General features: G+C 62.1%; 58 protein-coding genes and 1 tRNA gene (2 of these 59 cut by a window edge). 37 read left to right on the top strand and 22 right to left on the bottom strand.

Annotated elements, in window-relative coordinates; all coding sequences use genetic code 11:
- On the top strand, positions 1–128 hold the 3' end of the coding sequence (locus tag AB8A50_RS09525) for an SDR family oxidoreductase (protein ID WP_439077511.1). It extends 610 nt beyond the left edge of the window; the window shows 128 of its 738 coding nt (coding positions 611–738); the start codon falls outside the window, past its left edge; its stop codon occupies positions 126–128.
- A 51-nt stretch (positions 129–179) separates the two neighbouring features.
- Here AB8A50_RS09525 and AB8A50_RS09520 read toward each other — a convergent pair whose 3' ends face one another.
- The 5 genes from AB8A50_RS09520 to topA all read right to left on the bottom strand — a co-directional run bounded on the left by AB8A50_RS09520 (position 180) and on the right by topA (position 6895).
- Positions 180–407: a hypothetical protein gene (locus AB8A50_RS09520; protein ID WP_089263755.1), complete on the bottom strand. Its 228-nt coding sequence runs from the start codon at positions 405–407 to the stop codon at positions 180–182.
- 116 nt (positions 408–523) lie between these two features.
- Positions 524–1261, bottom strand: coding sequence for an NUDIX hydrolase (locus tag AB8A50_RS09515; RefSeq protein WP_089263756.1), 738 nt, complete (start codon positions 1259–1261; stop codon positions 524–526).
- 54 nt (positions 1262–1315) lie between these two features.
- Complete coding sequence (locus AB8A50_RS09510; RefSeq protein ID WP_089263757.1) at positions 1316–1738, bottom strand: DUF983 domain-containing protein; 423 nt, start codon at positions 1736–1738, stop codon at positions 1316–1318.
- 4 nt (positions 1739–1742) lie between these two features.
- Entirely contained in the window at positions 1743–4139 is a 2397-nt protein-coding gene (gene rnr, locus AB8A50_RS09505; RefSeq protein WP_439077510.1) for a ribonuclease R, read from the bottom strand.
- An 11-nt stretch (positions 4140–4150) separates the two neighbouring features.
- Complete coding sequence (gene topA, locus AB8A50_RS09500; RefSeq protein ID WP_089263759.1) at positions 4151–6895, bottom strand: type I DNA topoisomerase; 2745 nt, start codon at positions 6893–6895, stop codon at positions 4151–4153.
- A 232-nt stretch (positions 6896–7127) separates the two neighbouring features.
- Here topA and AB8A50_RS09495 point away from each other — a divergent pair, with 232 nt between their 5' ends.
- Positions 7128–7334 carry a hypothetical protein gene (locus AB8A50_RS09495; protein WP_244528458.1) on the top strand — a complete coding sequence of 69 codons (207 nt, stop codon included), beginning with the start codon at positions 7128–7130 and terminating at the stop codon, positions 7332–7334.
- Here AB8A50_RS09495 and AB8A50_RS09490 read toward each other — a convergent pair.
- Positions 7323–7772, bottom strand: coding sequence for a winged helix-turn-helix transcriptional regulator (locus tag AB8A50_RS09490; protein WP_439077509.1), 450 nt, complete (start codon positions 7770–7772; stop codon positions 7323–7325). The two genes, AB8A50_RS09495 and AB8A50_RS09490, sit on opposite strands and share 12 nt — an antisense overlap.
- Before the next feature lie 126 nt (positions 7773–7898).
- On the opposite strand from AB8A50_RS09490, the gene AB8A50_RS09485 reads away from it, so the two are divergent.
- Both AB8A50_RS09485 and AB8A50_RS09480 read left to right on the top strand, forming a co-directional pair.
- Positions 7899–8672 carry an SDR family oxidoreductase gene (locus tag AB8A50_RS09485; RefSeq protein ID WP_439077508.1) on the top strand — a complete coding sequence of 258 codons (774 nt, stop codon included), beginning with the start codon at positions 7899–7901 and terminating at the stop codon, positions 8670–8672.
- A 150-nt stretch (positions 8673–8822) separates the two neighbouring features.
- Positions 8823–8978 (top strand): hypothetical protein, encoded by a 156-nt coding sequence (locus AB8A50_RS09480; protein WP_170849816.1) that lies wholly within the window; start codon positions 8823–8825, stop codon positions 8976–8978.
- Between the two features lie 71 nt (positions 8979–9049).
- Here AB8A50_RS09480 and AB8A50_RS09475 read toward each other — a convergent pair whose 3' ends face one another.
- Positions 9050–9658, bottom strand: a complete 609-nt coding sequence (locus AB8A50_RS09475) for an FMN-dependent NADH-azoreductase (RefSeq protein ID WP_120292059.1) — start codon at positions 9656–9658, stop codon at positions 9050–9052.
- Between the two features lie 97 nt (positions 9659–9755).
- Between AB8A50_RS09475 and AB8A50_RS09470 the strand changes: the two genes are divergently transcribed.
- Positions 9756–10136, top strand: a complete 381-nt coding sequence (locus AB8A50_RS09470; RefSeq protein ID WP_439077507.1) for a winged helix-turn-helix transcriptional regulator — start codon at positions 9756–9758, stop codon at positions 10134–10136.
- Positions 10137–10140: 4 nt separating this feature from the next.
- Here AB8A50_RS09470 and dprA read toward each other — a convergent pair whose 3' ends face one another.
- Positions 10141–11259: a DNA-processing protein DprA gene (gene dprA, locus AB8A50_RS09465; RefSeq protein WP_439077506.1), complete on the bottom strand. Its 1119-nt coding sequence runs from the start codon at positions 11257–11259 to the stop codon at positions 10141–10143.
- 108 nt (positions 11260–11367) lie between these two features.
- On the opposite strand from dprA, the gene AB8A50_RS09460 reads away from it, so the two are divergent.
- A complete protein-coding gene (locus tag AB8A50_RS09460) occupies positions 11368–11832 on the top strand; it encodes a hypothetical protein (RefSeq protein WP_081421847.1) in 465 nt (154 codons plus the stop codon).
- 43 nt (positions 11833–11875) lie between these two features.
- On the opposite strand, the gene AB8A50_RS09455 is transcribed toward AB8A50_RS09460, so the two are convergent.
- The 4 genes from AB8A50_RS09455 to AB8A50_RS09440 all read right to left on the bottom strand — a co-directional run bounded on the left by AB8A50_RS09455 (position 11876) and on the right by AB8A50_RS09440 (position 15680).
- Positions 11876–12655, bottom strand: coding sequence for an alpha/beta fold hydrolase (locus tag AB8A50_RS09455; protein WP_439077505.1), 780 nt, complete (start codon positions 12653–12655; stop codon positions 11876–11878).
- Positions 12656–12745: 90 nt separating this feature from the next.
- A complete protein-coding gene (plsY, locus tag AB8A50_RS09450; RefSeq protein ID WP_439077504.1) occupies positions 12746–13333 on the bottom strand; it encodes a glycerol-3-phosphate 1-O-acyltransferase PlsY in 588 nt (195 codons plus the stop codon).
- 86 nt (positions 13334–13419) lie between these two features.
- Positions 13420–14721: a dihydroorotase gene (locus AB8A50_RS09445; protein ID WP_089263768.1), complete on the bottom strand. Its 1302-nt coding sequence runs from the start codon at positions 14719–14721 to the stop codon at positions 13420–13422.
- Positions 14722–14726: 5 nt separating this feature from the next.
- Entirely contained in the window at positions 14727–15680 is a 954-nt protein-coding gene (locus AB8A50_RS09440; protein WP_089263769.1) for an aspartate carbamoyltransferase catalytic subunit, read from the bottom strand.
- Positions 15681–15828: 148 nt separating this feature from the next.
- Here AB8A50_RS09440 and AB8A50_RS09435 point away from each other — a divergent pair, with 148 nt between their 5' ends.
- The 3 genes from AB8A50_RS09435 to AB8A50_RS09425 all read left to right on the top strand — a co-directional run bounded on the left by AB8A50_RS09435 (position 15829) and on the right by AB8A50_RS09425 (position 19106).
- Entirely contained in the window at positions 15829–16602 is a 774-nt protein-coding gene (locus AB8A50_RS09435; protein WP_439077503.1) for a M15 family metallopeptidase, read from the top strand.
- Positions 16603–16668: 66 nt separating this feature from the next.
- Positions 16669–18315, top strand: a complete 1647-nt coding sequence (locus AB8A50_RS09430; RefSeq protein WP_439077502.1) for an isovaleryl-CoA dehydrogenase — start codon at positions 16669–16671, stop codon at positions 18313–18315.
- Positions 18312–19106, top strand: coding sequence for a lysostaphin resistance A-like protein (locus tag AB8A50_RS09425; protein WP_439077501.1), 795 nt, complete (start codon positions 18312–18314; stop codon positions 19104–19106). The genes AB8A50_RS09430 and AB8A50_RS09425 overlap by 4 nt, the downstream gene beginning before the upstream one ends.
- Positions 19107–19168: 62 nt before the next feature.
- Here AB8A50_RS09425 and AB8A50_RS09420 read toward each other — a convergent pair whose 3' ends face one another.
- Genes AB8A50_RS09420 through AB8A50_RS09410 form a run of 3 tightly spaced genes read right to left on the bottom strand, consistent with a single transcriptional unit; the run spans position 19169 to position 21196 of the window.
- Complete coding sequence (locus AB8A50_RS09420; RefSeq protein ID WP_439077500.1) at positions 19169–20095, bottom strand: AEC family transporter; 927 nt, start codon at positions 20093–20095, stop codon at positions 19169–19171.
- 4 nt (positions 20096–20099) lie between these two features.
- Entirely contained in the window at positions 20100–20591 is a 492-nt protein-coding gene (ruvX, locus tag AB8A50_RS09415; RefSeq protein WP_089263773.1) for a Holliday junction resolvase RuvX, read from the bottom strand.
- A 47-nt stretch (positions 20592–20638) separates the two neighbouring features.
- On the bottom strand, positions 20639–21196 hold the full coding sequence (locus AB8A50_RS09410) for a GNAT family N-acetyltransferase (protein WP_439077499.1): 558 nt from the start codon (positions 21194–21196) through the stop codon (positions 20639–20641).
- An 80-nt stretch (positions 21197–21276) separates the two neighbouring features.
- Between AB8A50_RS09410 and AB8A50_RS09405 the strand changes: the two genes are divergently transcribed.
- The 7 genes from AB8A50_RS09405 (at position 21277) to AB8A50_RS09375 (ending at position 27623) form a co-directional block, all read left to right on the top strand.
- Positions 21277–21501 carry a hypothetical protein gene (locus AB8A50_RS09405; RefSeq protein ID WP_093761358.1) on the top strand — a complete coding sequence of 75 codons (225 nt, stop codon included), beginning with the start codon at positions 21277–21279 and terminating at the stop codon, positions 21499–21501.
- 148 nt (positions 21502–21649) lie between these two features.
- Positions 21650–22726, top strand: a complete 1077-nt coding sequence (locus AB8A50_RS09400; RefSeq protein ID WP_439077498.1) for an NAD(P)H-dependent flavin oxidoreductase — start codon at positions 21650–21652, stop codon at positions 22724–22726.
- A gap of 89 nt (positions 22727–22815) precedes the next feature.
- Positions 22816–23103, top strand: coding sequence for an Asp-tRNA(Asn)/Glu-tRNA(Gln) amidotransferase subunit GatC (gatC, locus tag AB8A50_RS09395; RefSeq protein ID WP_439077497.1), 288 nt, complete (start codon positions 22816–22818; stop codon positions 23101–23103).
- Between the two features lie 31 nt (positions 23104–23134).
- Positions 23135–23368 (top strand): hypothetical protein, encoded by a 234-nt coding sequence (locus AB8A50_RS09390; protein WP_068732436.1) that lies wholly within the window; start codon positions 23135–23137, stop codon positions 23366–23368.
- Complete coding sequence (gene gatA, locus AB8A50_RS09385; RefSeq protein ID WP_439077496.1) at positions 23369–24847, top strand: Asp-tRNA(Asn)/Glu-tRNA(Gln) amidotransferase subunit GatA; 1479 nt, start codon at positions 23369–23371, stop codon at positions 24845–24847.
- A gap of 87 nt (positions 24848–24934) precedes the next feature.
- Positions 24935–26032, top strand: coding sequence for a sensor histidine kinase (locus AB8A50_RS09380; RefSeq protein ID WP_439077495.1), 1098 nt, complete (start codon positions 24935–24937; stop codon positions 26030–26032).
- Positions 26033–26234: 202 nt separating this feature from the next.
- On the top strand, positions 26235–27623 hold the full coding sequence (locus tag AB8A50_RS09375) for a patatin-like phospholipase family protein (RefSeq protein WP_439077494.1): 1389 nt from the start codon (positions 26235–26237) through the stop codon (positions 27621–27623).
- Between the two features lie 62 nt (positions 27624–27685).
- On the opposite strand, the gene AB8A50_RS09370 is transcribed toward AB8A50_RS09375, so the two are convergent.
- Entirely contained in the window at positions 27686–28570 is an 885-nt protein-coding gene (locus AB8A50_RS09370) for an aliphatic sulfonate ABC transporter substrate-binding protein (protein WP_439077493.1), read from the bottom strand.
- 127 nt (positions 28571–28697) lie between these two features.
- Here AB8A50_RS09370 and AB8A50_RS09365 point away from each other — a divergent pair, with 127 nt between their 5' ends.
- From AB8A50_RS09365 to AB8A50_RS09345, 5 genes are all read left to right on the top strand, one after another.
- Positions 28698–29756, top strand: a complete 1059-nt coding sequence (locus tag AB8A50_RS09365; protein WP_439077492.1) for an ABC transporter substrate-binding protein — start codon at positions 28698–28700, stop codon at positions 29754–29756.
- A 15-nt stretch (positions 29757–29771) separates the two neighbouring features.
- Positions 29772–30890, top strand: a complete 1119-nt coding sequence (locus AB8A50_RS09360) for an LLM class flavin-dependent oxidoreductase (protein WP_093761370.1) — start codon at positions 29772–29774, stop codon at positions 30888–30890.
- 2 nt (positions 30891–30892) lie between these two features.
- Positions 30893–31861 carry an aliphatic sulfonate ABC transporter substrate-binding protein gene (locus tag AB8A50_RS09355; protein WP_439077491.1) on the top strand — a complete coding sequence of 323 codons (969 nt, stop codon included), beginning with the start codon at positions 30893–30895 and terminating at the stop codon, positions 31859–31861.
- Between the two features lie 95 nt (positions 31862–31956).
- Positions 31957–33441 (top strand): Asp-tRNA(Asn)/Glu-tRNA(Gln) amidotransferase subunit GatB, encoded by a 1485-nt coding sequence (gatB, locus tag AB8A50_RS09350; RefSeq protein WP_439077490.1) that lies wholly within the window; start codon positions 31957–31959, stop codon positions 33439–33441.
- 1396 nt (positions 33442–34837) lie between these two features.
- Positions 34838–35107 carry a hypothetical protein gene (locus tag AB8A50_RS09345; protein WP_068732448.1) on the top strand — a complete coding sequence of 90 codons (270 nt, stop codon included), beginning with the start codon at positions 34838–34840 and terminating at the stop codon, positions 35105–35107.
- Positions 35108–35172: 65 nt separating this feature from the next.
- On the opposite strand, the gene AB8A50_RS09340 is transcribed toward AB8A50_RS09345, so the two are convergent.
- Positions 35173–35565: an AprI/Inh family metalloprotease inhibitor gene (locus tag AB8A50_RS09340; protein ID WP_439077489.1), complete on the bottom strand. Its 393-nt coding sequence runs from the start codon at positions 35563–35565 to the stop codon at positions 35173–35175.
- 151 nt (positions 35566–35716) lie between these two features.
- Here AB8A50_RS09340 and AB8A50_RS09335 point away from each other — a divergent pair, with 151 nt between their 5' ends.
- The gene (locus tag AB8A50_RS09335; protein ID WP_439077488.1) at positions 35717–36043 is read left to right on the top strand and encodes a hypothetical protein; all 327 of its coding nucleotides are present in this window, start codon (positions 35717–35719) and stop codon (positions 36041–36043) included.
- Positions 36044–36506: 463 nt separating this feature from the next.
- On the opposite strand, the gene AB8A50_RS09330 is transcribed toward AB8A50_RS09335, so the two are convergent.
- A complete protein-coding gene (locus tag AB8A50_RS09330; protein ID WP_439079950.1) occupies positions 36507–37406 on the bottom strand; it encodes an AraC family transcriptional regulator N-terminal domain-containing protein in 900 nt (299 codons plus the stop codon).
- A gap of 173 nt (positions 37407–37579) precedes the next feature.
- Between AB8A50_RS09330 and AB8A50_RS09325 the strand changes: the two genes are divergently transcribed.
- From AB8A50_RS09325 to AB8A50_RS09310, 4 genes are all read left to right on the top strand, one after another.
- Entirely contained in the window at positions 37580–38338 is a 759-nt protein-coding gene (locus AB8A50_RS09325; protein ID WP_439077487.1) for an SDR family NAD(P)-dependent oxidoreductase, read from the top strand.
- A gap of 28 nt (positions 38339–38366) precedes the next feature.
- A complete protein-coding gene (locus AB8A50_RS09320) occupies positions 38367–39041 on the top strand; it encodes a glutathione S-transferase family protein (RefSeq protein ID WP_439077486.1) in 675 nt (224 codons plus the stop codon).
- 51 nt (positions 39042–39092) lie between these two features.
- The gene (locus AB8A50_RS09315) at positions 39093–39665 is read left to right on the top strand and encodes an isochorismatase family cysteine hydrolase (protein WP_439079949.1); all 573 of its coding nucleotides are present in this window, start codon (positions 39093–39095) and stop codon (positions 39663–39665) included.
- A gap of 76 nt (positions 39666–39741) precedes the next feature.
- Entirely contained in the window at positions 39742–40059 is a 318-nt protein-coding gene (locus AB8A50_RS09310) for a putative quinol monooxygenase (protein WP_439077485.1), read from the top strand.
- Between the two features lie 406 nt (positions 40060–40465).
- On the opposite strand, the gene AB8A50_RS09305 is transcribed toward AB8A50_RS09310, so the two are convergent.
- A tRNA-Ser gene (locus tag AB8A50_RS09305) sits at positions 40466–40556 on the bottom strand.
- A gap of 672 nt (positions 40557–41228) precedes the next feature.
- Here AB8A50_RS09305 and AB8A50_RS09300 point away from each other — a divergent pair.
- On the top strand, positions 41229–42755 hold the full coding sequence (locus AB8A50_RS09300) for a porin (RefSeq protein ID WP_089263806.1): 1527 nt from the start codon (positions 41229–41231) through the stop codon (positions 42753–42755).
- A 172-nt stretch (positions 42756–42927) separates the two neighbouring features.
- Here AB8A50_RS09300 and AB8A50_RS09295 read toward each other — a convergent pair whose 3' ends face one another.
- Positions 42928–45087 (bottom strand): transglycosylase SLT domain-containing protein, encoded by a 2160-nt coding sequence (locus AB8A50_RS09295; protein WP_439079948.1) that lies wholly within the window; start codon positions 45085–45087, stop codon positions 42928–42930.
- A 336-nt stretch (positions 45088–45423) separates the two neighbouring features.
- Here AB8A50_RS09295 and dapA point away from each other — a divergent pair, with 336 nt between their 5' ends.
- The 4 genes from dapA (at position 45424) to AB8A50_RS09275 (ending at position 47987) form a co-directional block, all read left to right on the top strand.
- Entirely contained in the window at positions 45424–46317 is an 894-nt protein-coding gene (gene dapA, locus AB8A50_RS09290) for a 4-hydroxy-tetrahydrodipicolinate synthase (RefSeq protein WP_089263808.1), read from the top strand.
- 100 nt (positions 46318–46417) lie between these two features.
- Positions 46418–46834 carry a large conductance mechanosensitive channel protein MscL gene (gene mscL / locus AB8A50_RS09285; protein WP_089263809.1) on the top strand — a complete coding sequence of 139 codons (417 nt, stop codon included), beginning with the start codon at positions 46418–46420 and terminating at the stop codon, positions 46832–46834.
- A gap of 65 nt (positions 46835–46899) precedes the next feature.
- Positions 46900–47373 (top strand): SsrA-binding protein SmpB, encoded by a 474-nt coding sequence (gene smpB, locus AB8A50_RS09280; protein ID WP_068732465.1) that lies wholly within the window; start codon positions 46900–46902, stop codon positions 47371–47373.
- A gap of 38 nt (positions 47374–47411) precedes the next feature.
- Positions 47412–47987 carry a peroxiredoxin gene (locus tag AB8A50_RS09275; RefSeq protein WP_120292103.1) on the top strand — a complete coding sequence of 192 codons (576 nt, stop codon included), beginning with the start codon at positions 47412–47414 and terminating at the stop codon, positions 47985–47987.
- Between the two features lie 53 nt (positions 47988–48040).
- Here the strand turns inward: AB8A50_RS09275 and AB8A50_RS09270 are convergent, their stop codons facing one another.
- Positions 48041–48751, bottom strand: coding sequence for a uracil-DNA glycosylase (locus AB8A50_RS09270; protein WP_439077484.1), 711 nt, complete (start codon positions 48749–48751; stop codon positions 48041–48043).
- A complete protein-coding gene (locus tag AB8A50_RS09265; protein ID WP_068732474.1) occupies positions 48732–49358 on the bottom strand; it encodes a LabA-like NYN domain-containing protein in 627 nt (208 codons plus the stop codon). Before AB8A50_RS09265 ends, AB8A50_RS09270 begins: the two co-directional genes overlap by 20 nt.
- Positions 49359–49727: 369 nt before the next feature.
- Between AB8A50_RS09265 and rpoZ the strand changes: the two genes are divergently transcribed.
- The 6 genes from rpoZ to rnc form a co-directional block, all read left to right on the top strand.
- Positions 49728–50120, top strand: coding sequence for a DNA-directed RNA polymerase subunit omega (gene rpoZ, locus AB8A50_RS09260; protein WP_068732476.1), 393 nt, complete (start codon positions 49728–49730; stop codon positions 50118–50120).
- A 153-nt stretch (positions 50121–50273) separates the two neighbouring features.
- Positions 50274–52595, top strand: a complete 2322-nt coding sequence (locus AB8A50_RS09255) for a RelA/SpoT family protein (RefSeq protein ID WP_439058719.1) — start codon at positions 50274–50276, stop codon at positions 52593–52595.
- 32 nt (positions 52596–52627) lie between these two features.
- Positions 52628–53392: a pyridoxine 5'-phosphate synthase gene (locus tag AB8A50_RS09250; RefSeq protein WP_439064145.1), complete on the top strand. Its 765-nt coding sequence runs from the start codon at positions 52628–52630 to the stop codon at positions 53390–53392.
- Positions 53389–53808, top strand: a complete 420-nt coding sequence (gene acpS, locus AB8A50_RS09245; protein WP_093761400.1) for a holo-ACP synthase — start codon at positions 53389–53391, stop codon at positions 53806–53808. Before AB8A50_RS09250 ends, acpS begins: the two co-directional genes overlap by 4 nt.
- A gap of 285 nt (positions 53809–54093) precedes the next feature.
- Positions 54094–54852 carry a signal peptidase I gene (gene lepB / locus AB8A50_RS09240; RefSeq protein ID WP_089264616.1) on the top strand — a complete coding sequence of 253 codons (759 nt, stop codon included), beginning with the start codon at positions 54094–54096 and terminating at the stop codon, positions 54850–54852.
- A protein-coding gene (rnc, locus tag AB8A50_RS09235) for a ribonuclease III (RefSeq protein WP_439079947.1) crosses the window boundary here: on the top strand, positions 54849–55279 show its 5' portion. Its footprint extends 391 nt past the window's final position; only the first 431 of its 822 coding nucleotides appear in the window; it begins with the start codon at positions 54849–54851; its stop codon lies beyond the right edge, outside the window. The genes lepB and rnc overlap by 4 nt, the downstream gene beginning before the upstream one ends.

Raw genomic sequence — 55279 nt, 5'->3', positions numbered from 1 at the left:
TGGTGCCACTCGGCCGTCTCGGTACCGCGGACGAAGTCGCGAAGGCGGTGCTGTTCCTGGCATCGGATGACTCCAGCTTCGTCGCCGGCGCAGAATTGTTCGTCGACGGTGGCCTCGCTCAGATCTGACGATGGGTCTGGCAGAGCAGGAAGGCGCCGCGGATGCGGCGTCTTCTCGTGTCAGAAACTGTGCATGTGCGCGCTGGCGCGATACTCGCTCGCCATCAGCTCTTCGTTTTCAGCAACCTGAATCCACGAGATGGCGAGTTGTAGCAATGCACGAACTTTGCGTGGGTCAGCTTCCACGCTGGCGCGCTGGCTGAGTGCCGACGCCTTGCGACGATATTCCAGTGACGCGCGCGTAAATGTCGAAGACTCGACCTGCGGCGTCCAATTCATCTGTCCCATAACTGGGAATTCCTGTGAGCAAGCAACGGTAGCTTACCGCGCCACACCAGTTATCCCACTACGGAAACAGTTAGAATTAGAATAGGTCGAAAAGCGAGACGTCTTACTTGATTAACTCAGCTTTCGCCGGGCAGCATATCGAGTTGCATCTTGCCGCTGTACCAATGGAAGAAGGGCAGCGGCGCGTCGTGACGGAGCGGGCCTGTGGCAAGACGCTGCTGCAATTGATTAAGCACGTTCTTCGTCATTGCGTGCGCGTCGGCGAGATGCGCGGAGCCGAGTTCGACCCAGACCAGTTCCACCAGTTCGGCATCGGCATGCACGACGCCCTCGACGCGATGCGCGATCGACGATGCGTCAGCCGTGAAGAAACGCGTATCGAAGCGCTTGATACGGCCGGGCGGCGTGATGGCGCGCGCAATCAGAAACAGGCCCGAGGGATCGGGCAGGAGACCTGCATCGCTAAAAGCTTCCCATACGCCGGGGAGCTTCCTGGTCGCGCCATCAACCTTGCGGCCGAGGCAGAGGCCGGTTTCTTCGCAGGCTTCGCGGATCGCGGCGACAGCGAGCGAACGCGCGCGCGACGGCGGCGTCTTCGGGCTGCCTTTCATCAGGTTGGCTTCAAGCTCCGGCGGCAAAGGTGCAGCCACCGGAATCTTGTTGTCGGTGGTGTCGACGCTGCCGCCGGGGAAGACGAACTTGCCGGGCATGAACACGACCTTGTCGTGACGCTTGCCGACAAGCACTTTCGGAATCGGGCCGGAGCGATCGACCAGCATCAGGGTCGCTGCGTCGCGCGGACGCTTATAGGGATGGTGGTCGGCTTCCTTGCCGATCTCGACTGCGTCGCTCATTCCGTCTCCTGAAATTCTTCTTATTACGTGCTGTTCAAGGGGACGGAGAACGTATCAGTCAGCCGGGCCGTCGCCAAATCCATGCATGCGGAATGCCCACTGCAATCCCACCACGGCGCCCTTGACCGGTTGCAGCAGCAACAGCGACGCGATCAGCGTGATCGGCAGGTAGATCGCAAGTTGCAGCGCGACCGATGGCGAGTAGTTGGTCTCGATCCACAATGCGATCGGCACGACGATGTGACCGACGATGACGATCACGAGATAGGCGGGAAGATCATCGGCGCGGTGTGCAGAGAAATCCTGTCCGCACTTGTCGCAGTGATCTGCGGTTTTCAGGAAGGCACGAAACATCTTGCCTTCGCCGCAGTTCGGGCAGCGACAGGCGAAGCCGCGCTTCATCGCGGTCCACACATTGCGTTTGGCGGAGGAATCCAGCGTCGCGCTCCAGATCTTCGGTGTGGTCAATGTCATCATGACGTTACCCCTTTTTCGGCTTGCCGGGGTTACCACCGGCGCGAGCCTTGTCAGCTTTGGCAGCCTGCCGGGCATTGCGACCGGGTTTGGCTTTTTTGGGCGCCTTGAGCTTCTTCGACGATTTGAACTTCGTCGCACCAGAAGGCTTGGCATCCGGATGACGCGGCCGGTCTGCAGCGTCATTGCTGCGGGCACGTTCGCGTCGGCGGTTCCGTGGGGCGGTATTGCCCTCGGAGAGCATTTCGAACCGCAAGGCACCTGCAACGGGGGCTGCCTCGACCAGACGGACATCGACGACGTCACCCAACCGATGCATGGCACCACTGCGTGTACCGACGAGGGCGTGGCGAGCTTCATCATAGTTGAAGTATTCGGTGCCCAACGTGCGGATCGGGATCAGGCCATCGGCGCCGGTCTCGGTCAATCGGACAAAGAGTCCAGCCCTGGTGACACCGGAGATCCGGCCCCGGAAGGTAGCGCCGATCTTGTCGGCCAAGAAGTGCGCAATCAGCCGGTCGGACGTCTCGCGCTCGGCCTTCATGGCCCGGCGCTCGGTGGCCGAAATCTGTGCCGAGATTTCGCTCAGTGTTTCCACGGTTTCCGTCTCGGGCAGTGCGCCTTCGCCAAGTCCGAGCGCACGGATCAGTGCGCGATGTACGATCAGATCTGCGTATCGCCTGATAGGCGAGGTAAAATGCGCGTAGCGGCGCAGGTTCAGACCGAAATGTCCGTAATTCTCGGCGGCATATTCCGCCTGGGCTTGCGAGCGCAAAACCACTTCATTCACCAGCGGTTCGGAATCCTGACCTTTGACCTGTGACAGCACCCGGTTGAATACCGATGGCCGCAATGCGCCCGCTTTGGCGAACGGCATGTCGAGGGTCTTGAGGAATTCCTGCAGGTTGTGAACCTTCTCCACCGAAGGCTCATCATGTACCCGATAGATAAGCGGCAGAGCCTTCTTTTCAAGCGTTTCGGCTGCGGCAACGTTGGCCAGGATCATGAACTCTTCGATGAGCTTATGCGCGTCGAGCCGCTCCGGTACGATGACGCGATCGACGGTACCGTCCTTCTTCAGCAGGATTTTTCGCTCTGGGATGTCGAGATCGAGCGGATCGCGTTCGTCGCGCGCGAGCTTCACCTGTGCATAGGCCGCGTAAAGCGGCTTCAGGATCGGTTCGAGCAGCGGGCCGGTAGTATCGTCGGGATGGCCATCGATGGCGGCTTGCGCCTGTGCGTAATTCAGCTTGGCCGCCGAGCGCATCAGGATGCGATGGAACGTGTGCGACTTCTTGCGGCCATCGACTGATATCACCATGCGTACGGCGAGGGCGCCGCGCGGTTCGCCCGGCACCAGCGAACACAGGTCGTTGGAGATGCGCTCCGGCAGCATCGGTACAACGCGGTCGGGGAAATAGACGGAGTTGCCGCGGATCAGCGCATCGCGATCGAGCGCCGAGCCGGGACGCACATAGAAGGCGACATCGGCGATGGCGACGGTGACGATGTATCCACCCGCATTGTGCGGATCGGGATCGAGTTCGGCATAGACGGCGTCGTCATGATCCTTGGCGTCCGGCGGATCGATGGTGACCAGCGGCACGTCGCGCCAGTCTTCGCGTCCCTGCAATGTCGCAGGCTGCGCGGCTTCCGCTTCCTTCAGCGCATCGCGGGAGAACGCCTGCGGGATATCGTGGGAATGGATCGCGATCAGGCTGACCGCTTTCTCGGAGGAGAGCGAACCGAGCCGTTCCTTCACCTTGCCGGAGCCGAGGCCGTAGCCGCGGGTACGAATGAGATCGACACTGACAAGATCGCCGTCCTCGGCGCCGTTGGCGTCGGATGCCGCGATGTTGAGTTCGCGCCCGGCCTGCTTCTTGTCGACCGGGATCAATCGTCCGCCACCATTCGGCAGCGCGCGATAGATGCCGAGCAGGCGCGTGCGGGCACCTTCGAGCACCCGCACGACGCGGCCCTGATAGCTGGCTAACTCGCCATCGTTCTCGATCTTCTCGATGCGCAACAATGCGCGGTCACCAACACCTGCCGCGGTGCCGGGCAGGGGACGGCGCGGCGTATGAATGCGAATTTTTGGTACGACGCCGTCTGCCTCGTCCCATTCGACGGGCGTGGCGATCAACTCGCCATCGGCATCCCTGGAGGTGATGTCGACCAGCACTGTCGGCGGCAGCGCTGCGGGCTCGCGCACGCTGCGGCCTTTCTTGGCGATGGCGCCTTCGTCGGCGAGTTCGCGCAGCATGCGCTTGAGCTCGACACGGGCGGCGTTCTTCAGTCCGAATTCACGCGCGATCTCGCGGGTGCCGATCTTGCCGGGATACGCGCGAACGAACGCGACGATGGCATCCCTGGTTGGAAAGCTGCTGTCACGTTTCTTGTTCACAATTATCCGTTCTAGCCAGCGCTTTTCTTCGCGACCGTTTTCGCGGCCTTCTTCTTCGCAGGCGATGTCTTCGCCTTCACCGGCGCGCGCGCCTTGCTGGCGGCAGCCGTTTCAGCCTTTGGCTTTGCCGCGGCTTTCTTCGCAACGGCCTTCTTGGCCGCCGGCTTCTTCTCGGCCGCGTCGGCCTTCTTGGCGACAGCCTTCTTCGCCGGTGCTTTCTTGGCGCCGCGCTTCGGCTTGATGCCGCCCTTGGCCACGCGCTCGTCGATCAGCGCGATCGCCTCTTCGAGCGTGATCGTCTCCTGCGTCTTGTCGCTCGGGATCGTCGCATTGACGCCGCCCGCGGTCACATAGGCGCCATAGCGTCCACCCTTCACGGCAACGCCGCCGAGGGTCGGATGGTCGCCGAGCGGCTTGCCGGGATCGGCGCCGAAACGACGGCCTGATGGCCCCTTGGCGATTTTCTCGGCGATCAGCGTGACCGCGCGGTTGAGGCCGATATCGAACACCTCGTCGCCGGCCTCGAGGCTGGCATAGGTCTTCTCATGTTTCACGAACGGCCCGAAACGGCCGAGGCCTGCGGTGATCGGCTCGCCGGTCTCCGGGTGCTTGCCGATCTCGCGCGGCAGCGACAGGAGCTTGAGTGCCAGATCGAGTTCGACATCGCTGGGCGACGTGTTCTTCGGAATGCCGGCGCGCTTCGGCTTCTCGCCTTCTTCGTAATCCTTGGCGTCGCCAAGCTGGATATAGGGCCCGAAACGTCCGGCCTTCACCGCGACTTCGAGACCTGACACCGGATCGGGGCCGAGCACGCGATCGGCATTGGCGCCCGAGTCCGCTGCGAGCGGACGCGTGTAGCGGCATTCCGGATAATTCGTGCAGCCGACGAAGGCGCCGAACTTGCCGGCCTTCAGATTGAGACGACCGGTGCCGCAGGTCGGGCACTGGCGCGGATCGCCGCCGTCTTCGCGCGGCGCGTAGATGTGCGGGCCGAGCATCTCGTCGAGCGCATCCAGCACCTGCGCCACGCGCAGATCCTTGATCTCGTTCACGGCGCCGATGAAGTCGGTCCAGAAATCCTTGAGCACCTGCTGCCAGGAAATCTCGTTGTTGGAGATCCTGTCGAGGTTCTCTTCCAGCGCCGCGGTGAAATCGTATTCCACATATTTGGCGAAGAAGTTTTCGAGGAAGGCGACGACGACGCGGCCCTTGTCCTCGCCGTACAGGCGCTTCTTCTCAAGCCGAACGTAGCCGCGATCCTTCAGCACCTGCAGGATCGATGCATAGGTCGAGGGACGGCCGATGCCGAGCTCTTCCATGCGCTTGACCAGCGATGCTTCCGAGAAGCGCGGCGGCGGTTCGGTGAAATGCTGGGTAACCGCGAGGTTTTCTTTCTTCAGCGCTTCGCCTTCGCTCATGGCGGGCAGGCGGCGTGAATCTTCATCCTCGGCGTCGTCGTCCTTGCCTTCCTGATAGACCGCAAGGAAACCATCGAACTTCACGACCTGACCGGTGGCGCGCAATTCGAGCAGGCGCGATCCTGCCTTGGCAGCGATATCGACGGTGGTGCGCTCCATCTCGGCGGATTCCATCTGGCTGGCGATGGTGCGCATCCAGATCAATTCATAAAGCCGCGACTGATCGCTATCGAGACGGCCGCGCAGGCTCGCCGGGCGACGCGACATATCGGTCGGACGGATCGCTTCGTGCGCTTCCTGCGCGTTCTTGGCCTTGCTCGTATATTGCCGCGCGGCGTCCGGCACATATTGCTTGCCGTAGTCTTCGCCGATGACAGAGCGGGCCTGCGTGATGGCGGAGGGGTCGATCTGCACGCCGTCGGTTCGCATATAGGTGATGAGACCGGTGGTCTCGCCGCCGATGTCGATGCCTTCATACAGACGCTGCGCGATGCGCATGGTGTGCGCCGGCGCGAAGCCGAGCTTGCGGCTGGCTTCCTGCTGCAGCGTCGAGGTCGTGAACGGCGCTTGCGGATTGCGGCGCGCGGGTTTTGCGTCGACCGTGGAGACCGTGAAGTTGGCGGCTTCGATGGCCTTCTTGAAGTCCTCGGCTTCGGCGCCGGTGCCGATATCGAGACGCTGGATCTTCTTGCCGTCAGCGCCGACCAAGCGGGCTTCGAAACTCTCGCCGCGCGGCGTCGCCAGCGTGGTCACCAGCGACCAGTATTCGCGCGGGATGAACTTCTCGATTTCCTGCTCGCGGTCGCAGACCAGGCGCAGCGCGACCGATTGCACGCGGCCGGCGGAGCGGGCGCCGGGCAGCTTGCGCCACAGCACAGGAGAAAGCGTAAAGCCCACCAGATAATCGAGTGCACGGCGCGCCATATAGGCATCGACCAGTGCGCCATCGATCTCGCGCGGGTTCTTCATCGCGTCGGTGACGGCCTGCTTGGTGATCGCGTTGAACACCACGCGTTCGATTTTCTGGTCTTTCAGCGCGCGCTTCTGCTTGAGGACTTCGAGCACGTGCCACGAGATCGCTTCGCCTTCGCGATCAGGGTCGGTCGCGAGAATGAGCTTGTCGGCGCCTTTGACGGCCTTGGCGATGTCGTTCAGCCGGCTGGCGGCCTTGGGGTCGATCTCCCAGATCATCTGGAAATTGGCGTCGGGATCGACCGATCCGTTCTTGGCGGGAAGGTCGCGGACATGGCCGAACGACGCCAGGACCTCATAGTCCTTGCCCAGATACTTGTTGATCGTCTTGGCCTTTGAAGGCGACTCGACAATGACGAGATTCATGTGATTCCAATAACTTACAGGGGGAATCCGGCTTGGGTCTGCGAGAGTCGCGCCAGCCGTTTCGCGGCGAACATGGGTGCGAAGGGGTCCCGTGTCAAATCGTGAGTTGTTGATGGCCGCGTCTGTTGGTTCCCAATCACTTACCAAGGGTTGTAAAATGCAACCATTAGAGGTATGATTTGATGCTTCTTTGGTGCTGATTTCGCCCGGACTGCCCGGGTAGGGAATGCCTATGACACCGCCCATTCCGGACGATCAGGCGCAGGGCGACGGCGGGCCCGAGGAGGCGGCTCTTTATATAAAGAGCGCGGTCCGCGATCTGTCGCGGATGGCGCGCCGCCATCGCCACGACATGCTCGCTTACCTGCTCGACATGGCGCATCTCGAAACCGAGGAAATCCTGCGGCTGCAAGGACTGCGCAAGCCCTCAGGCAGTTGAGGGCACAATCGTGGTGTCGCCATAGCTGAGCAGCCTGCCGTCGGCCGCATGCAGTTCCAGCTTCTTGATCTGCTTGCCACTCTTGCGATCGACCATGATGGTCGTCGGTTCGCCGGGCTTGAACGCATAATCCTCGCCCCACTGGCGCAGCGCCACCATGATTGGATGAACCGCCTGGCCTTTCGGGGTCAGGACATAGTCCTGATAGGCGCTGCCGTCGGCTGCCGGCTCCAGTTTCAGGATGCCGTCCTCCACGAGGGCTTTCAGCCTGACGGCGAGAATGTTCTTCGCCAGTCCGAGACTCTTCTGGAATTCGCCGAAGCGCCGCGCGCCCAGCATGGCGTCGCGGATGATCATCATCGTCCAGCAGTCGCCGATCACCTCCATGGAGCGGGCGACGGGGCAGGTGGAGTCCTTGAGACTGGTGCGTTTGGCCATGCGACTTTCCAGCGGCGGAAAAAAGAAATGCAGTGATTAGCGGACATGTGGTTGCATTATGAAACCATCCGCCCTAAATGGCAATGTGGTTTTAAAAAGCAACCACTTGATCATCAGGAGATCACCATGCGTTTGGCGAACAAGGCGGCGCTCATCACGGGCGGCAATAGCGGTATTGGACTGACCACGGCGAAGCTCTTCGTCGCTGAGGGCGCCAAGGTGGCCATCACTGGTCGCGACAAGGCGAGGCTCGACGCGGCGGTGGCTGAACTCGGCCCGAATGCGATCGGCATCGTGGCTGATGCGACTGATATTGCTGCCACCGAGAATGCCGTGGCCAAAGCTGTCGAGAAATTCGGCAAGCTCGACATCGTATTCGCCAATGCAGGCATCAGCGCGCATACGCCAGTGGGTGGCACCGCGCTCGATGTGTTCGAGTCCGTTTTGAAGACCAACATCACCGCCGTGTTCTTCACCGTGCAGGCGGCAGCCGCGCATCTCAACGATGGCGCGTCGATCATTCTCAACGGTTCGGTGATCTCCGTGCTCGGAAATCCCGGCTATGCTGCCTATGCCGCGAGCAAGGCCGGCGTGCGCGCGATGGCCCGCGTGATGGCGTCCGAACTGTCGCCGCGCAACATCCGCGTAAACGTGGTCTCGCCCGGTGGCACGACGACACCGATCTGGGATCGCACCGCGCCGACGCCGGAAGCCAAGGTAGCGCTGGAGGCCAGGATTTCGCAGACCATTCCGCTCGGGCGTTTCGGCAAGCCCGAAGAAGTCGCCAAGACGGTGCTGTTTCTGGCATCGGACGATTCATCAAACGTGCAGGGGGCGGAGATCTTTGTCGATGGCGGCGTCACGTCGTCGCCAGCCGGCGCGCCGGCGTTTCGTGGCTGATCGCTGATCAAACAGTACAAGAGTGCCGGCGTCTCTCGCACGCGTTCGAGGTACGTCGGTATCTCTTGAAGATAATGTTTGGATGCGCTGAACCATTGTGGCTGCCGGTCAGACATTTGAAGCGGGCTGGAGCGACGCACAGGAGGCCACATGACCAAAGTCGCGCGCATCTCCGAACCTGCGGTCATTTCTGCACGTACCGAAAGTCACCCACTCGCTACGGTCGCACTGTTTAGCGCAATCGGCCTGTTGATCTCGTTGAGCGTTTTGTTGCTCGATAAATATGTGCCGGGTGAGTGGTTCTGAGGTCTCGCTTCCCGACGAGCAAAACCGCTTGAACCGGCGGGCCGGTTCAAGCTCGCTATGGCAGTCTTGGCTTACGCCGCGTGCAGATCTGTCGCTGCCTGCAAGGCACCGGCAACGGCTTTCTCGCGTAGCTCCGGTCCCATCATGATGCCGTCGGCGGCGATGAATTCGAGATTGGTGACGCCGATGAAGCCGAACACCCAGCGCAGATAGGTTTCGAGATGTTCGCCGGCAGCGGTCGGCATGTCCGCGCCGTAGAAGCCGCCGCGTGAAATGGCGACGATGACGCGCTTGCTGCCCGCGAGGCCTTCGGCACCCTTGTCGCCGTATTTGAATGTCTTGCCGGCGACGAGGATGCGATCAATCCACGCCTTGAGCTGGCTCGGAATGGTGAAGTTGTACATTGGTGCGCCGATCACCACGATATCGGCAGCAAGAAACTCCTCCAGCACGGCACTACCGGCGGCGAGATCGGGCTGAAGCGCCGCATCGGGCGCTGCGCCCTGCGCGACGGCGAGATGGGAGCCGGACAGATGCGCCAGCGGCGTGGTGGTGAGATCGCGATAGGTGGTCTCAAGGCCGGGATTGGCCTTGGCCAGCCGGTCGGTAATGGCGGCGGAAACCTGCCGGCTGACGGAGTGGGGGCCGAGAACGCTGGAATCGATATGGAGCAGTTTCATGTGGTCACCTCATGGTATTGGTTTGTAACTGACGCTACATGAGTGACTGGCCGAAACCGCACAAGAAGGCACAATTTTGAAACCCGAGCACAAAAAGGTGCCTGCTTTGCCGGCGATTCCGCATCAGGAGAGCGACTGTCGCGGCGTTGCCTCGGTGTTGGCGCGGGTCGGCGACAAATGGAGCGTGCTGGTGATCATGCTGCTCGGCGACGGTCCACGGCGCTTCAACGAGTTGAAACGGATGGTCGGCGGCATCTCGCAGCGGATGCTGACCCTGACCTTGCGCGGGCTTGAACGCGACGGTCTGGTGACGCGTACCGTGTTTCCGACCGTGCCCCCGCGTGTGGACTATGAACTCACGGATCTCGGCCGAGGCCTGAGCGATCCGGTCATAAAGCTCGGCGAATGGGCGCAGCAACATCTGCCCGATATCGACACCGCACGAAAAAACTTCGACGGGCGCAATTCGCAGGACTGAGTCCTCAGATCATCGACACCAACCCTCCGCCATGACGCTCCAGCCGTCCGGCAAGCTCGAGCTCCAGCAGCACAATGCGGACCGTGGAGGCCGACGTGCCGGCGAGGCGGATAAGATCGTCGATGCCTACCGGGCTTGGACCGAGCAATGCGATCACGCGTGCGCGGTCGCTGCTGTCTGGTTCATCGAATGACGTGACGTCATCAGGTTCACGGCTCGGCAATTCGATCGGCCGCTCCATGATCGGCGCGACCGCATTGATGACGTCGGATGCTTCGGTGACCAGCGCCGCGCCTTGCTTGATGAGGTCGTTGGTGCCGGCGGCGCGGGGATCGAGCGGCGAGCCCGGCACGGCAAACACTTCGCGGCCCTGTTCGGCGGCCATCCGCGCGGTGATCAGCGAGCCCGAGCGATGCGCCGCTTCGATCACGACGACGCCGAGCGCTGCACCCGAGATCAGGCGATTGCGACGCGGGAAATCGCGAGCACGTGGGACATGGCCGAGCGGCATCTCGGAAATCGCTCCGCCGTTGTCCACCAGGGCGAACAGCAGGCCCTCGTGTTCGGGCGGATAGATTTTGTCATGACCGCCAGCCAGCACAGTGACCGTCCCGCTGGTGGTGCTGGTGCGATGCGCGGCCTGATCGATGCCACGTGCGAGGCCCGACACGATCACGAAGCCTGCGTCGCCGAGATCGCGCGCCAGTCTCTCGGCGAACTTCAGTCCTGCGCCGGACGCATTGCGCGAGCCGACGATGGCGATCATCGGCCGCATCAGCGCATCCACTTTGCCGCGGATGCCGAGCAGCGGCGGTGCATCGTCGATCCCCGCCAATCGCGGCGGGTAGCCGGGCTCACCGGGCGCGACAAGCGCGACATCCATCTTGCGTCCGAGGTCGAGTTCACGCTGTGCGTCGTCGGCGCTGCAGATCCGGCCGGCGCGGGCAGCGCCGCCGCGGCGCGCCAGATCGGGCAGTCGCTCCAGCGCGGCGCGTGCGCTGCCGAAATGGTTGATCAGCGATCGAAAAGTACGCGGCCCCACATTGTCGCTGCGGATCAGCCGCAACCAATCGAGCCGCTGAGCGTCCGTAAGCTGTGTGCCGCCCTGTGAGATGCTGTCCAAGCCATGCTCCCCCGGTGGAGAGTGTCTATCAACTTAAGGATGCATTCAATTGACATTCGCACTTAAGGTGCGAGAGTAGAGGTGAGCCCTGATGGCTTGTGTTCAGTGATGGCAATGCTTTGGGACGTGAACAACTTCCAGCGGATCGGTGCATCGAGCAACGCCGCCGTTGGGCGTGAGTTCGAGGAAGCGGCGCAGATCTTCTTTCATTCCGAGGGCGTGCAGCTTGCGCGCAATTTCGTCGTACCCGTCGGCCACCGGCTACAGAAGAACAAGCGCTTCGATCTCGGCAGCGCCAGCCCGCGCATCCTGGTGGAGTGCAAGTCCTACACTTGGACAGTGTCCGGCAATCGGCCGAGCGCCAAGATCCGCGGCATGAACGAAGCCATGCTGCTGTTCGGTGCGGCGCCGCGCGACTATCGGAAGATTCTGTTCGTGCTCAAACATCTTCACCCGCATTCGAAGGTGAGTCTGATCTCGCACTATATCAAGAACAACGGTCACCTGATCAGCCGCGGTGTCGAGATCTGGGAGTTCGATCTCGACGCGAAGCAGGGCGCGCGGGTGTTTTAATGTCCCCGTGCGGCGCGATCAGAATGCCCGCTTGTTTCTTCGGCTACTGCATCGTCAAATTCATTAGTTCGTCGGGAAGTTCGCGCTGCGCGCACCATGCCTTGACGGTGGCGGCGAACAAGTCAGGTCGTTCGCCATTCCAGGCATGGCCGACGCCCTTGGCCAGCCGCGCCTGCGAATTCGGCAGCACCTGACGCAGCCGCGCCATTGAAGCGAGGATCAAGGGGTGTTCGTGTTCGCCCGCGACGAGCAGCGTCGGCGTTTGAATTGCTGCCGCGTTCGCGGGAAGTGAAAACGCGCTGGCGTCGTGGCTTGCTCCGATGAAGTCTCGGATAGACAACGGCTGAAGCGATTGGCGATAGGCCTCGAACCGATCCGCTGGAATGTTCAGCGTCCGCGCGTTGAGGCGCGCAAACAGCCGGGTCTTGATCAGCGGCGCAATCGCATAGGCGGCGGCGTCGATCAGCCATCTGTTGGGGAGCGGCAACACGTTGATCCCGCTCAACACGGCCCGCTCGACGACACTGGGATGCCGCGCCAGAAGCGTCAGCCCGACATAGGCACCGAGTGAGAGACCCACGACATGCGCGCGCCCTGACGGTACACTTTTGCGGATGATCTCCGCGACGAGATCGGCGGTCTGCTCGAACGAGCGCCACCTGACGTCATGGCTGTGCCCATGGCCCGGCAGATCGGGGATGAGACAATCGAAATCCGTCAACTGCTCGATCTGCTCCTGCCACATCCAGCCGCTGGTTCCGATTGCGTGCAGGAATACGACAGCGGGTAGGTTCGGCCTGCTTGATCTGTGCAGATGAAGCACGCGTGGAGCCTTTGCAGACTTGTCTGGTGGGAAGTGTCGCCGCGCCGGGAGATCTTGGCCGTGGACTCTGATGTTTTAATGCTGCAACTACTACTTCGCGCCGATCTTGCCTTCGGTGCCGTTCAGCAATCGCTTGATGTTCTCGCGGTGCATGAACCACAGCAGCAGCGTCAGCACGGTGGCCAGCACGGCGAGCTGTGGCGCCTTGGCCCACCACAGGAAGATCGGCGTGATGGCACTGGCGGTCAGGGCCGAGAATGACGAGTAGCGCGAGGTGAAAGCGCAGGCGAGCCAGGCGAGGCAGAACACGATGGCGGCCGGCCAGTACAGGCCGAACATGATGCCGATATAGACGGCGACACCCTTGCCGCCCTTGAAGCCGAGCCAGACCGGGAAGAGGTGACCGAGGAACGCGAAGAGACCGGCGATCATGGCCGGGATTGGACCACCGACGCTGCCGGCGATGATCACGGCGACGGTGCCCTTGAGGGCGTCAAGCAGCAGCGTCGCCGCTGCGAGGCCCTTGCGGCCGGTGCGCAGCACGTTGGTGGCGCCGATATTGCCCGAGCCGATGGTGCGGATGTCCTGCGTGCCGGCGAGCTTGGTCAGCACCAGCCCGAACGGGACGGAGCCGAGGAAATAACCGAGCGCGGCGGCGAATATGTAGAGAACGATCATTGGACCTCTATTCTAAGACGCGCTTTGCACTTTCGTGCTCTCAGACGCGCTCCGCGCTTTCGGTGCCCTAAGACACGTCTATCGCGTCAGACGTGCTCGTAAACGGTGCGTCCGCCGACAATAGTGCGTGCGACGCGCCCCGTGAAGCGGGCTTCGTCGAATGGTGTATTCTTGCATTGCGATTTCAGATCCGCGGGATCCAGCACCCACGGTACATCGGCGTCAATGACAATGATGTCGGCGACAGCGCCGGGGCGCAGCGTGCCGCCCGGCAGGCCGAGCAGTTCGGCCGGGCGTGTCGACATCGCACGGATCAATTGGGTGAAGGTGAGCTCGCCATTGTGGATCAACCGCAATCCCGCCGACAACATTGTTTCGAGGCCGATGGCACCCGGCGCGGCTTCTGCAAATGGCAGGCGCTTGGTTTCGACGTCCTGCGGATTGTGGTCGGACATGATGACGTCGATCAATCCTGACGCGACGGCCTCGACCAGCGCGCGGCGGTTCTCTTCGGTGCGGAGCGGCGGCGACAATTTGAGATAGGAGCGATAGGGCCCGATATCGTTTTCATTCAGCGTCAGGTGATTGATCGACGCCGAGGCGCTGACACGCAAGCCGGCGTCGCGGGCACGCTTCAGGATCTCGATGGATTCGATGCAGGTCAGTGAGGCCGCATGGTAGCGCCCGCCGGTAAGGGCGACGAGACGCATGTCGCGCTCCAGCATGATGGCTTCGGCGGCATTGGGAATGCCCATCAGGCCGAGCCGTGACGCGCGCTCGCCTTCATTCATCACGCCTTCGCCGACGAGGTCGGGATCCTCGGTGTAATGCACGATCAGCGCGTCGAAATCGCGCGCATAGGTCAGCGCACGGCGCATGATTTGCGCGTTGGTGATGCTCTTGTCGGCATCTGTGAAAGCGACGGCGCCGGCCGCTTTCAGCAGCCCGATCTCGGTCATCTCGTGGCCTTCGAGACCCTTGGTCAGGGCGGCCATCGGATGGATGTTGACGATGGCGGTGTCGCGGGCGCGCCGCAGCACGAAATCGACGGTGGCAGAATTGTCGATGGTCGGCGAGGTGTCCGGCTGGCAGATGATGGTGGTGATGCCGCCGGCTGCGGCTGCACGGCTGGCGGAGGCGAAAGTCTCGCGGTGGCTGGCGCCGGGTTCGCCGACGAAAGCGCGCATGTCGACGAGGCCGGGGGCCACGACCTTGCCGACGCAATTGATGATGTCGGTGCCTTCAGGCACACCGGCCGCGCCGATGCCACGGCGGGCATCGCGGATAACGCCGTCGGCGATCAGGACGTCACCGACGCCGTCGAGATCGCTGGATGGATCGATCAGGTGCGCATTGGCGAGGAGGATAGGGCGGCGATCTGTCAGCATGGGCATCACGCGTTCGGCAGGTTGCGCGCGAGCGCTTCGAGCACGGCCATGCGGACCGCTACGCCCATCTCGACCTGTTCGCGAATCAGCGACTGCGCGCCGTCCGCGACGAGGGAGTCGATCTCGACACCGCGGTTCATCGGGCCGGGATGCATCACCAGCGCATCGGGCTTGGCGTAAGCGAGCTTCTTCTGGTCGAGGCCGAAATACTGGAAGTATTCGGCGGACGACGGCACGAAGGAGCCGTTCATGCGCTCGCGCTGCAGCCGCAGCATCATGACGATGTCGGCGCCGTTGAGGCCCTCGCGCATATCGCGCGCGACCTCGACGCCCATGCGCTCGATGCCCGGCGGCAGCAGCGTGGAGGGCGCGACCACGCGGACGCGCGCGCCCATGGTGTTGAGCAAGAGAATGTTGGAACGCGCGACCCGCGAATGCAGCACGTCGCCGCAGATCGCGATCACGAGACCTTCGAGGCGGCCCTTGTTGCGACGGATGGTCAATGCGTCGAGCAGGGCTTGCGTCGGATGTTCATGGGCGCCGTCGCCGGCATTGATGACGGAGCCGTCGACCTTGCGCGCCAGCAGTTCGACCGCGCCGGAGGCATGATGGCGCATCACGAGAATGTCCGGATGCATCGCGTTCAGCGTCATCGCGGTGTCGATCAGCGTCTCGCCCTTTTTGATCGAGGACGATGACACCGACATGTTCATGACGTCGGCGCCGAGCCGCTTGCCAGCCAGTTCGAACGACGACTGGGTGCGTGTCGAATTCTCGAAAAACAGATTGATCTGGGTGCGACCGCGCAGGCTGGAGCGCTTCTTGTCGACCTGGCGGTTCAGCTCGACATATTCCTCGGACAGGTCGAGGAGGCCGGTGATATCCGCGGCGGAAAGGCCCTCGATGCCCAGCAAATGCCGGTGTCCGAGGACGAAAGAGGATTTCGTGGCTTGGGTCATTAAAACGAAAGCTATAGGCAGAGTTGAAAAGCGGAGCAAGCGCGATTCGGCCGGTTTCGGGTTATCCCCCGGTCAGTCCAGCGGCAGGGTAAAGATGGTGAGGCCAAATTCCCGCGGAATCGCCTTGGTTGGAGCTCCGGAACCCGTCATGAGACATGCTCTAAACCAGGTGGCCGCGACGGTGTCGGCGGGGCTGTTCCTGGCCTTCGGCGCCGTGCCCGCGCATGCGCAAAACCTGCCCGATGATTTCGTGTTCCTGCGCGATATCGATCCCTCGATCCGGCAGGACATCCGCTATGCCGACGTCAACAATTTCGTCGGCCGCAAGCTCAGCGGCTATGATAGCGCGGAATGCGTGGTGAAGCGCCCGGTCGGCCTCGCTCTGCAGAAGGTGCAGCGCGAGTTGATGGCGCAAAACCTGTCGCTGAAAATGCTGGATTGCTATCGGCCGGCGCGGGCGTCGCGCGACATGGTGGCGTGGGCGCGCGATGGCAACGAGACGCCGGCGCAGAAGCGCTATAATCCAGCCTTCAGTAAAGCCGATCTGTTCAGGCTCGGCTATATCGCCGAGCGCTCCGGCCACTCCACCGGCGCGGCGCTCGATCTGACGCTGGTCGATCTGCGCGCGCCGGCGTCGCCGACATTCGATCCGAACAAGGCCTATGCCAGCTGCATCGCGCCGGAAGCACAGCGCGCGCCCGAGGGCAGCGTCGACATGGGCACGGGTTACGATTGCTCCGATGCCAAGGCGCATACCGGATCGCGCGCGATCTCACCCGCGCAGCGGCGCTGGCGGGATCTCCTGACGTTGGCGATGGGCAGGCAGGGCTTCGTGAATTATTCCAAGGAATGGTGGCACTTCTCGCTGCCCGGCGCAGGCGCACGCGCCTACGATTTCCCGATTGCACGGCAGGCAAGATAGCACCGTGAAATCCCGGTCGATCCGGCGTAAAATGATTCGCAATATCGCCTCAGCCGGAACTGATTCATGACCGACGCCACCTCTGCCATTCATGCGGTGCTCAACCAGTCGCCTCCCTTCGAGGATGTCAATCTGTTCGAGCTGGACCGGCCGCTCGTGGAAGCCGTTGCGATGAATGAGGGCTCGTTCGCCTATGTCGACCACGCCGAATTCGGTCAGCTCTGGGGATCGGCCGAGATGGCGCAGCGCGCGCGGCTGGCCAACGAGAATACGCCGAAGCTGCGGACTTTCGATGCACGCGGTAACCGGCGCGACGAGATTGAGTTTCATCCAGCCTATCACGAGCTGATGGCACAGAGCGTTGCAGCGGGAATTCACAATTCGACATGGACGCGTGACGGCAAGTCCGCGCGAGGCGCGTCCGAAGTGGCGCGCGCCGCAAAATTCTACATGGCCGCGCAGGTCGAGACCGGACATCTATGCCCGATCACCATGACACGGGCTGCCGTCGGCGCGCTGGCGATGCAGCCGGATGTGCTGGCGCGGGTGATGCCGGTCATCGCCAGCCGCGATTACGATCCGAGCTTTGCGCCATGGTCGGCCAAGCGTGGCATGACGCTGGGTATGGGCATGACCGAGCGGCAGGGTGGCACGGATGTGCGCAGCAACATGACGCGCGCGATGCGCGACGGCGATGCGTATCGCATCAGTGGCCACAAATGGTTCATGTCGGCGCCGATGTGCGATGCATTCCTGGTGCTGGCGCAGGCCGAGGACGGGTTGAGCTGTTTCTTCATGCCGCGGTTCCGGCCGGACGGTTCGCTCAATGCGCTGAACTTCCAGCGCCTGAAGGACAAGCTCGGCAATCGCTCCAATGCGTCGTCGGAAGTCGAGTTCAACGATGCCTATGCACTGCGCGTCGGCGACGAGGGTAAGGGCATCCGCACCATCATCCAGATGGTGCAGCTGACCCGGCAGGATTGCGCCACAGCATCCGCCGGTTTGATGCGCTCGGGCCTCGCTCATGCGCTGAATCACGCAAGGCATCGTAGTGTCTTCCAGAAGCATCTTGCCGACCAGCCGATGATGCAAAGCGTGCTCGCCGACATGGCCCTGCATGTCGAGGCCTCAACGGCGCTGGTGATGCGACTGTGTCGCGCCTTCGATCTGGCGCCGGAAGATACGTCCGAGGCGGCCTATATGCGTTTCCTGACGCCGGTGGTGAAGTACTGGGTCTGCAAATCGGCGCCGGGCTTCCTCTATGAGGCCATGGAATGCATGGGCGGCAACGGTTACGTCGAGGAGGGCATTCTGGCGCGGCATTATCGCGAGGCGCCGGTCAATGCGATCTGGGAAGGCTCTGGCAACGTGATGTGTCTCGATGTGCTGCGGGCGCTGTCGCGCGAAGGCGACGCATCGACCGCGGTGCTGCAGGAGCTGATGCTGGAGACACGAGGATTACCTGGCGCGGCCGACACTGCGGCCTTTATCATTCGCACCTTGCTGCGGCCCGATAGCGAGCGTGTAGCGCGGCAAGCAGTGGAATCGCTGGCATTGCTGGCGGCCTGCGCCGCACTGAACATGGTGCATCCGCCCCATGCCGAACTGTTTGCGCGGACACGCCTCGATGGTGCGCGCAGTACGATCTACGGCACCGCTGAATTGACCGAAGCTCAGGGTCGGGGACTGCTCGAGCGGGCGTTGCCGCAGTGAGTGTACTGGAGACGCCGATCGCTCCCGTCGCACCCTCGGATCTGCCACCCGCGACAAAGCCGCCGCGTGTCTGGAAATTCTGGGGCACCAGCCTCTGGGGGCTGTTCGCTTTTGCAGCGATGTTCGTCGGTCAGTTGACCGTCGTCGCCTATTACCTCCTGATCAAGGATGCGCCACTCGATGCGACGCTGCTGATCAAGGCGATGAGCAGCGGTACGACCATCGCCGCGTCCGTTCTCATGGGGCTTCCGGCCGTGTGTCTGGCGCTGTGGCTGGCGACGCGCATGGCGCGGCAATCCTTTGCCGACTATCTCGGCCTACGCGGCACGTCCTGGAAAAACTATGTCATCGGCACGGTGGCGCTGATCACGCTGGTCGGCGCCTGGGAGCTGGTCGCGAAGGGTATGGGGCGCGATTCCGCACCGACTTTCATGCTGGAAGTGCTGAAGTCGGCCCGCGCCGACGGCGCGCTGTGGCTGCTCGTGATCGCGTTCTGCGTCGGCGCGCCGATGACTGAAGAGTTCTTCGCGCGAGGCTTCCTCTATCGCGGCTGGTCGGAATCGTTTTTGCGGCCGTTTGGCGCCATCGTGGCATCATCGCTGGTCTGGACGGCGATGCATCTGCAGTACGATTGGTTCTTTTTCGTCGAGATTTTCACCATCGGCCTGCTGTTCGGCTATATGCGCTATCGCAGCCACTCGACATGGCTGACGATCTTTCTGCATGGCCTCAACAATCTGGCGGCGACTGTTCAGACGCTGCTCATCGCGAACGGTGTGATATCGCCCTAGAGCATGATCCCGAAAAGTGGGAACCGGTTTTCGGGCAAGATCATGCTCAAAAAAAGAAAAACCTATTCCGCCAGCGCAATGAAGATGGGCATGGTCAAGACCGCCAGTATGGTTTGGACGGTCAGGATCTGCGCCAGGAGGGGCGCGTCGCCGCCCATCTGCCGCGCCAGAATATAGCCATTCGATGCCGACGGCACCGACGCGCAGCAGACGACCACCGCGAGGTTGGTGCCGGACAGGCCGAAGGCGATACCGAGGCCCATGGCCATCAGCGGCATCACGGCGAGTTTCAAGACGACTGTCAGTGCTGCAGCCATTCCGGGTCTGTGCAGGCCTTCGATTTGAAGACCGGCGCCGACAATGAGCAGGCCCATCGCCAGAGAGCAGCGCCCGAGCGCATCGAGGAATTCGTGTGCGGGGCGCGGCACGGGCAATCCGGCGAGGTTGATCGCGAGGCCGATCACGCAGGCCCAGATCAGCGGGTTCTTGGCGATGGTCAGCAGCAGCGCTGGCCAGGCCATCCGTTGCGGCGAGGCGTAATGCGCCAGCACCCAGACCGCCAGAATATTCAGGAGTGGGATCATCGCGACCATGGCGACGGAGGCCAGCGTGATGCCGAGATCGCCCCACAGATTGCCGGCGACCGATAGTGCCACGAAGGTCTGCCAACGCGTGGCGCCCTGAAACAGCGACGTAAATGCCGGGCCGTCGAGGCCGATGGCCCGTGCCAGCAACGGGCGCAGCGCCAGACACAGCGCGGACATCAGGATGACGGAGAGCAACAAGGCACCGCCGACACCTGCGATGGGCACCGAGGACAGATTGGCGCGCGCCAGCGTGTCGATGAGCAAGGCGGGGAACAGCACGTAATAGACGAGCTGTTCCAGCCCGACCCATTCGATGTTCTGTTTCAGCAGCAGGCGCCGCAGCGCGTAGCCGAGCACGATGAGCAGGAAGACCGGAACGAGAGCGGCAAATACCGTCAGCATGTGGTCAGCGAATATCCGGCGTGCGCAGCAACGCGGCGAGGCGATCTAGCGCGCCCTGAAGAATGAAGATCGCGGCATGTTCGTCGATGACCTTGGCGCGTTTGGCGCGGCTGACATCATTGGCAATTAGTTCGCGCTCGACCGCAGATGTGGAGAGCCGCTCGTCCCAGAAGGCGATCGGCAGTTCGGTCAGTTTCGAGAAGTTGCGGGCGAAGGCGCGGGTCGATTGCGCGCGCGGTCCCTCGCTGCCGTCCATATTGATGGGAAGACCAAGGACGAAGCCGCAGATATTTCGCTCAGCGGCAAGCTTGATGAGGCGTGCGGCATCGGCCTTGAAGGCAGTTCGCTCGACAGTCTCAATGCCGGTCGCGAGACGGCGATCGGGATCGGACACCGCGACACCAATGGTTTTGGTGCCGAGATCGAGACCGATCAGTGCGCCGCGGGCGGGCAGATGTGCGGCGGCTTCGACGAGGGGGAGGATGACTGCAGGCATGGTCCCGCATAACACGCGGAGCCATTAGATCAAACGCTGCGCCGCAATTATCGGGGTGGACGGCAGCTGCGCCATTCCTCGGCGGTCATTTCCCAGATTTCCGAGGGCCAACGGCCGGAGACGTAGTCGCGATCCTCGGTGGCGATCACGCGCATGCCGGAGCTTTCCGAAATCCGGCGCGAAGCGGTGTTGGCGATGGCCTTGATAACGCGCAACACGGGCCGCTGCAGCGTGTCGAACCAGAATTCGGTGACGGCGTCGCTGGCCTCGGTCGTCAGCCCTTGTCCGTGCCAGGCGGGATCGAGCCAGAAGCCGCGGTTGTCGTCGCCGCTGTCCCTGACATTGATCATGCCGATCAGTTGCTCCGGTGCGCTCTTCAGGCGGATCGACCAGTGCCATTCGGTGCCACGCTCCATGCCTGGCAGCACGACATCGCGCAGGAAAGTGAAGACACCGTCAGCCGGGTAGGGCCATGGCACGCGGCTGGCCAGGAAACGCACCACCTCTATTCGCGGGAAAAGCCTTTGCACGGCATCGGAGTCAGCCAGCACGAGTGGGCGCAGGATCAGCCTGGGCGTGGTGAGTTCGGGAATGGCAGCGGTCATCGGTCGCGTTTCACATCGGGAGCGATCTGCGGCAATGTGATATCGCCTTCGCTTCCTCGCCTGCAAGTCACGAGCCCTCCATGGATCCGCTCAGCCTGTTCGGATTGTTTGCAGTCAGCGCCATGCTGGTCTGTTACGCGCTGGAAGCGCGCAGTCCGTGGTTCACGCTGGCTTTTGCCGGCGCCTGCGGGCTCGGATCGCTCTATGGCTTCCTGCAGGGCGCCTGGCCGTTCGGGCTGGTGGAGGCGATCTGGGCTGGCGTGGCGCTGCGCAAGTGGATGCTCATCCCCCGCGCAACCGCATAGCTCGCGCGGGTGCGGCCGTGTTAGCCTCAGCGTGGCTCGGCAATGACGCGCGTGCCATTTCCTCACGTTTGTCTCAAGATCGTCACTGCTTTGCCGCTGGATTCAGAGGCATCGCCGCAAGATTGTCGCAAGAATCCGGAGATCCCCCATGTGGCCCGACCGCCGACTGATCGACCTTTTCGGCACCGAATTTCCCATCGTGCAGGCGCCGATGGCCGGTGTGCAGGATGCCGACATCATGATCGGCGCAGCGGAGGGCGGCGCGCTGGCCTCGTTGCCGTGCGCAATGATCTCGCCGGAGAAAGCCCGTGAGCAGATCAATATCGTGCGCCAGCGCGTCTCCGCGCCGGTCAACATGAATTACTTCTGCCATACGGCGGTGGACGCCGATCCGGCACGCGAGGCCAACTGGCGCAAGCGGCTGTCGTCCTATTACGCCGAACTCGGGCTCGATCCGAATGCAGACATCAATGCGGCCAACCGCGCGCCGTTCGATGAGGCGATGTGCGCGCTGGTGGAAGAGCTGAAGCCCGAAGTGGTCAGCTTTCACTTCGGCCTGCCGGACCCGGCGCTCTTGAAGCGCATCAAGGCAGCCGGCTGTCGGGTCATCGCCTCTGCGACCATCGTCAAGGAAGCCGTCTGGCTCGAAGAGCGTGGCGTCGACGCGGTCATTGCGCAGGGGGCGGAGGCCGGCGGTCATCGCGGCATGTTCCTGACCGAGGATATCGCCACGCAGCCCGGCCTGTTCGCGCTGTTGCCACAGGTGGTGGATGCGGTGAAGGTGCCGGTGATCGCGGCCGGCGGTATCGCCGATGGGCGTGGCATCGCGGCAGCCTTTGCGCTCGGCGCGGCCGGTGTGCAGATCGGCACCGCCTATCTGCGTACGCTCGAATCGAAGGTCAGCGGGCCGGGTCGTGCAGCCCTGGCCGGGGCGTCGGATGCCTCCACCGTCATCACCAATGTCATGACCGGCCGTCCTGCCCGGGGCGTCATCAACCGAGTGATGCGCGAGGTCGGGCCGGTCTCGCCCGATGCGCCGGCGTTCCCGCATTCGGCGACCGCGCTGGGGCCGCTGAAAGCCGCTGCCGAGAAGCTCGGACGGACCGATTTTACCAATCTCTGGGCCGGACAGTCGGTCGGAATGGGCAGCGAACGGCCTGCGGCAGAGCTGACGCGGTCGCTGGCGGCCGCCGCATTGGCGCGGATGGCTGAATTGCGGGGCTAGGGCGCCAAACAGGCGGAGGCGTCCGCCGGTTGCGGCGCGAAACCTCCGTCTGCTATACGGCGGGCAGATTTCGCCTGAGGCCCTATATAATGTCCGTCGATGCTGCCACCGTTCGCCGTATCGCGCATCTCGCGCGGATCGCGGTCACAGACGCTGAAGTTCCCCATCTGCTGGGCGAGTTGAACGCGATGCTGGCCTTTGTCGAGCAGTTGCAGGAAGTGAATGTCGACGGCGTCGAGCCGATGACCTCGGTGATGCCGATGGAGATGAAGAAGCGCGCCGATGTCGTCAATGACGGCCAGATCGTCGATGCGGTGACGGCGAATGCGCCGGAGTCGGAGGATCACTTCTTCCTGGTGCCGAAGGTCGTCGAGTAATCGAGCAAGAACCGTTTGGACGGAAACCGCCATGTGCCTGCTTTGCGACGATGAAAAGTCCTATCAGCTCTATATGGACTACCTCGACGAGATGGAGCGTCAGGGGAAGGTCAAGGACGTCGACGCGGCCATGGATGCCATCCTCGACAAGGTTCAGGCCGCACAGGAGGCTGACGACAAGCTCCGCCGCAGCTCTTTCAAAAAAGATGCACCTGAAAACGACAAGACGCTCTCTCCCTTCTTTTGCAGCCCGGTCAATAAATAGATGACAGATCTGACGTCGCTGACACTCGCCGAGGCGCGTGACGGCCTTGCGACCAAATCCTTCAAGTCAGTCGAACTGACCGATGCGCATCTCAAGGCGATGGAAGCCGCACGCGTGCTGAACGCCTATGTGCTGGAGACGCCGGATCAGGCGCGCGCCATGGCGCAGGCGGCCGACGCGAGACTCGCCAAAGGCGAGGGCGGCTGGCTTGGTGGCGTCCCGCTCGGCATCAAGGATCTGTTCGCGACCAAGGGCGTGCGCACAACCGCATGTTCGAAGATCCTCGGGAATTTCGTGCCGCCTTACGAGTCGACCGTGACCGCACAGCTGTGGCGTGACGGGGCCGTGATGCTCGGCAAGCTGAACAATGATGAATTCGCCATGGGCTCGGCGAACGAGACGTCGTTCTTCGGTCCGGTGATCAATCCGTGGCGGCGCGACGGCTCCGACGTCAATCTGGTGCCCGGCGGCTCGTCCGGCGGTTCGGCATCGGCCGTCGCCGCAGGTCTCTGCCTTGGCGCCACTGCAACCGACACCGGCGGTTCGATCCGCCAGCCTGCGGCGTTCGCCGGCATCGTCGGTATGAAGCCGACCTATGGCCGCTGCTCGCGCTGGGGCACGGTCGCTTTCGCGTCCTCGCTCGACCAGGCCGGGCCGATCGCGCGCACCGTGCGCGATACCGCGATCCTGATGCGCTCGATGGCCGGCTACGATCCGAAGGACTCGACGTCCGTGGATCGCGACGTGCCGGACTACGAGGCGGCGATCGGCAAGTCCGTGAAGGGTATGAAGATCGGCATTCCCAAGGAATATCGCATCGACGGCATGCCGGCCGAGATCGAAAAGCTTTGGTCGGAAGGCGCTGCGCAGCTCAAGGCCGCCGGTGCCGAACTCGTCGACGTGTCGTTGCCGCACACTAAATACGCGCTGCCGGCCTATTACATCGTGGCCCCCGCCGAAGCCTCGTCGAACCTCGCGCGCTATGACGGTGTGCGCTACGGCCTGCGCGTGCCCGGCCGCAGCATCAGTGACATGTATGAGAATACCCGCGCTGAAGGCTTTGGCGCGGAAGTGCGCCGCCGCGTGATGATCGGGACCTATGTCCTCTCGGCCGGCTATTACGACGCTTACTATCTCCGCGCGCAAAAAGTCCGCACGCTGATCAAGCGCGACTTCGAGGAGTGCTTCGCCAAGGGCATCCATGCGATCCTGACGCCGGCGACACCGTCGGCCGCCTTCGGCATTGGTGAGAAGGGCGGCGCCGATCCGATCGAGATGTATCTCAACGACATCTTCACGGTGACGGTGAACATGGCGGGCCTGCCGGGTATCGCGGTTCCCGCCGGCAAGGATGTGCAGGGATTGCCGCTTGGGCTGCAATTGATCGGTCGTCCGTTCGACGAGGAGACGCTGTTCTCGCTCGGCGAAACCATCGAGCAGGCATCGGGGCGTTTCACGCCGCCCAAGTGGTGGGCCTGACATCATCATCCGCGTGAAGTGTTGCGCGTTTGACATTGCGTTTCGCGGTGCACTTGGCCATGGTTTGCCTATGAACATGGACCGTGCATGAGCACCGACGACGGGCTTCCGCCTTCCCAACAGGTCGATCAGATTCTGGGTTCCCCGAAGCTTGCGCAGGCGATCGAGAATGATCGCTACAAGCATCTGCTGGATCATGTTCCCGTTGCGCTCGCCATCTCGCGCGGATTGGGCAGCGATCAGCAGGTTGTCTATATCAACAAGGCCTTCGAGCAACTGATGACAATGGCGCCGGCCGATGTCGAAGGCCAGAGCTGGACCTGCCTCGACGGCTTTCTCAACGAAGACAACCAGAGCCAGACGCTGGGCGAAGCGATCCGCGATGGCGAGGACTTCATCGGTGTTTTCCGGCCGTCGGTGCCGGTCGAGCGGTTGGTGATCGTGCAGGCCTATGCCTCGGTGATCGAGAGTGATGACGGCGTCGAGAATTTCCGGATCGCCGCGCTGGTCGATGTCGGCGGCCGCGAGCGTGCGCAGATCGAGCAATTCGAGAACCAGATACGCGACCGCGACATGCTGATGCGCGAGCTGCAGCATCGGGTGAAGAATAATCTGCAGCTCATCACCGCGCTGGTGCGGCTCGAAGCCCGCTCGGCTGTGGAAGGCGAGGCTGTTGCGCTCGGCCGGCTGGCGAGCCGGATCGATGCGCTGACGGTGCTGTACCGGACGCTGTCCGACGAGAATGCGACGCCCGAGATCGATCTCGGACAGTATCTATCGGACATCGCCAATGCGGTGATGGCTGCCAGCGCGACGGCGGATATCACGCTCGATCTGCAGGTCGGCTATTGCCCGATGTCGATCAATATCGCGATGCCGGCGGGACTGCTGGTCAACGAGATGCTCACCAACGCGCTGAAATACGCCTTCATCGGCCGTGCCGGCGGTCAGATCAAACTGATCTGCAAGCTGGAAGGCGGCCACGTCACGGTGGTTGTCGCCGATGACGGCATCGGCCTTGGCGAAGGCCAGGAGTGGCCGTCGCCGCGCAAGCTCGGCGCGCTGATCCTGCAGACGCTCAAAGAGAATGCGCCGAACGTGAAGTTCAACGCCGAGAGCATTCGCGGGCAGGGCAGCTGGTTCACGCTGGTATTTGATGCCGCGCCGGGCACGCAGCTGAATTGAGGATTGGCGCCGCGCCATTTTGGCGCGCACCTTATTTCACCATTCATTAGCCACGTTGCTGGCGCGATTGGTGCCAGATCGTCAGTTTGCATCGAATTGCAACGCTTTACGGTAATATCTGATTGAGATTCCGGATTGGGGACCGTCCGGACACGGTCCGTGCCGTTTGGTGCGGCCGTCTTGTGGGATCGGTAGAGAAGTGATGAGTGCGTTGCGTTCGATCGGTGTCGTGATCACGACCTGTGCGCTGCTGCTGGGCTGTACGTCGGTCTACAACCTTCCCGCCAACGTGCCGCTGGCCGGCGCCTCCCTCGATCCCAATCTCGACGCCGTTTTCAAGGATGCTGCCGAGCAGGACGACCTGCTGATCGGTTTTTCGTTCTCAGGCGGTGGCACGCGCGCTGCGGCGTTTTCGTTCGGTGTCCTGGAAGAACTGGGCAGCATCCGCATGCGCGGTGCATCCGACACCATGCTGGAACGCATCGATTTTCTGTCCGGCGTCTCCGGCGGATCGGTGACCGCCGCCTATTTCGGCCTCAAGAAGCGCGCCGCGCTGTCGGACTTCCGTGAACGTTTCCTGCTGCAGAATGCCGAGGCCGGACTGACGACGCAGCTGTCGCTAGGTACTATCGGCCGTGCCTTGGGCGGCGGCATCAATGACTCCAAGGGCTTCACCAGTTGGCTCGACGCCAACCTGTTCCAGAATGCGACTTTCGGCAGCCTGCGAAATAGCGGTTCTCCACGGGTCTGGATCAACGCCTCGGATATCTATAACCGCGTGCCGTTCGTGTTCGACAACACGGCCTTCGCCGCGATCTGCAGCGATCTCAGCAAGTATCCGCTGTCGGGCGCCGTGGCTGCGTCGGCCGCGGTGCCGCTCGCCTTTGCGCCGGCCGTGGTGCAAGCCTTCCCCGGCACATGCAACGAGCCGCTGCCGCCTTGGGTCGCGCGCGCAGCCGCGAACCGCAATGCGTCACCGATGTTGAGTGCCTATTCCAAGGCGGTGATGCGTTACCGCGACGGCGCGGTGCCCTACATCAAGCTGATGGATGGCGGGCTGGTCGACAACTACGGCGTCTCTGCGCTGACCATCGTACGCGAATCCTCCGAGACACCCTATGGCCCGATGACACCGCAGCAGGCGGTCCGGCTGCGCCGCGGGATATTTATGGTGGTGGATTCCAAAGTCGGTCTCTCCGGCAACTGGATCAATACGGTGGAAGGGCCTGAAGGCGTCGATCTGATCAAGGCTGCGGTGGACACCACCATGGATGCCAGCATCGGCTCCAGCTATACCGCATTCGACCGAACCATGAAGGACTGGCAGTCCTCGCTGATCAAGTGGCGCTGCGGCTTGTCGGCGGCAGAGCGAGCCCGCTATGGCGCGCGGCCCGGCTGGCGCTGTACCGATCTGCAGCTCTTCGTCGGCCGGCTTGGGTTCGATCAGCTAGATCCGGCGCGTGCCGCAGTGCTCGAAGCCGTTCCGACGCGTTTCCAGCTGCCGCAGGGACAGGTCGATGACTTGATCCTGGCCGGCCGCGAGACGTTGCGTGCCAGCTCCGTGTTCAGGGCTTTCGCTTCGGGGATATAGCCGGCCTCCTAACGGAATGCGACAAGCGGTTCTTACCCGTTCATGCGTTCCGGGATTGGATGTTACGCAGCGCGATCGAGATTAAGCGGGTGGCGATAGATTGCATCGCGAATATCGACTTTGCGTGGCAGCAGACCAAACCTGAAGAAAAGATCGGCTGCCTTCTGCTGCTCGGTGATGAACCTGTCGTCGACCTGATGGATGCCCCATGGGCGCTGTGCGATGTGCTTTTCCCATTCGGCGGCGTCGAGCGGCCCCCCGGCGACGCGTGCGAGGATCGCTGCAGCGTCTGCCGGATGCTGCGCAATCCAGCGATCCGTTTCGTGCAAGGCGCTCGCTGTGTCCGCAATAATGTTCGGATTATCATCGGCGAAATCGCGGCGTGCGAAAAACACCGACGGGTTGGTGACGAGATCGCCGGTGTTGGCGATGGCCCGGATCTCATCCGCGCCGCCACGAAGTCCTCCGCCTGAAACCCACGCATCGATGTCGCCAGCCAACAATGCCTGACGTGACTCCGGCTCGGTAAGATCGAGCGGCACAATATCGTTCCAGGTCAGGCCGGCACGGTCGAGCGCTGTTGCTAGCAGGGCCTGCAGCCACGAGCCGACACCGAGCGAGATCGTCTTGCCGGCGAGATCGGCAACCGTTTTCAACGGACTGTCCTTGCGAACATAGATGCCGCCGACTGCGCGCGCTTCTGATGCGGCGAAAGTAACGATCGGCACGCCTTTGGCCTGCGCGGCGATAGGCGGTGTCAGGCCGGTGCCGCCGATCTGGATCAGATTGGCGCCGACATATTCGACAGTGCGTGCGCCTGCCGCGATCTTCACCCATTCAACGCTTCCACCGCGCGCCGAGATCCGTTTTTCGAGCGACCCGTTCTGGCTGAGCACAAGAAGAGACGGATTGTTGGCGTGGACGCCAATGCGAAGAACAAATGTCATTACATCTCTCCTGATAGCAGCGTGTTCATTTCAAACTACACTTCGACGCTCTTTTTCGGTCGTTCATCCATCGATGATGGTCTATCGAAGTTTCGCAACGCGCTCGATTTACTTACAGGAGATGCCGATGACTGTAACGACGGAACGTCTGGCAACGCGTGAGTTTGAAAAATCATCCTCCGTCAATGAGCTCTGGTACACGCGTTGTCCTGTGCCGACGGCGTCCGGCATAGCGCTTGATCTAGGGCTGCTGCGCGATGAATTCGCGACGTCCGGAATCGTACTTCGATCGATCCGCGATTCCGAAGATCCGCGCGTCAACATTTCGCATTTCGATCATTCGCTGCCCGGCCTGTTTCGCGAAGGCGGCAACATTCCCGCGATCTGGGCGCGGTCCGAAGGACGCGACACGGTAACCGTGGCGCTGACGTGGATAGATGAATACCAGGCCATCGTCGTTCGCGCGGATTCGGACATTCATTCTCTGGCCGACCTTCGCGGCAGAAGGATCGGTCTGCCGCGGCAAGACGGCCAACGCGTCGATTTCGCGCGCGCCATGTCGCTACGCGGCATCGAGACCGGTCTCGGGATTGCCGGGCTGCACCTCGCGGACAGCGAACTCGTCGATATCACCAGCGATCAGCCGACATTCGCCGTGGCGGCTGGCGTCGCCAATGGCCGCTTTCACGAGCTCGAAGCCGCCGCGCTCGCGCGGGGTGAGGTCGATGCCATTTATGTGAAGGGCGCGCCGGGGCTCGGAACCGTGGGGACGCATGGATTGCGGTCGCTGATCAATCTGGCGGAGCAGGACGATCCGTTGCTGCGCGTCAATAACGGCAATCCGCGGCCGGTGACGGTCGATCGGCGCACTGCGCTCGAGCGCCCGGATCTGGTGGCACGCTATCTCGCAGTGTTACTGCGGGCGTCGCACTGGGCGCAGGGGCATCCGGCCGAGGTATTCGACATCATAGGCAAGGAGGTCGGGCGCTCGGCCGACGAGGCACGCGCGGCCTATGGATCGGCTGCGGCGAGGAGTTTCGGGCTCGATCTCTCGGATGTGAGGAGAGGGGGCCTGGCAAGCCAGAAGGATTTCCTGCTGCGCCACGGCTTCATCGTCAGGGATTTCGACGTGGCCGGCTGGATCAACCCGGAGCCGCTCGCGCTCGCGCATGAGCTGCTCAAGTAAGGCTGGGAGGTTACGATGGAGATCTATTGGTACCTGATCCCGCAAGATGGCCCGTATCCCTGGAACGCCAAGGGCCGGCGCCCGGTCGATCATGACTATCTCGCGCAGATCGCACGCGCGGTCGATCAGCTCGGCTATACGGGCGCGCTGCTGGCGACCGGTGGCGGCGAGCATGATGCCTGGGTTCTGGGCGCGTCGCTGATCCCGCTCACCAAGCGCATGAAGTTCATCATTGCCGTGCATCCGGGTATCGTCGCGCCGCTGATGCTGGCGCAGAAGGCGGCGACCTTCGACCAGTTTTCGGACGGCCGACTGATCCTCAACATGGTCACCGGCGAGCAGCACCAGATGCCGCCTTACGGCATCGAGCTCGCTCATGACGAACGCTACGCGCTCACCGACGAATACTGGGGCCTGTATCGCCGGCTGATGACGGGCGAGGTGGTCGATTTCCAGGGCAAGTACCTGAACCTGCGCAACGCCCAACTCAAATTGCCTGCGGTGCAGAAGCCGTATCCGCCACTGTTCTTCGGCGGTTCGTCGGAGCCCGCGCTGTCCGTCGCGGCGCGCCATGCCGACACCTACCTGACATGGGGCGAGCCGCCGCCCCAGGCTGCGGAGAAGATCAAGGTGGTGCGCGAGCGTGCCAGGGCGCTCGGTCGCAACGTGAAATTCGGCATCAGGATCAATCTGATCGTCCGTGAGACGAAGCAGGAAGCGTGGGATGCCGCGCAGTGGCTGCTCGATCGCATGGACGACACTGCGGTGCAGGGCGCCCAGGCGCGCAATGCCGCCTCCGACTCCGTCGGCCAGCGCCGGATGCGAGAGATTGTCGGCACGCGGAAGCCTAAACACGCGCAGGAGCTGGAGATCTATCCGGATATCTGGGCCGGCTTCGGACTGGTGCGGAACGGGCCGGGCACCGCCATCGTCGGAGATCCGGAAACGGTCGCGGCGCGCATCCTGGAATATCGCGATGTCGGTTTCGACACTTTCATCGTCTCTGGCCAGCCTCTGCTCGAGGAAACCTACCGCGTGGCGGACCTGCTGCTGCCGCTGCTTCCTTTCGATCGTGGTGATCGGCGACAAACGGCACATCCGATCGGTCCTTTCTTCAACGCTGCACGAGGTTGACGATGTTGCGCTCTACTTTCCTGCGGGCGGCTGTCGCCGCGTTTCTGATCGGGCTTGCCTCCACGTCAGCGAGCGTGGCCGTATCTCCCGCGACGCCGGTGACAGTCCGGCTCGGCTTCCTGCGCGGACCTGAACCGCTGTCGATCAGCCGCCTGCGCGGCACGCTGGAGAACCGTCTGGCGGCCAGGAACGTCAAGGTTGCCTGGGTCGGGCCGTTCATCGCCTATGCGCCGGCGGCGGAAGCCTTGAATGCCAATGCGATCGACATCACGATCGGAAGTTCAAGCGCGGCAATCTCGTCGCTGGTCGGCACCGCACCGATTTCGCTCTTTGCCTATCAGTGGGATGCCGGGGATTCCTCGGGCATCGTGGTGAGGAACGGGTCAGACATCAAGACCGTCGCGGATCTCGCCGGCCGCTCGGTGGCAGTCAATCGTGGCGGCACCGGCGACTATCAACTGACCAAGGCCCTGGAAAAGGCGGGTGTGCCGTCCTCGGGGGTCAAGCGCGCTTTCCTCAGCCCGGTGGATTCCGCTGCCGCCTTCGCCAACGGCCATGTGGACGCATGGTCAGCCTGGAGCATCTTCTTTCCGACCGCGCTGGTCGACGGGGATGCCCGCGTAATTGCGCAGGCGAGCGACTTCGGTTCGCAGAACGCTGTTGTCTATGTCGTGCGGACGCCGTTTGCCGCGGAGCATCCGGATATTCTGAAGGATGTCCTGGAGGATCTGCGGGAGTCGGCGCGGTGGGCTCAGCAGAATCGCGAGGAAGCCGCGCGCCTGTGGGTGCAGGAGCTGAAGCTCAGCCCCGCGGTCGCCACCCGGGTGGCAAATTACCGGAACGACGAACCCGTTCCGGTCGGCGAGAAGGAACTGGTGGCGCTGGAGAGCCTGAATGACTGGCTGGTGGGCAGCAAGCTGCTGCCGAAGCCTGCGGCAATCAAGGATCACGTCATCGCCGTGGCCCGCTGACGCTCGAAAGACCGGCCCGGTCGTGCCGTGGCAATGCTGCGGGAACGCGCGAGGAGGGGTTTTCCCGCGCCTCGTGTCGCGGTAGAAACCGCTCCATGAACGCACCTGTCAAACCTTCGAAGCTCATCAAGGGCGCCACCGGCGACTGGGAAATGGTCATCGGTCTGGAAATCCACGCCCAGGTCAATTCTCACGCCAAGCTGTTCTCCGGCTCGTCCACGGAGTTCGGCGGATCGCCGAACAGCCATGTCTCGCTGGTCGATGCGGCCATGCCGGGCATGCTGCCGGTCATCAACGAGGAATGCGTGAAGCAGGCGGTCCGTACCGGGCTCGGCCTGAAAGCGCAGATCAACCGGCGCTCGACCTTCGACCGCAAGAACTACTTCTATCCCGACCTGCCGCAGGGCTACCAGATCAGCCAGTACAAGTCGCCGATCGTCGGCGAGGGCGAGGTCACGGTTGAGCTGTCCGACGGCGAGGCCATTACCGTCGGCATCGAGCGCCTGCATCTTGAACAGGATGCCGGCAAGCTGGTGCATGACCAGAGCCCGACGCAGACCTTCGTCGATCTCAACCGCTCCGGCGTCGCGCTGATGGAGATCGTCTCCAAGCCCGATATGCGCTCAAGCGAACAGGCGCAGGCCTATGTGTCGAAGCTGCGTACCATCCTGCGCTATCTCGGCACCTGCGACGGCGACATGGAGAAGGGCAACCTGCGCGCCGACTGCAACGTCTCGGTTCGCAAGCCCGGCGATCCCTATGGCACCCGCTGCGAGATCAAGAACGTCAACTCGATCCGCTTCATCGGCCAGGCCATCGACTATGAAGCCCGGCGCCAGATCGGAATCCTCGAGGACGGCGGGGCGATCGAACAGGAGACCCGGCTCTACGACCCCAACAAGGGCGAGACCCGCTCGATGCGCTCGAAGGAAGAGGCGCATGACTACCGCTATTTCCCGGATCCTGACCTGCTGCCGCTGGAATTCAGCGAAGACTATGTCGCTGAGTTGAAGGCCGGGCTGCCGGAACTGCCGGACGAGAAGAAGGCACGCTTCATCAGCGCCTTCGGCCTGTCCCCCTATGACGCCAGTGTGCTCGTCACCGAGCGCGAGAGCGCCGAGTTCTTCGAGACGACCCTGGATGGTCTCGCCAACAAGGCGCGTGACGGCAAGCTGGCCGCCAACTGGGTGATCAACGAGCTGTTCGGCCGTCTCAACAAGGAAGGTCAGGACATCACGTCCTCCCCGGTGTCGGCTGTACAGATGTCCGCCATCATCGACCTGATCGGGGCAGGCGTGATCTCCGGCAAGATCGCCAAGGACCTGTTCGAAATCGTCTGGACGGAAGGCGGTGACCCCCGCGCGCTCGTCGAAGAGCGCGGCATGAAGCAGGTGACGGACACCGGCGCGATCGAGAAGGTGGTCGATGACATCATCGCCGCCAATCCCGACAAGGTCGCACAGGCGCAGGCCAAGCCGGCGCTGATGGGCTGGTTCGTCGGCCAGGTGATGAAATCATCTGGCGGCAAAGCCAATCCGCAGGTCGTCAACGACATCCTCAAGAGCAAACTCGGGATCTGACAATTACCCTTTCGATGACCGCGGCGCCGCCTTGAGCGGCGCCGTTTTCGTTTCAGCGGACCGCGTTGGCGCGTCGTAACGTAGGCGATGAACGGTCGCGCGCGCGGAATTAGATCGCGAATCGGCATGCCGTCAGTCGACAGAAAGTGCGGTTGTGGCCAGCACCGATAAGTCGCGAACGCGTTTTCCCGAAAAATATTTTCATTGCCAAAAATACCGACTCAGAGTCCGCAGCACCTATTTTCAGTGCCCCGACTCACGCTTGGGGGCGACAGAAGTTTGTGTAGTTGTTTGGTAGTACGAATCGCGGGCGCTCGGAAAAAATAAGCACTTTCTGCAATCTTGACATTTATGGACGCAGCGTTTCCGGGCGTTTCTCGCGCCGCCCCGCATGCCGGATTTCAAGTTGTGACTGAGCCCGTGGGGGAAGTGGCGCGTTGCGCTCATCAACACTTCCTTAAGCGAGAGACTGTTCTTTTGAAATCGTTGGTGTATTCGGGATGAAGTGCATTTCGATTCCCGAGTGCACGCAGCGATCAAGTCATCTCTTTATGGAGGGCAACATGGCCAAGAAAGCTACGAAGAAGGCAGTCAAGAAGACCGTCAAGAAGGCAGCGAAGAGCGCTGTGAAGAAGACCGCGAAGAAGACCAAGAAGGTCGCCAAGAAGAAGTAACTTCTTCTGCCACGATCGACGCCGGTGGCAACGCCGGCGACGTCACGAGAGCCTCGACGACAATTTGCTTCTCGAAGCGGATATTGATCGCAGCTCTGGTCGACGAAAGAGGGTGTCGGCGAGACATCAGGTCAAACGGCTGGACCGTCACTCCGGGGCAGGGCTTGCTCTTCCCGCGAGCCGGTCCGGCAAAGAAGCCGGTCATTCCGTGATTGGCGTTCTTTATTCGGTGCGGATCATTGGTCCGCAGTTTCATCGGTGGCTCCGGCCACATGAGATATGATCCTGACGTGTTGCCGACGCCCTCGTTTTTGCCGGTGCGGTTCATCCCCGGCGCTTTGAATGTCCCGATCCCGAATAGCTTTTGATCTGCTCGCTGTGACGTATCTCGCATTGGCGTCGTCGCATGCGCGGAGCAGGCCCTTTTAATATCCCTGGTCGCCGACGCTGCTGCGATGGTTACGGCATCCCCAAACAGCAGGGTAAACCGAATTCCGCGAAAATGCAGAAAACCCGCATAAATGCTGGGTTTTTGGCGGCGTATGAGCCGGTTTCAGCTTCGGCTCTTCAGATTTCGTTCATCCCGATACTTAAACTGCTCTTCAAATTTGATCGGTCATATTGATCCCAACAAGCCGGCAAACGGCGGTTGGGATTGCATCAAATAACGGACGGGAGCCGCGCTCGGTTTGGGGCGGCAAAAGCAAAAAAAGGAATGACCGATGTTTCAGGGGCAGATCGATTTTGAAGCTGCGATGCCGATCGCAGAGACCGCCATCCAGGACGTGCTGTTCGAGCGCGGTCTGTACTGGGCGTCGGGCCGTTCGGGGATCGTTGACCTCGTCGCCGCGCACAAGTGGTTCAACCTCGCTGCCCTCAAGGGCCGGGTCGACGCCATCCCGATGCGCCGCGAAGTCGCCGAGATGATGTCGGATGTCGAGATCGCTGCCGCGCAGCGCGATGCCCGCGCCTGGTTGTCGACGGTTCACTAAGCCGACTGCGTGTTTTCGCGGTGGTTCGGCAGGCGCGATGCCCGCCGGGGCAGGGTGATGAGCCGCTACTTCTTGACGATGGTGAAGATGCCGTCGGTCTCCGGCTCCGCCACGTAGCGGTTGTCCGGCGTCGAGAACTGGATGCGCAGTTTGTGGGTCGCGTCGGCAAAGCCGATCGTCCAACCCTCATAGAGCCGCCACGCCGCGATTTCGTCCATGACGGGGAAAGTCCTGGCGCAGTCCTTGGCCACGTCGATCTGTGAGCCGCCGATGGTGCTTTCGCTCTTCAAAACCACGCGGCAGCGTTTCCTGCCCTTGGCGTCCTGGAGTTCCCAGGTCCCGTAGATATCCCTGAGCAGCGCCGGATCGACCTCCTTGAGATCCATCAGCTTGAGGGTCTGGCCCGAGGCGACAGATGCGATCGCCATCGCGGCGGCCATCACGGCAGCCCATTTCATATCGCGCACTCCCTCGCATGTTTCCAAATGTAGCGTAGCCACGTCACGGCCTTGTTACGAGCATCACGGTTGTAACGGGCATGTGCGCCCCAATGTCTGTCTCGTCGCTTGCAACGAGGCCGAGAGGCCGCGCAACAAAAAGGACAATGCCATGTCGACGAAGAAACTCACGCTCGCATCGATCAGCCGCGCCAGCGGCCTCGCGACTCTGGTGGGTATTGCCATCAGCGGAGCCCAGCCTGCAGTTGCTGCATCGGCACCCGCATATCCGCAATCGATCAGCGCGCCCATTGCTGTCGCATCCACCGATATCAGTGCGGCACGCAAGAACCGGCAGGTGAGGCGCGCATCTCCGCGCGATGCCTATGGCAGCTATCTTGGCGGGGGCAGCTATGTCGGCGGGGCAGGCGGGGTATCGCAGTCCTATCCCGGCTACGGCTATGGCGTTGGAGACAATTCGCGGAACCAGACTTGGTAGATCCGTTATCTAGGATGTGACGCCACGGCGGCGACCGCGAGCGTCGTCTGGAGAGGGTGTCCATGCTGTTGTAGGAGGTGATGGCGGGCCGCACAGCGATGATGAGCAATATTGCTCCGCCTTAGCGCTATGAGGCCGGAGACCAAGCACTCAAGAACAGCGGAATATACGACTGCCCACGATCTGGCGCTTCGCCCACAGGGGACGGCTTCCGATGTCCCGGTCGTCCCTATGGGTCTCCATAGCTTTAGCCAGACAGAGCGCCGAAAAATCCAGTCGATTAGTAGGCCGCCGTCTTCGTCCGTCCCGATCATTGGGTGCTGTGCCATCGGCATGACGTTGCGCCTCACGCTTTCCGGAGAGGATGGTGACCTGGGAAGTCCAGCGCGACGGCTCGCATTGGGCGATGCCCCCAGTTCCCTTGAACAGCCTTGGAGTCAACAGCTTTGAAGCTGACGGCCGACTAATTGATCATTTGATTGTCGATCGACTGCCTGAGCTTGCGCACGTCGCGTGCGGGCGGAGCCCCGAACTGCCGCAGATATTCGCGGCTGAACTGAGAGGCGCTTTCATAGCCGACCGCATAGGCGACGTCGGATGCACTACGGTCGCCGGCGAGCAGCAACTGGCGCGCCTCCTGAAGGCGTATCTGCTTCTGATACTGGATCGGGCTCAATCCAGTCAGCGCGAGAAAGTGGCGATGCAGGCTCGCACGGCTCATGCCAGAAGCTTCGCACAGAGCCTCGATCCGCAGCCGCGTATTACCGCGGTCGCGGATCCATTCGACCGCGCGGCGGATGCCGCCGATCGCGCCTTCTGGGCGGGCGATGTGGCGCAACAGTCGCCCCTGCGGGCCCTGCAGGAGACGATAAAGCAATTCGCGTTCGGCCATCGGCGCGAGCGCCGGGATGTCCGCAGGCGTGTCGAGCAACGCCAGCAGTCGCAGCAGCGTGTCGCGCAGAGACGGAGTCATCGGATTGATCGCGATGCCGCTGCCTGGCGCGTCCGCGTCGCGCACCGCCGGCATCGTCGATGCGACCTCGGCGAGAAGTGCCGGATCAAGGACTAACGAAATCGCCACATAAGGACTGCCGTCGTCAGCGTCATGGATCTGGCCGCTCAAGGGTAGATCGAGTGCGCTGACCAGATATTGAGACGCGTCGTAGCGCAGCAGGTCGTCGTGGATGGCCACCTCTTTCGATCCCTGCAGAATGAAGCAGATCATCGAGCGGTAGAGACACGGTGACGTTCCCGAGGTCGTTTGTCCTACGCCGATTTCCAGGCGCGGGATCGGCGTCAGGGTCATTCCGGTCCGCCCGTGGCGGAGCGCGATATCGCGATGCGGCTGTAGGTTGTCGGTCATGCCAAGGAGCATGACACCATTTCTCCCATCTGCAAAGCGCTTGAGACAATTAGGCAAGCAATTGAGAGCATTAGGCGGGGCGTCGGATACAGCAATCGCCTACCTGACTGGCAGCGAAATGCGACGCCTAGCGGCGTGCCGTCTGGAAAAATCAATTCACAAGGAACCTAGCCATGTCTCAGAAGATCGCACTCGTTACCGGCGCCAGCCGCGGCCTCGGTCGCAGCATGGCGCTGCACCTCGCCCGTCGCGGCGTCGGCATCGTGGGCACCTATCGCCAGGGCGCGGCAGAAGCCGATGCGCTGGTAAGCGAGATCGAGGCGCTGGGCGGCACAGCGGCGATGCTCGCGCTCGACGTCACCAAGGTGGCGAGCTTTCCGGCCTTCGCCGCATCCTTCGCCGAGACGCTCCGGAGCCGCTTCGGCAGTGACCGGTTCGACTATCTGGTCAACAACGCTGGTGCGGTCGTCCACGTGCAGGTCGCTGACGCAAGCGAGGAACAGTTCGATATGATGATCGACATGCACCTGCGCGGACCGGTGTTCCTGACGCAGGCGTTGCTACCGGTTCTCGCCGATGGCGGACGCATCCTCAACGTCTCGTCGGGCTTCACGCGCACGTCGATGGCCAGCTTCGGCCTTTATGCGGCGGCCAAGGCGGGGCTCGAGACGCTGACCCGGTTCATGGCGCTGGAACTCGGCGCGCGGCAGATCCGCGTCAACGCCATCGCACCCGGTGCCATCGCCACCGATTTCGGCGGTGGTAGGGTCCGCGATAACGAACAGGCTCATGCCTTCGTCGCGAGCAAGATCGCGCTAGGCCGCGTCGGTCAGCCCGACGACATCGGCGGCGCGGTCGCAGCCATCCTGTCCGACGATTTCGGCTGGGCCAACGGCACGACGTTCGACGTGTCGGGCGGCCAGTCGCTTTGATCCGTCTTCAGCACATAGAGGCCCTTTTATGACAGAGCAAAACCTCACTCTCGTCAGCCATCCGCTGTGCCCATTCGTCCAGCGTGCCGTGATCGTCCTCCTCGAAAAGAGGGTGGCGTTCGACCGGGTCAACGTCGATCTGTCGGCCAAGCCCGACTGGTTTCTGGCCCTGTCACCGACCGGCAAGGTGCCGGTGCTGAAGGTGCGCCAGCCGAACGGTGAGGATGCGATCCTCTTCGAAAGCGTGGTCATCTGCGAATATCTGAACGAGACGCAGGGTGGTGCGGCGATGTATCCCGACGATGCATTGCTGCGTGCCCGGCATCGCGCCTGGATCGAATTCGCCACCCAGACCTTTACGGAGGGCTGGCAGTTCCTTCACGCCAAGGACATGGCGACCGCCGACGCCAAGCGGGCCGCCTTCCATGATCGGTTAAGCAAGATCGAAGCGGAACTGGGCGACGGCCCGTATTTCGCCGGGCCGGACTTTGGTCTGGTCGATGCGGTCTACGCACCGCTGTTCCGCTATTTCGGGATCATCGATCCGGAAGTGGCGGATCCGATCTTCGCTGGCCTGCCACGCGTTATGGCGTGGCGCGCGTCGCTCGCTGAGCGACCTAGCGTCAAGAACGCCGTAATCGACACCTATCCCGACCTTTTTCTCGACCACCTGCGCCAGCAAGGCGCGATGATCGCCGCCTGATCCTAACCAACATCCCGGGAGTTATACCATGACCGACCATCCAAGAGCGCGCTGATCCTAATCGAATATGTCAACGGCTGGCTCTCGCCGACCGGTGGCATCTATCCGGCGTTCCAGGACCGGGAGCAGGTCGACACCGCTATCGCCAATTCGAAGATCATCCTCGAAGAGGCCCGCCGTCGCGGCCTGCACGTGATCCACGCAGCGCTGAAGTTCGAGCCGACCTTCAAGGTGCTGGGCGAGGCCAAGTACGGCCTGCGTAAGATGACGCGCGACCATGGCGCGTTCCTGGGCGAGCAGGCCGATTTCTTCCCCGGCTTCGAGCCGGCGGCGGGCGAGCATGTCGTTCGCGAGCGCGCCGGCGGCAGCAGCGTCTTCGTCGGAACCACGCTCGACGGCTACTTGCGCAACAACCGCATCGACGAGATCTACCTGTCGGGCTTTTCGCTGCGCCAGTGCGTCGAGTCTTCGATGCGCAATGCCCACGACCTCGGCTACCACACCAACGTCATCTACGACGCGTCGGCCGGCTATACTCGCAAACAGCAGGACGACTTCGTCGCCGAGATCGCCCCATTTTACGCCAACGCCGTCACCACGCAGGAGTTCGTGGCTAAGGCATAACCCGCCGCTGGACCCGGCCCGGTTACGGGCCGGGGCTGCCGTCGGGCCGTAGATGCAAGACGATACGATGATCGGAATGATGGTCGAACTCACAGTCGCGCCGGGTAGCACCGACGCATTTGAACGCGCCTTCGCGGTCCAGGCTGCCGCGGTGCGTGCCAACGAACCGGGTAACCGCCTGTACGAACGGCTCAAGTTGCGCACCTTGGCCGACAGCTACACGCTGATCGAAATCTACGAGGACGAGGCCGCGCTCGCCGCGCACCGGACATCGTCGCACATGGCGGCCAATCGACCGCTGACCGCGCCGCTCCTCTCCGCACCGCCCGTCATGCACATGTTCACGGTTGTGCCGCACGCATTGGGACCGATCGACGGTCGAGCCATAGCGTGATGACGGCGGTACAGGTTCTCCACTAGCTAGGTGCGATCGCCGTACAGCACCTGGCCGCGAACGGCACTAAGCTTTTCTTTGGGAGGTGAAAATGACGACACAGTCGTCGTGGCCGACACCTTCGAAAACGTCACTTCGCTGTTAGGCGCGGCGCTTCCGTCAATATAGACGACTCGGCCGGGGTGTACATCCGGAGGCCTTGGTATCGGGCGCTGCAGCTCTGCTCCACGGCTCCAGGCCTGAGCTGCAAGATCAGTGGCTTAGGTGATACCCCCACGGTTAACGTCCCTGAGCCAAAATCACCGAAAAAGTCTAAAAAGGGCAACAATTCGCGCAACAAAACGTGCAACGCTGGGATTTCAGCGGCGTTGTTTCTATTACGTTATTTTCAGCAAAAAAGAGGTGATGGCGGAGCCGGAGGGATTCGAACCCTCGATACCCTTGAGAGGTATGCCGCTTTAGCAAAGCGGTGCCTTCAGCCACTCGGCCACAGCTCCATCATTGCTGCATATGCCCGACACCGTCGCGAGCCGCAAGCGCCAGATCGCAGTCTGCAGCGCATGTTCCCAAAAATCGGACGCATCCGATGTGGATGTGTCTTTATAATCTCCAGATGCCGCGTCCGCCTGTGGTGTATTTGCTGCCGGGAAATGGGTCCCGAGGCTGTTTATCGATTGCCATCCGCCGTTCCGCGCTTGCCGGAATTTATCACTCCGGCAGATGCGAGACGATTCGGCCGAGGGACCAGGAAAGCCAGCCAGATACATCTAATGCGAGTGTGAATGTTTTTCTGCTCGTTACGAGATGGGGCGGTGCCTTGAAATGCGGCGCTGGAAATTCTGATGTTGAAACAATTGCTTGCGAAGAATGCCCATTCACGAGTCCGTGTGATTTAAGCAACACAGCCCGGGAAACGGCCGAATGGAGGCCGCTTTGAGGCGTTCCATTGTTGCGGAGCGAGAAACCTTAGGAGATGGTCTCGGTGCGACGGAGGGGGGCATCCCGAGGTCGTCCCGTAAGGTGGTTCGTCCTGAACCTCGTCGGCACGCCTTGTGCGACGGGTTTTGAGATTCGGAGCGTTTGCGGGTTGTCAGGGATTAAGGGGACTTGTCTTCAGGGTGGCCTCCACCCCGTTGCAGAACCTTCCCTAAAGCAACTTGGAGGTTTACATGAAGACGATTAAGGGCCTTATTCTCGGCTCGACGGCAGCTCTGCTCGCCGTTGGCGGAGCTCAGGCAGCCGATCTTCCCGTCAAGGCCAAAGCGGTCGAATACGTGAAGATCTGCTCCCTCTACGGCGCGGGTTTCTACTACATCCCGGGCACCGACACCTGCATCAAGATCGGCGGCGCGATCCGTTTGGACACCTCGTTCAACGCCGCAGCTTACGACACCCCGTTCTGGCAGGGTGGCGCTGGTGGCAATAATCTTTGGACCAAGGATTATTTCATCACCCGCGAACGTATCAACCTGACCACCGATACCCGCACTGCCACCGAATACGGTGTCCTTCGTACCTACGCGAACATGCAGTTCGACTTCTCGCAGAACCGTGAATCGATCGCTGGCGGCTTCACCGAAGTCGACTACGCCTTCATCCAGTTCGCCGGCTTCACCTTCGGTAAGGCCGTCTCGCAGTTCGACCCGCAGTGGGCCCTCAACAAGCCTTACATTTCGTCGGGCTTCATGGCTGGTTCGAACAACACGACCGGTATCGCGCAGATCGCCTACACCGCTTCGTTCGGTAACGGCGTGTCGGGCACGATCTCGCTCGAAAACGCTTCGGCCTACCGTAACGCCGGCCTCTGGAATACCAATTCCTTCATCACGGGACCGGGCGCGAGCACGTTCACGGGGGCGTTCTACGGCACGACCTCGAACACGTTCCTGGGCAATGCCTACGGCGGCAACCACATTCCTGACGTCGTCGGCAACATCCGCCTCGACCAGGCTTGGGGCACGCTGCACTTCGGCGCTGCGATGCACGCTGCTACCCCGGGCTTCTACGGCACGACCGAAGCTACCGGTCATGCTGACGACAAGTACGGTTTCGCAGTCAACGGAGCGGTTGAATTCAAGAACCTGCCCACCGGCGCAGGCGACACTCTGAAGCTCGAAGCAACCTACGCCAAGGGCGCAGCGAAGTACGCGATCGCTGGCGGCACCACCGACACCTCGGGCGGCGGTCGCTTCGCGAAGGTCGACGGCAACACCATCGGCTTCGGTTATGTTCTGGACGGCGTGTACACCACCGGCGGTCAGATCATCCAGAGCGAAGCCTGGTCGGTCGCTGGCTTCTACGAGCACTACTGGAACCCGGCATGGCGCACGTCGCTGTTCGGCAGCTACAGCAGCATCTCGTATGGTGACGGCAATGCTCTGATGCTCGCCGCATTCCAGGGCCTCACCACGGGTGGCCCGGGCACCAGCAGCTCGACGGCTGCAGCATCTCGCGCTGGTACCTTCGCCGGCACCGGCAACTTCGACTTCGCCGTGGCCCAGATCGGTACCCGTACTGCCTGGACCCCTGTCAAGAACCTGACCCTGTCGGCTGAATTCACCTACAGCCGCCTCGAGCAGAACCTCAACGGCACCTACACCGTGACGAGCATGTCCGGCAAGCCGGCTGGTACGGTCCTGAACACGAGCAACCAGAACCTCTACAACGGTTCGGTTCAGATCCTGCGCTCGTTCTAATGTCGACTGCCTCACGGCAATCGCTATCTGAAACAAAGACCCCCGGCAGGAAACTGCCGGGGGTTTTTGCTTGCGTGATCGATCGCTGTGCCAAGGTGTAGGATGGGTTTCGCTCGACGCTTACGCGTCTGCGGTCTACCCATCCGACGTATTCGCACTGTCCTAGTTGATGCTACTCGACGCTGCTGCTGGCACCGCGATGCAGGTCGGCCTCGATCTGCAGCCGCGAGCCACCGCCGAAGCGGGCGCGATAAACCTGCAGATTTTCCATAATGCGCTGGACGTAGTTGCGCGTTTCCGAGAACGGAATCGACTCGACCCAGTCGACCGGATCGACCTTGGGGTCACGTGGATCACCGTAGCGTTCGATCCATTTGCGCACGCTACCGCGGCCCGCGTTGTAACCGGCAAAGGTCATGATGTAGGAACCGCGATAGTCTTCGAGCAGGCCACCGAGTTCGGCGGCGCCCAGCGTCGCATTGTAGACCGAATCGCTCTTGAGGCGTGAGAGGTCATAGGTGCCGCCGTGCCGCTTGGTGACGTATTGCGCCGCGCTCGGCGTCACCTGCATCAGACCATAGGCCTGGGCCGGCGACACGACGGCCGGATTGAAGGCGCTTTCCTGCCGTGCGATCGCATAGACCACGGCAGACTCGACTTCGGGCCCGATCGGGCGGTAGCTCGGAATGCCCGTCGTCGGATAGGCATAGTGATCGAAGGGCAGGCCGCGATTGAGTGCCGCCTTGCCGACCAGCAATGTGCCGCGGGCATCCTTGTTCTGTTGCGCGAGCTCGGCAAGGCCGAGCACGGCTTCCGGATCGCCGTTCTCGCCGACATCGGCGAAGATCGGGATGGCGACTTCGCGCTCGTCCATGGCGTAGAGCAGTTGCACCGCGCGTACGATTTCCAGTCGATCGAGCCCACGCGCGCGGGCGGTCAATGCACCGCTGATGTCGAGCTGCTGCAGGCCAAGCTTCGCGCGGGCGAGCTGGCCGTAATAGCTGGTGGATTGCTCTGCTGCGCGTGTGTAGGCGGCACGCGCTTCCTGGCTGCGGCCTGCGGCTTCCGCAGCACGGCCCTGCCAGTAACCGGCGCGGGCGAGGGCTGTCGGATTGACGCTGCCGACGCCGATACGTGCGAAGTGCTGAGCGGCAGTCGCGGGATCTTTCAGGAAGCGCAGCGCGATCCAGCCGGCGGTGAACTCCTGCTCGGTCTTGTAGATGTCGCGCGCCGGCAGGGCAGCATCGCGTGCTACGAGATAGGCCGAGCGATGTTCGCCGACGTCGAGTAACTTGCGCGCCGTGAGACGTCGCTCGATCCACCATTCGTCGAGATTGTGCAGGCGCTGCGGTTCGCGCGGCGCTGCAATCATCAGCCGCGCTGCTTCGCCGAATTTCTCCTCGCGGCGCAGCTGCTGAATGTGGCTGAAGATGTAGCCGGGGTCGCTATGCAGCTCGGACGGTACTGCAGCGAGCAGCGCGTTGGCGTTCGATGCCTTCTTGGTGACGCCGATGCGCGCCCGCGCGAGCGCCATCTGCGCGCCGCCGAGGCGCTTGGCAGAGCGCAGCGCGGCATCTGAATCGCTGCCATAGAGCAGCATGTCCATGCGCGCCTTGTGATCGCCGGGTGTGATCAGCGGACCGAACATGTCGATGGCCATGTTCTCGGTATCGCCCGATAACGGATCGCTGCGCCATGCATCACGGATCAGCCGCTCCGCGCCGGCGCGGTCGCCGCGCGCGAGGAGCGACTTGGCCAGAGCGAATTTGCCCTTGGCGGAAATCGGCTTCTCGCTCTCGAAATAGGACTGGATCGCGGAGTCGTCGCGCTTGTCGTCCCACAGCGCCGCTTCGATGCGGCGTCGCAGGAAGGTCTGCGATGGCCAGCTCGGATTGGCGGCGACGAAAGCGCGGTAGCGCTCGACCGAAGCGCCATTGTCATCGCTGCGCAGATAGATCCATTCGCCGAGCTTGCGCGCAACTGGATCGCCAATCGTTTGCACGACCTGCGCGGCTTCCGACCCCTTGCGCTTGCGGATCAGCTCGATGACGTTTTCAAGCGTTTCGGCATCCGCCTGTGGGGTGGATGTTGTTGCCGCCACCGCGGCGCGGGCGATCGGCTTCTTGGCAGCAGGTGGAATTGCCGCATGCTGGCGTGTGGCGGGCTGGATTACGGGAGCCGGGCTCGCAGCATCCGGCGCGAGCGGCTTCGCCGGGGTCGCCACGGCCGTGGGGGCCTGTGCGGCACTGCGCGCAATGGGGCGCGCTTTCGGCAATGGAACCTTGGTGGCCGCCCAGGCCTCGACGGCCAGCACCGATACTCCGACCGCCAGCGCCAGACCGGAGCCCAATGCTGTCCGTTGCAAGGCCGTCCGCCGCGCAGTCGAGGTGAGGAGCAGGTGCTTCACGGCGTTCCCTCGCGGCGAATCAGACAATCGCACGCATTCCCATGATGTATTTGATTGAAACGGTGACCAAATCGTCAATTTCTGTAACCGCTTGCTCCTCTCTGCCCGGCCACGGCGGCGAAATCACGGCCAAACAGCCGGTAAACCGCGCTGAAACCGCTTCGGGCGGTCTTTCGCCGCAGCCGCAGACTCGATAAGACTTGCTGTTCAATCAATCGGTTCAAGCAGACGGCTAAAGCCGCATCGCGTTCGGAGCAGACCATGGCAGCCACCAAGACGAATTTCCGGGGGTCTTACACCGCGCTGGTCACGCCGTTCAAAGATGGCGCGCTGGACGAGGCAGGCTTTCGTGCGCTCGTCAGCTGGCAGATGGCCGAGGGCAGCAACGGCCTCGTTCCGGTTGGCACCACGGGCGAGAGCCCGACGCTGAGCCATGAAGAGCATTACAAGGTCGTCGAATGGTGCATCGACGAAGCCAAGGGCCGCGTGCCGGTGATCGCTGGCGCCGGGTCCAACTCCACCAAGGAAGCGGTGGCACTGGCGAAGCACGCCGAGAAGGCCGGTGCGGATGCGGTGCTGGTGGTGACACCGTATTACAACAAGCCCACGCAAGAGGGCATGTATCAGCACTTCAAGGCGGTGAACGATGCGATCGGCATTCCGATCATCATCTACAATATTCCGCCGCGGTCGGTGGTCGATATGTCCGTCGACACCATGGCGCGCCTGTATGAGCTGAAGAACATCGCCGGCGTGAAGGATGCCACTGCCGATCTCGCGCGCGTGTCCAAGCAGCGTCACGCGATGGGACCGGATTTCATCCAGATGTCCGGCGAAGACATGACTGCGCTGGCCTATATGGCGGCGGGCGGCCATGGTTGCATTTCGGTGACGGCGAATGTTGCGCCGAAGCTGTGTGCCGAACTGATGTCGCTGGTGCTCAAGGGCGACTATGCCGGGGCGCTCAAGATCCAGGATCGCCTGACGCCGCTGCATGACACTATCTTCAAGGAGCCCGGCCTCGCCGGCGCCAAGCACGGTCTCGCACTGCTGGGCCGCATCAAGGAAGAAGTACGTCTGCCGCTGATGACTGTGACGCCGCCCACCGGCAAGGTGATCCGTGACGCCATGGTCTTCGCGGGCCTCATCAACTAGGTATCTGCATCAATCAGATGTTGAGTGACTTTGGCTGCGTCATCTCTCCTTATTTGTAAGCGCGTACGCGTCGTTCGTTGAAAACAAAGAGGAATTGCAGATGCTGAAGGAATTTCGCGATTTCGCGATGAAGGGCAATGTGGTCGATCTCGCGGTCGGCGTGATCATCGGCGCGGCCTTCGGTGCCATCGTCTCGTCGATGGTGGCCGACGTCATCATGCCGATCATCGGTGCGATCACCGGCGGTCTCGATTTCTCGAATTACTTCACGGGTCTCTCGAAATCCGTTACGGCAACCAATCTGGCCGACGCCAAGAAGCAGGGCGCCGTGCTGGCCTGGGGCAGCTTCCTGACCCTGACGCTGAACTTCATCATTGTCGCCTTTGTCCTGTTCTTGGTGATCCGCTTCATGAACCAGCTGAAGCGCAACGATGCCGCCAAGCCGGTTGAACCGCCGAAGCCGACCCGTGAAGAAGAACTGCTGACCGAGATCCGCGATCTGCTCAAGAAGGCCTGAGCCCAAGGCTTGGGTCGGGCATTCGCTGCACCTATATTCGGTCAGCACGCTGAAAGTATTGAACGATGGCCGAAAAGAACGAACGCCCGATCAAGGTGATCGCCGAGAACCGCAAGGCGCGGTTCAACTACGCCGTCGAGGATACGGTCGAGGCGGGCATCGCCTTGACCGGGACCGAGGTGAAGTCGATCCGCAACGGCAAGAGCACCATTGCGGAATCCTACGCCGATCCGAAGGACGGCGAGATCTGGCTGATCAACTGCAACATCCCTGAATATCTGCAGGCCAACCGTTTCAACCACGAGCCGAAGCGGCCGCGCAAGCTGCTGCTGCATCGCAAGCAGATCAACAAGCTGATGGGTGCGGTAGAACGCCAGGGCATGACCCTTGTGCCGTTGAAGATGTACTTCAACGAACGCGGCCGGGTTAAGCTGCAGCTTGCGCTGGCCAAGGGCAAGCAGCTCCACGACAAACGTGCGAGCGAGAAGGACCGCGACTGGGGCCGCGAGAAGGGCCGTCTGTTGCGCGCGCGGGGATAAGGCTGGGCGTCGCCCATTCTTTCAAACAAGAGGATGAGATGACGCAAGGCAACCTGCTCGAAGTCGACTGGAGCAAGATTCCGGCGCCGGAAGACGACGGCGCCGCCAATCATCTGACCGGCATGACCATCCCACCGGTCAGCCTGCGCGCCACGAACGATACAGCGGTTACGCTGTCCGAACTCACCGGCCGCACCGTGGTGTTTGGCTATCCGCGCACAGGCGAGCCCGGCAAAATCGGGCTGGTCGATGACTGGGACATGATCCCGGGCGCGCGTGGCTGCACACCGCAAACCTGTTCGTTCCGGGATCTGTTCGCGGAGCTGAAGGCCGCCGGCGCCAAGCATGTGTTTGGCCTGTCGACGCAGAGCAACGAATATCAGACCGAAATGGCCGGACGGCTGCATCTGCCGTTTCCGGTGTTGTCCGACAAGCACCTTGAGCTGAGTGACGCACTCAGCCTGCCGACCATGGAGGTTGCCGATCTCACGATGATCAAGCGCATGGCCATGATCATCGACGACGGCAAGATCACCCATGTGTTCTATCCGGTGTTTCCACCGGACCGGAACGCGGGCGATGTGCTGGAATGGATGAAGGCGAACCCGGTTTGATCGCGTTGTCGCGGTCGTAGCCCGGATAGCGCTTCGCTCGTCCGGGCTACAGGTTAGGCATCACTCAGATCCGCCTTCACCCGCGCAAACACCGCACGAAACATCTCCGGCGTCAGCACGCGCGTGTTCGTGTTGTAGCGCGAGCAGTGATAGCTGTCGTAAAGCTTGAAGCGGCCGACATCGTGAACGGCACCGTGCGCAAAAGGCGCTGTCACGGCGCGAATGCCGAGCGTCCTCAGCATCGTGTCATGGGCGACGCGGCCCAGCAGCACGATAGCGCGCAATCGCGGCATGGTGTCCATCGTGGCAATCAGAAACGGCCGGCAGGTGGTGATCTCGACGGGCAGCGGCTTGTTCTGTGGTGGCACGCAGCGCACGGCATTGGTGATCCGGCAATCCTGTAGCGTCAGCCCGTCATCAGGACGTGCTTCATAGGTGCCGGAGGCAAAGCCGAAATCCAGCAAAGTCTCGTAGAGCAGGTCGCCGGCATAGTCGCCAGTAAAGGGACGCCCGGTACGATTGGCGCCCTGCACGCCCGGTGCGAGGCCCACGATCAGCAGCGCTGCATCCGAGGTGCCGAAGGACGGCACGGGGCCGTTGTAGCCGCCTGGATCCTTCTCGCGCACCGCCATACGGTAGTCGACGAGACGTGGGCAAAGAGGACAATCGCGCCCGGGGTCGGTGGGAGTACCGGCGGAAATCGTGGATGCGACCACCGCCGGCTGTTGTCTGCTGAGTTGCGTCTTAGTCTTCGAAATCTTCATCGCCTCGGGGCGCCATGGTGGTCGCGCGCTGCAGGAATTGCGGCGTCTGGTGACGCGGTTCGCGCGGAGCAGGGCGCTCTGCCGGATCGCGGCCGAGCTTGCTCTGCAGCTCCATGAGATCGGTAAACACGTCTGCCTGCCGACGCAACTCGTCGGCGATCATGGGGGGCTGGCTCGAGATGGTGGACACCACGGTGACGCGGACACCGCGACGCTGCACGGCTTCGACCAGGGAGCGGAAGTCGCCATCGCCCGAGAACAGCACGATCTGGTCGACATGTTCGGCCAGTTCCATGGCATCGACGGCGAGCTCGATGTCCATATTCCCCTTCACCTTGCGTCGGCCGGACGCATCGATGAATTCCTTGGTGGCCTTGGTTACCACCGTATACCCGTTGTAATCGAGCCAATCGATCAGCGGGCGAATCGACGAGTATTCCTGATCCTCGATAATGGCGGTGTAATAGAAGGCCCGGACGAGGGTCCCGCGGCTCTGAAATTCCTTGAGGAGGCGCTTGTAGTCGATGTCGAAGCCGAGGGTCTTGGCGGTGGCGTACAGGTTGGCGCCGTCGATGAAGAGTGCGATCTTGTTAGATGTGAGGGACATCAAGTTTTCTCATGTGGTTTGTTGTTGTTAGCGTTTTTGGCGCGACTTCGTCGTTGCGCATTTGAATCACATTTGTCGTCCGCTCTTCGTCGGATCGGCCTTATTGACGCCACGCAATCAGCTGGTCTGGAACTGCCCGAATATGCCGATCCATCTTCCCTTGCAATGAAGCCTTTTGGTGTCGAGATATCCGCTTCTGGCCAGATGGTGCCACCGCTTCTGCGGTCTTTTTGAGGGTACCATAGTGCGGCAGAAAACCAAGCCAAGAAGGACGCAATTCCAAATTGGTCCTTGCGAATGCCGCAAAGTCCCTATACGCACAGCACTTAATCATCATATTCGGTCCCACAACAAACGGAGCGACATTTTATGGCGCGCGTAACCGTCGAAGATTGCATCGATAAGGTCGACAACCGGTTCGACCTGGTGTTGCTGGCAGCACACCGGGCACGAATGATTTCGTCCGGTTCACAACTTACGATTGATCGCGACAACGACAAGAATCCGGTTGTTTCGCTGCGCGAAATCGCTGATCAGACCATTTCCCCGGAAGATCTCCGTGAGGAACTGGTCCATTCGCTGCAGAAGTTCGTGGAAGTCGACGAGCCGGAGCCGGATACGATTCCGCTGATCGGTTCCGCCGGCGCCAGCGTCGATGCCGACGATACCGAAGTGGCCGTCGAGCGTATGACCGAAGAAGAGCTCCTCAAGGGTCTCGAAGGCCTCGCTCCGCCGGAAGAGCAGCCCGAAGAAGACGAGTAAAGCGATACACACGGTCTTTTGCTTAGCCGTTTTGATTATCAGTCATCACAAAGGCCCGGACATGCGTCCGGGCCTTTGCTTTTGCAGTCCGTTTCGGGGCAAACTTGAGACGAAGAATCCAGGTCGCTGCTGACCGGATCGAACGAGGCTAGGATGGCGACTTCGCGCCGTAATAAACGGCAGATGCAGGCTGCGAACGACACGGTCGCCGCGGTCTCGCCAGTTTCGCCTGAAACGCTGTCTGCAGAGACGCCAATTCCGGCCAAGGTGCCGCGGACGTCCCGTGTCCGGATGATGCGGCAATACGATCTGGTGGACCGCGTCCGGGCCTATAACCCGAACACCGATGAGGATCTGCTCAACCGCGCCTATGTCTATGCCATGGTCGCCCATGGCGAGCAGACACGGGCCTCCGGCGATCCGTATTTCTCCCATCCGCTGGAAGTGGCGGCGATCCTCACCGACCTGAAGCTCGACGACGCCACCATCGTGGCGGCGCTGCTGCACGACACGATCGAGGACACCGAGGCGACCCGGACCGAAATCGACAAGCTGTTCGGCGCCGAAATCGGCGCGCTGGTCGAGGGCCTGACCAAGCTGAAGCGGCTCGAACTGGTGTCGCGCGAAGCCAAACAGGCCGAGAACCTGCGCAAGCTGCTGCTGGCGATCGCCGACGACGTCCGGGTCCTGCTGATCAAGCTTGCCGACCGTCTGCACAATATGCGGACGATGGAGTTCATGCCGCCGGCCTCGCGCCGCCGCATCGCCGAGGAGACCCTCGACATCTATGCGCCGCTCGCCGGCCGCATGGGTATGCAGGCGATGCGCGAGGAGCTTGAGGAACTGTCGTTCAAGGTGCTCGATCCCGACGCCTATCTGGTGGTGATGCAGCGCCTGGACTCGCTGACCGAACGCAATCGCAACCTCATCGACATGATCGAGAGCCATCTCTCCACGAAGCTGGAGAAGAACGGCATCGCGGCGCGGGTCACCGGCCGACGCAAGAAGCCGTTTTCGATCTGGACCAAGATGAAGCGCAAGTCGGTCGGCTTCGAACAGCTGTCGGACATTTACGGCTTCCGCGTCGTGCTGCAGGACATGGAGGCGTGCTACCGCGCACTCGGGGTCGTGCACACCACCTGGCCCGTCGTGCCGGGCCGCTTCAAGGATTACATCTCGACGCCGAAGCAGAACGATTATCGCTCGATCCACACCACGGTGATCGGCCCCGGCAACCAGCGCGTCGAACTGCAGATCCGCACCGAGGACATGAACAGCATCGCCGAATACGGCATCGCCGCGCATGCGTTCTACAAGGATGGCATCGGTTCGCCGACCGAAATGCTCAAGCGCGAGTCGAATGCGTTTTCATGGCTGCGCCATACCATTGGCATTCTCTCGGAGAGTACCAATCCGGAAGAATTCCTGGAGCACACCAAGCTCGAACTGTTCCACGACCAGGTGTTCTGCTTCACCCCGAAGGGCAAGCTGATCGCGCTGCCGCGCAATGCCAATGTGGTCGATTTCGCCTATGCCGTGCATACCGACGTCGGCAACAGTGCGGTGGGTTGCAAGATCAACGGCAAATTCGCGCCGCTGTCGTCCGAGCTGCAAAATGGCGACGAAGTCGAAGTGCTGACTTCGGCCGCACAGCAGGCGCCGCCATCCGCATGGGAAGGCCTGGCGGTCACTGGCAAAGCGCGCGCTGCCATTCGCCGTGCGACGCGAACAGCGGTCCGTGATCAATATGCCAGCCTTGGCCGCCGGATCGTCGAGCGCCTGTTCGTGCGCGCCAAGATGGAATATTCGGACGACCAGTTGAAGGGCGCGCTGCCGCGTCTGGCGCGCACGTCTATCGACGATGTGATGGCCTCGGTCGGCCGCGGCGAATTGCGCGCCGCGGACGTCGCGCGTGCGATGTATCCCGACTACAAGGAAGAGCGCATCGGCCGCTTTTCGGCCAACAACAAGAAGTCGACGGCGGACAAGGTCAGAACGCCGGATGGCGCGGCACGCTTCACCTCGATCATCTCGATCGGTGGCGTCGATTCCGATCTGCCAATTAAATTCGCTCCGAACGGTGGCGCCGTGCCGGGCGACCGCATCGTCGGCATCGTTACGCCGGGCGAGGGCATCACGATCTATCCGATCCAGTCACCGGCGCTGAAGGATTTTGAGGAAGAGCCGGAGCGCTGGGTCGACGTGCGCTGGGATATCGATGAATCCTCGCCGCAGCGTTTTCCGGCGCGGCTGTTCCTGCAGAATGTCAACGAGCCCGGCAGTTTGGCGCAGATCGCTCAGGTGATCGCCGACCATGACGGCAATATCGACAATATCAGCATGCATCGACGCTCGCCCGATTTCACCGAACAGACCATCGATCTCGGTGTCTACGACCTCAAACATCTCAGCGCGATCATCAATCAGTTGCGCGCCAAGGCCGTTGTCGCCAAGGTCGAACGGGTCAATGGGTAGCGTCTTCCCTTAAGGTTTTCTGGAATTCCGTCATGTCCTCATCCTCGCTGCGCCTCGGCGTCAACATCGATCACGTCGCGACCCTGCGCAACGCGCGGGGCGGCAAGCACCCGGATCCCGTTCGTGCTGCGCTGGAAGCCATTTCGGCCGGTGCCGACGGCATCACCGCGCATCTGCGGGAGGATCGTCGCCACATCCGTGACGCCGATATGGAACGACTGAAGGCGGAGATCTCCAAGCCGCTGAATTTCGAAATGGCGGCGACGCCTGACATGGTGCGGATCGCGCTGGCGGTGAAGCCTCATGCCGTCTGTCTGGTGCCGGAGCGGCGCGAAGAATTGACGACCGAGGGCGGCCTCGACGTGGTCGGCCAGCGTGAATCGCTGGAGCCGTCGATCGCGCGCTTCACTGAAGCCGGCATACGGGTGTCGCTGTTCATAGCGGCAGATCCCAAGCAGATCGAAATGGCCGCTAAACTAAAGGCCCCCGTGATCGAACTCCACACGGGCGCCTGGTGCGACGCGATCACCGATGGCGATACCGCGAAGGCCGCTCATGAATGGCAGCGCATTGCCGCCGGCGCGAGGCTGGCGAAATCCGCAGGCCTGGAAGTGCATGCCGGCCATGGCCTCGACTATGCGACCGCCGAGACGATCTCGGCGCTGCCCGAAATCATGGAGCTGAACATCGGCTACTATATGATCGGCGAGGCACTGTTCATCGGCCTGTCCGATACGGTGCGTCTGATGCGCGCGGCGATGGATCGCGGGCGGATGCAGTCCAAGAGCGCCTCATGATCATCGGCATCGGTTCCGATCTGATCGACATTACGCGCGTCGCCAAGGTGATCGAACGCCATGGCGACCGCTTCCTCGATCGTATCTTCACCGAGGCCGAGCGGGCGAGGGCGCAGCGCCGCGCGAAGAGCGAGAGGATGGTGGTGGCGACATATGCCAAGCGTTTCGCTGCCAAGGAGGCCATGTCCAAGGCGCTGGGCACCGGCATCCGTCAGGGGGTCTGGTGGCGGGATATGGGCGTCGTCAACTTACCCGGGGGGAAGCCCTCCATGAAGCTTACCGGCGGCGCGCTGGAACGCCTGCAGGCCCTGATACCCCCCGGCCACGAGGCCCAGATCGATCTGTCGATCACGGACGATTGGCCCCTGGCGCAGGCTTTCGTCATAATTTCGGCCGTCCCGTCGCCCAAGCCCTGAGGGCTGGCTGGGAGCCGCACCTGAAGCGGTGCGATCACAAGCCGGCACGTCAAACTGGCGGGAAATAGCGGCTTTTCGGGGCGGTTCATTGCACCGTTACCAACAACCGTTTAAACCTGCGAGGACACCGAACCGACGCCAATTCTCGCTGACGCCGCTCATGGCATTTGCAGGACTTTGCCGTAATTATATGAATCTAATGCATTTTTCGTGCGAGGCGCGACGCCGCCTTGCCCCAAAATGCGCTACCAGCCGCGCGGCGACGCTGCGGGAATCGGGAAAGCGATGAGTGTGACATCCGGGACCAAGACTGAAAGCGGCGTCGGCGAGACCATCCGTGTTGTCATCAACGCACTGCTGATCGCGCTGGTGATCCGGACCTTCCTGTTCCAGCCCTTCAATATCCCGTCGGGCTCGATGAAGGCCACGCTTCTGGTCGGCGATTACCTGTTCGTCTCGAAATATTCCTACGGCTACAGCCACTATTCGATCCCGCTGTCGCCGAATATCTTCTCCGGCCGCGTCTTCGGTTCCGAGCCGTCGCGCGGTGACGTCGTGGTGTTCCGTTTGCCGAAGGACGACTCCACCGACTACATCAAGCGCGTGATCGGTCTGCCCGGTGACCGCGTCCAGATGAAAGAGGGGCTGCTCTACATCAACGAGAAGCCGGTGCAGCGCGAGCGTATGAGCGACTTCGTCGGCGAAGATCCGTGCGGTTCCGACGCAACGGCGCGCGTCAAGCGCTGGAAGGAAACGCTGCCCAATAACGTCACCTATGAGACGCTCGATTGCGTCGACAACGGTTTCTACGACAACACCAATGTCTACACCGTGCCGCCTGGCAATTTCTTCATGATGGGCGACAACCGCGACAATTCGACGGACAGCCGCGTGCTGTCGGCCGTCGGCTATGTGCCGTTCGAGAATCTCGTCGGTCGCGCGCAGATGATCTTCTTCTCGATCGCCGAAGGCGAACACGCTTGGCAGATCTGGCGCTGGCCGACCGCTGTGCGCTGGAATCGAATTTTCTCTATCGTGCGATGACCGACGACTCCAACAATCCCATCGAGACCGCGCCGAAAACCGACGAAGTTAGCTCGACGATCGAGGCTACGCCGGAGACGGCTGCTGCCCGCAAGAAGAAGGCACGCGCAGCGGCAAAGGTCGCCGCAGCCGAGATCGAAACGCGGATCGGCCACAGCTTCAAGGATCCTCTGCTGCTGGCGACAGCCTTCACCCATGTGTCGGCCCTGAAGTCGCAGCGCAGCCGGACCGAGAGCTACCAGCGTCTCGAGTTTCTGGGCGATCATGTGCTCGGCCTCGTGGTGTCCGACATGTTGTTTCGCGCTTTCCCGAATGCGGATGAAGGCGAGTTGTCGAAGCGGCTCGCCGACCTCGTGCGCAAGGAAGCCTGTGCCGACGTGGCACGGTTGCTTGGCCTTCTCGAGGGGATCAAGCTTGGCACAGTGGG

The organism is Tardiphaga sp. 841_E9_N1_2 (assembly GCF_051811065.1).
Lineage (GTDB): Bacteria > Pseudomonadota > Alphaproteobacteria > Rhizobiales > Xanthobacteraceae > Tardiphaga > Tardiphaga robiniae.
This window is presented reverse-complemented; position numbering and strand designations above follow the sequence as displayed.

Coding starts and splice junctions, on each gene's coding strand:
- AB8A50_RS09420 (WP_439077500.1), bottom strand. CDS start 20,095: ATGCTGACGGTATTTGCCGCTCTCGTTCCGGTCTTCCTGCTCATCGTG.
- AB8A50_RS09340 (WP_439077489.1), bottom strand. CDS start 35,565: ATGAAATGGGCTGCCGTGATGGCCGCCGCGATGGCGATCGCATCTGTC.
- AB8A50_RS09510 (WP_089263757.1), bottom strand. CDS start 1,738: ATGATGACATTGACCACACCGAAGATCTGGAGCGCGACGCTGGATTCC.
- AB8A50_RS09475 (WP_120292059.1), bottom strand. CDS start 9,658: ATGAAACTGCTCCATATCGATTCCAGCGTTCTCGGCCCCCACTCCGTC.
- AB8A50_RS09375 (WP_439077494.1), top strand. CDS start 26,235: ATGAGTGCGTTGCGTTCGATCGGTGTCGTGATCACGACCTGTGCGCTG.
- AB8A50_RS09435 (WP_439077503.1), top strand. CDS start 15,829: ATGAGACATGCTCTAAACCAGGTGGCCGCGACGGTGTCGGCGGGGCTG.
- AB8A50_RS09355 (WP_439077491.1), top strand. CDS start 30,893: ATGTTGCGCTCTACTTTCCTGCGGGCGGCTGTCGCCGCGTTTCTGATC.
- AB8A50_RS09445 (WP_089263768.1), bottom strand. CDS start 14,721: ATGCTGACAGATCGCCGCCCTATCCTCCTCGCCAATGCGCACCTGATC.
- AB8A50_RS09320 (WP_439077486.1), top strand. CDS start 38,367: ATGACAGAGCAAAACCTCACTCTCGTCAGCCATCCGCTGTGCCCATTC.
- AB8A50_RS09310 (WP_439077485.1), top strand. CDS start 39,742: ATGATGGTCGAACTCACAGTCGCGCCGGGTAGCACCGACGCATTTGAA.
- AB8A50_RS09345 (WP_068732448.1), top strand. CDS start 34,838: ATGTTTCAGGGGCAGATCGATTTTGAAGCTGCGATGCCGATCGCAGAG.
- AB8A50_RS09335 (WP_439077488.1), top strand. CDS start 35,717: ATGTCGACGAAGAAACTCACGCTCGCATCGATCAGCCGCGCCAGCGGC.
- AB8A50_RS09405 (WP_093761358.1), top strand. CDS start 21,277: ATGGATCCGCTCAGCCTGTTCGGATTGTTTGCAGTCAGCGCCATGCTG.
- AB8A50_RS09370 (WP_439077493.1), bottom strand. CDS start 28,570: ATGACATTTGTTCTTCGCATTGGCGTCCACGCCAACAATCCGTCTCTT.
- lepB (WP_089264616.1), top strand. CDS start 54,094: ATGAGTGTGACATCCGGGACCAAGACTGAAAGCGGCGTCGGCGAGACC.
- AB8A50_RS09360 (WP_093761370.1), top strand. CDS start 29,772: ATGGAGATCTATTGGTACCTGATCCCGCAAGATGGCCCGTATCCCTGG.
- topA (WP_089263759.1), bottom strand. CDS start 6,895: ATGAATCTCGTCATTGTCGAGTCGCCTTCAAAGGCCAAGACGATCAAC.
- AB8A50_RS09300 (WP_089263806.1), top strand. CDS start 41,229: ATGAAGACGATTAAGGGCCTTATTCTCGGCTCGACGGCAGCTCTGCTC.
- AB8A50_RS09275 (WP_120292103.1), top strand. CDS start 47,412: ATGACGCAAGGCAACCTGCTCGAAGTCGACTGGAGCAAGATTCCGGCG.
- AB8A50_RS09460 (WP_081421847.1), top strand. CDS start 11,368: ATGGCAATGCTTTGGGACGTGAACAACTTCCAGCGGATCGGTGCATCG.
- gatA (WP_439077496.1), top strand. CDS start 23,369: ATGACAGATCTGACGTCGCTGACACTCGCCGAGGCGCGTGACGGCCTT.
- AB8A50_RS09520 (WP_089263755.1), bottom strand. CDS start 407: ATGGGACAGATGAATTGGACGCCGCAGGTCGAGTCTTCGACATTTACG.
- AB8A50_RS09250 (WP_439064145.1), top strand. CDS start 52,628: ATGTCCTCATCCTCGCTGCGCCTCGGCGTCAACATCGATCACGTCGCG.
- AB8A50_RS09485 (WP_439077508.1), top strand. CDS start 7,899: ATGCGTTTGGCGAACAAGGCGGCGCTCATCACGGGCGGCAATAGCGGT.
- AB8A50_RS09365 (WP_439077492.1), top strand. CDS start 28,698: ATGACTGTAACGACGGAACGTCTGGCAACGCGTGAGTTTGAAAAATCA.
- AB8A50_RS09400 (WP_439077498.1), top strand. CDS start 21,650: ATGTGGCCCGACCGCCGACTGATCGACCTTTTCGGCACCGAATTTCCC.
- AB8A50_RS09380 (WP_439077495.1), top strand. CDS start 24,935: ATGAGCACCGACGACGGGCTTCCGCCTTCCCAACAGGTCGATCAGATT.
- AB8A50_RS09430 (WP_439077502.1), top strand. CDS start 16,669: ATGACCGACGCCACCTCTGCCATTCATGCGGTGCTCAACCAGTCGCCT.
- acpS (WP_093761400.1), top strand. CDS start 53,389: ATGATCATCGGCATCGGTTCCGATCTGATCGACATTACGCGCGTCGCC.
- AB8A50_RS09390 (WP_068732436.1), top strand. CDS start 23,135: ATGTGCCTGCTTTGCGACGATGAAAAGTCCTATCAGCTCTATATGGAC.
- smpB (WP_068732465.1), top strand. CDS start 46,900: ATGGCCGAAAAGAACGAACGCCCGATCAAGGTGATCGCCGAGAACCGC.
- AB8A50_RS09265 (WP_068732474.1), bottom strand. CDS start 49,358: ATGTCCCTCACATCTAACAAGATCGCACTCTTCATCGACGGCGCCAAC.
- AB8A50_RS09495 (WP_244528458.1), top strand. CDS start 7,128: ATGACACCGCCCATTCCGGACGATCAGGCGCAGGGCGACGGCGGGCCC.
- gatB (WP_439077490.1), top strand. CDS start 31,957: ATGAACGCACCTGTCAAACCTTCGAAGCTCATCAAGGGCGCCACCGGC.
- dapA (WP_089263808.1), top strand. CDS start 45,424: ATGGCAGCCACCAAGACGAATTTCCGGGGGTCTTACACCGCGCTGGTC.
- plsY (WP_439077504.1), bottom strand. CDS start 13,333: ATGATCGTTCTCTACATATTCGCCGCCGCGCTCGGTTATTTCCTCGGC.
- AB8A50_RS09480 (WP_170849816.1), top strand. CDS start 8,823: ATGACCAAAGTCGCGCGCATCTCCGAACCTGCGGTCATTTCTGCACGT.
- mscL (WP_089263809.1), top strand. CDS start 46,418: ATGCTGAAGGAATTTCGCGATTTCGCGATGAAGGGCAATGTGGTCGAT.
- AB8A50_RS09440 (WP_089263769.1), bottom strand. CDS start 15,680: ATGACCCAAGCCACGAAATCCTCTTTCGTCCTCGGACACCGGCATTTG.
- AB8A50_RS09490 (WP_439077509.1), bottom strand. CDS start 7,772: ATGGCCAAACGCACCAGTCTCAAGGACTCCACCTGCCCCGTCGCCCGC.
- AB8A50_RS09515 (WP_089263756.1), bottom strand. CDS start 1,261: ATGAGCGACGCAGTCGAGATCGGCAAGGAAGCCGACCACCATCCCTAT.
- AB8A50_RS09270 (WP_439077484.1), bottom strand. CDS start 48,751: ATGAAGATTTCGAAGACTAAGACGCAACTCAGCAGACAACAGCCGGCG.
- AB8A50_RS09330 (WP_439079950.1), bottom strand. CDS start 37,406: ATGACCGACAACCTACAGCCGCATCGCGATATCGCGCTCCGCCACGGG.
- AB8A50_RS09325 (WP_439077487.1), top strand. CDS start 37,580: ATGTCTCAGAAGATCGCACTCGTTACCGGCGCCAGCCGCGGCCTCGGT.
- rpoZ (WP_068732476.1), top strand. CDS start 49,728: ATGGCGCGCGTAACCGTCGAAGATTGCATCGATAAGGTCGACAACCGG.
- gatC (WP_439077497.1), top strand. CDS start 22,816: ATGTCCGTCGATGCTGCCACCGTTCGCCGTATCGCGCATCTCGCGCGG.
- AB8A50_RS09410 (WP_439077499.1), bottom strand. CDS start 21,196: ATGACCGCTGCCATTCCCGAACTCACCACGCCCAGGCTGATCCTGCGC.
- ruvX (WP_089263773.1), bottom strand. CDS start 20,591: ATGCCTGCAGTCATCCTCCCCCTCGTCGAAGCCGCCGCACATCTGCCC.
- AB8A50_RS09255 (WP_439058719.1), top strand. CDS start 50,274: ATGGCGACTTCGCGCCGTAATAAACGGCAGATGCAGGCTGCGAACGAC.